This window comes from uncultured Zhongshania sp., from assembly GCF_963975605.1.
GTDB lineage: Bacteria > Pseudomonadota > Gammaproteobacteria > Pseudomonadales > Spongiibacteraceae > Spongiibacter > Spongiibacter aquimaris.
This window is the reverse complement of record NZ_CAXBHN010000012.1, coordinates 56,961-105,589: the sequence shown is the minus strand read 5'-3', so window position 1 is coordinate 105,589 and position 48,629 is coordinate 56,961. Positions and strand designations below refer to the sequence as shown.

At 49.7% G+C, this 48,629-nt stretch carries 50 protein-coding genes and 1 riboswitch (1 of these 51 only partly in view); of the genes, 28 read left to right on the top strand and 22 right to left on the bottom strand.

From position 1 onward, the window contains the following. Positions 1-216: 216 nt before the first annotated feature. From AAC007_RS11740 to AAC007_RS11710, 7 genes are all read right to left on the bottom strand, one after another. Positions 217-624, bottom strand: a complete 408-nt coding sequence (locus AAC007_RS11740) for a lysozyme inhibitor LprI family protein (protein ID WP_339677006.1) — start codon at positions 622-624, stop codon at positions 217-219. A gap of 52 nt (positions 625-676) precedes the next feature. Next, positions 677-943, bottom strand: coding sequence for a hypothetical protein (locus AAC007_RS11735; RefSeq protein ID WP_296435787.1), 267 nt, complete (start codon positions 941-943; stop codon positions 677-679). A gap of 333 nt (positions 944-1,276) precedes the next feature. Further along, a complete protein-coding gene (locus AAC007_RS11730; protein WP_339677005.1) occupies positions 1,277-1,564 on the bottom strand; it encodes a hypothetical protein in 288 nt (95 codons plus the stop codon). A 157-nt stretch (positions 1,565-1,721) separates the two neighbouring features. After that, the gene (locus tag AAC007_RS11725; RefSeq protein WP_339677003.1) at positions 1,722-2,969 is read right to left on the bottom strand and encodes a CaiB/BaiF CoA-transferase family protein; all 1,248 of its coding nucleotides are present in this window, start codon (positions 2,967-2,969) and stop codon (positions 1,722-1,724) included. 38 nt (positions 2,970-3,007) lie between these two features. Further along, on the bottom strand, positions 3,008-3,802 hold the full coding sequence (locus tag AAC007_RS11720) for an alpha/beta hydrolase (RefSeq protein WP_339677001.1): 795 nt from the start codon (positions 3,800-3,802) through the stop codon (positions 3,008-3,010). A 194-nt stretch (positions 3,803-3,996) separates the two neighbouring features. After that, positions 3,997-5,175 (bottom strand): hydroxymethylglutaryl-CoA reductase, encoded by a 1,179-nt coding sequence (locus AAC007_RS11715; protein WP_295873532.1) that lies wholly within the window; start codon positions 5,173-5,175, stop codon positions 3,997-3,999. A 46-nt stretch (positions 5,176-5,221) separates the two neighbouring features. Beyond that, complete coding sequence (locus tag AAC007_RS11710) at positions 5,222-6,499, bottom strand: dicarboxylate/amino acid:cation symporter (protein WP_295873533.1); 1,278 nt, start codon at positions 6,497-6,499, stop codon at positions 5,222-5,224. Between the two features lie 397 nt (positions 6,500-6,896). Here AAC007_RS11710 and galE point away from each other — a divergent pair, with 397 nt between their 5' ends. After that, positions 6,897-7,922, top strand: coding sequence for a UDP-glucose 4-epimerase GalE (gene galE, locus AAC007_RS11705; RefSeq protein WP_295873535.1), 1,026 nt, complete (start codon positions 6,897-6,899; stop codon positions 7,920-7,922). A 59-nt stretch (positions 7,923-7,981) separates the two neighbouring features. Here the strand turns inward: galE and AAC007_RS11700 are convergent, their stop codons facing one another. The 3 genes from AAC007_RS11700 to AAC007_RS11690 all read right to left on the bottom strand — a co-directional run bounded on the left by AAC007_RS11700 (position 7,982) and on the right by AAC007_RS11690 (position 10,964). Beyond that, on the bottom strand, positions 7,982-8,602 hold the full coding sequence (locus AAC007_RS11700) for a class I SAM-dependent methyltransferase (RefSeq protein ID WP_295873537.1): 621 nt from the start codon (positions 8,600-8,602) through the stop codon (positions 7,982-7,984). Between the two features lie 69 nt (positions 8,603-8,671). Then, entirely contained in the window at positions 8,672-9,127 is a 456-nt protein-coding gene (locus tag AAC007_RS11695; RefSeq protein ID WP_339676997.1) for a 6,7-dimethyl-8-ribityllumazine synthase, read from the bottom strand. A gap of 96 nt (positions 9,128-9,223) precedes the next feature. Then, positions 9,224-9,386, bottom strand: a riboswitch (FMN riboswitch). Positions 9,387-9,593: 207 nt separating this feature from the next. Then, the gene (locus AAC007_RS11690; protein ID WP_295873541.1) at positions 9,594-10,964 is read right to left on the bottom strand and encodes an FAD-dependent oxidoreductase; all 1,371 of its coding nucleotides are present in this window, start codon (positions 10,962-10,964) and stop codon (positions 9,594-9,596) included. A gap of 205 nt (positions 10,965-11,169) precedes the next feature. Here AAC007_RS11690 and AAC007_RS11685 point away from each other — a divergent pair, with 205 nt between their 5' ends. Genes AAC007_RS11685 through AAC007_RS11675 form a run of 3 tightly spaced genes read left to right on the top strand, consistent with a single transcriptional unit; the run spans position 11,170 to position 13,842 of the window. After that, the gene (locus tag AAC007_RS11685) at positions 11,170-11,739 is read left to right on the top strand and encodes a chorismate lyase (RefSeq protein ID WP_295873543.1); all 570 of its coding nucleotides are present in this window, start codon (positions 11,170-11,172) and stop codon (positions 11,737-11,739) included. 60 nt (positions 11,740-11,799) lie between these two features. Continuing rightward, the gene (gene ubiA, locus AAC007_RS11680) at positions 11,800-12,684 is read left to right on the top strand and encodes a 4-hydroxybenzoate octaprenyltransferase (RefSeq protein WP_339676992.1); all 885 of its coding nucleotides are present in this window, start codon (positions 11,800-11,802) and stop codon (positions 12,682-12,684) included. A gap of 3 nt (positions 12,685-12,687) precedes the next feature. Continuing rightward, a complete protein-coding gene (locus tag AAC007_RS11675; protein WP_339676990.1) occupies positions 12,688-13,842 on the top strand; it encodes a GNAT family N-acetyltransferase in 1,155 nt (384 codons plus the stop codon). Positions 13,843-13,860: 18 nt separating this feature from the next. On the opposite strand, the gene AAC007_RS11670 is transcribed toward AAC007_RS11675, so the two are convergent. Both AAC007_RS11670 and yegQ read right to left on the bottom strand, forming a co-directional pair. Beyond that, positions 13,861-14,244 (bottom strand): hypothetical protein, encoded by a 384-nt coding sequence (locus AAC007_RS11670; RefSeq protein ID WP_295873547.1) that lies wholly within the window; start codon positions 14,242-14,244, stop codon positions 13,861-13,863. 26 nt (positions 14,245-14,270) lie between these two features. Then, positions 14,271-15,590, bottom strand: coding sequence for a tRNA 5-hydroxyuridine modification protein YegQ (gene yegQ / locus AAC007_RS11665; protein ID WP_339676987.1), 1,320 nt, complete (start codon positions 15,588-15,590; stop codon positions 14,271-14,273). A gap of 142 nt (positions 15,591-15,732) precedes the next feature. Here yegQ and AAC007_RS11660 point away from each other — a divergent pair, with 142 nt between their 5' ends. After that, positions 15,733-16,434, top strand: coding sequence for an OmpA family protein (locus tag AAC007_RS11660; RefSeq protein ID WP_296435773.1), 702 nt, complete (start codon positions 15,733-15,735; stop codon positions 16,432-16,434). Between the two features lie 235 nt (positions 16,435-16,669). After that, positions 16,670-18,217 (top strand): OmpA family protein, encoded by a 1,548-nt coding sequence (locus tag AAC007_RS11655; RefSeq protein ID WP_339676983.1) that lies wholly within the window; start codon positions 16,670-16,672, stop codon positions 18,215-18,217. 93 nt (positions 18,218-18,310) lie between these two features. Here the strand turns inward: AAC007_RS11655 and AAC007_RS11650 are convergent, their stop codons facing one another. Beyond that, on the bottom strand, positions 18,311-18,949 hold the full coding sequence (locus tag AAC007_RS11650; RefSeq protein ID WP_339676981.1) for a DUF938 domain-containing protein: 639 nt from the start codon (positions 18,947-18,949) through the stop codon (positions 18,311-18,313). Positions 18,950-18,990: 41 nt separating this feature from the next. Between AAC007_RS11650 and AAC007_RS11645 the strand changes: the two genes are divergently transcribed. Beyond that, positions 18,991-19,449 (top strand): EVE domain-containing protein, encoded by a 459-nt coding sequence (locus tag AAC007_RS11645; protein WP_339676978.1) that lies wholly within the window; start codon positions 18,991-18,993, stop codon positions 19,447-19,449. Positions 19,450-19,458: 9 nt separating this feature from the next. Here the strand turns inward: AAC007_RS11645 and yaaA are convergent, their stop codons facing one another. The 3 genes from yaaA to AAC007_RS11630 are packed head-to-tail and all read right to left on the bottom strand — an operon-like array spanning position 19,459 to position 21,513. After that, on the bottom strand, positions 19,459-20,235 hold the full coding sequence (yaaA, locus tag AAC007_RS11640; protein ID WP_339676977.1) for a peroxide stress protein YaaA: 777 nt from the start codon (positions 20,233-20,235) through the stop codon (positions 19,459-19,461). A 28-nt stretch (positions 20,236-20,263) separates the two neighbouring features. Beyond that, entirely contained in the window at positions 20,264-20,839 is a 576-nt protein-coding gene (locus AAC007_RS11635) for a DUF4265 domain-containing protein (RefSeq protein ID WP_296435766.1), read from the bottom strand. Positions 20,840-20,862: 23 nt separating this feature from the next. Further along, complete coding sequence (locus tag AAC007_RS11630; protein ID WP_339676974.1) at positions 20,863-21,513, bottom strand: hypothetical protein; 651 nt, start codon at positions 21,511-21,513, stop codon at positions 20,863-20,865. A gap of 68 nt (positions 21,514-21,581) precedes the next feature. Here AAC007_RS11630 and AAC007_RS11625 point away from each other — a divergent pair, with 68 nt between their 5' ends. The 4 genes from AAC007_RS11625 to AAC007_RS11610 all read left to right on the top strand — a co-directional run bounded on the left by AAC007_RS11625 (position 21,582) and on the right by AAC007_RS11610 (position 24,873). Beyond that, positions 21,582-22,100, top strand: coding sequence for a TRAP transporter small permease subunit (locus AAC007_RS11625; RefSeq protein WP_339676972.1), 519 nt, complete (start codon positions 21,582-21,584; stop codon positions 22,098-22,100). Continuing rightward, positions 22,093-23,463, top strand: coding sequence for a TRAP transporter large permease subunit (locus tag AAC007_RS11620; RefSeq protein ID WP_295873829.1), 1,371 nt, complete (start codon positions 22,093-22,095; stop codon positions 23,461-23,463). The genes AAC007_RS11625 and AAC007_RS11620 overlap by 8 nt, the downstream gene beginning before the upstream one ends. Positions 23,464-23,544: 81 nt before the next feature. Beyond that, positions 23,545-23,934 carry an acyl-CoA thioesterase gene (locus AAC007_RS11615; protein ID WP_219043429.1) on the top strand — a complete coding sequence of 130 codons (390 nt, stop codon included), beginning with the start codon at positions 23,545-23,547 and terminating at the stop codon, positions 23,932-23,934. A gap of 84 nt (positions 23,935-24,018) precedes the next feature. Beyond that, positions 24,019-24,873: an SDR family oxidoreductase gene (locus AAC007_RS11610; RefSeq protein WP_296435761.1), complete on the top strand. Its 855-nt coding sequence runs from the start codon at positions 24,019-24,021 to the stop codon at positions 24,871-24,873. 14 nt (positions 24,874-24,887) lie between these two features. Here AAC007_RS11610 and AAC007_RS11605 read toward each other — a convergent pair whose 3' ends face one another. The 3 genes from AAC007_RS11605 to AAC007_RS11595 form a co-directional block, all read right to left on the bottom strand. Then, positions 24,888-26,021, bottom strand: a complete 1,134-nt coding sequence (locus AAC007_RS11605) for a TRAP transporter substrate-binding protein (RefSeq protein WP_295873568.1) — start codon at positions 26,019-26,021, stop codon at positions 24,888-24,890. A 16-nt stretch (positions 26,022-26,037) separates the two neighbouring features. Further along, complete coding sequence (gene uvrD, locus AAC007_RS11600; protein ID WP_339676968.1) at positions 26,038-28,209, bottom strand: DNA helicase II; 2,172 nt, start codon at positions 28,207-28,209, stop codon at positions 26,038-26,040. A 241-nt stretch (positions 28,210-28,450) separates the two neighbouring features. Beyond that, on the bottom strand, positions 28,451-30,097 hold the full coding sequence (locus tag AAC007_RS11595) for a hypothetical protein (RefSeq protein ID WP_339676965.1): 1,647 nt from the start codon (positions 30,095-30,097) through the stop codon (positions 28,451-28,453). A gap of 206 nt (positions 30,098-30,303) precedes the next feature. Here AAC007_RS11595 and AAC007_RS11590 point away from each other — a divergent pair, with 206 nt between their 5' ends. The 7 genes from AAC007_RS11590 (at position 30,304) to AAC007_RS11560 (ending at position 36,280) form a co-directional block, all read left to right on the top strand. Further along, entirely contained in the window at positions 30,304-31,173 is an 870-nt protein-coding gene (locus AAC007_RS11590; protein WP_339676962.1) for an SIS domain-containing protein, read from the top strand. A 228-nt stretch (positions 31,174-31,401) separates the two neighbouring features. Further along, the gene (locus AAC007_RS11585; RefSeq protein WP_339676961.1) at positions 31,402-31,821 is read left to right on the top strand and encodes a hypothetical protein; all 420 of its coding nucleotides are present in this window, start codon (positions 31,402-31,404) and stop codon (positions 31,819-31,821) included. A gap of 90 nt (positions 31,822-31,911) precedes the next feature. Then, positions 31,912-32,613 carry a hypothetical protein gene (locus AAC007_RS11580; RefSeq protein ID WP_339676959.1) on the top strand — a complete coding sequence of 234 codons (702 nt, stop codon included), beginning with the start codon at positions 31,912-31,914 and terminating at the stop codon, positions 32,611-32,613. A 122-nt stretch (positions 32,614-32,735) separates the two neighbouring features. Continuing rightward, entirely contained in the window at positions 32,736-34,313 is a 1,578-nt protein-coding gene (locus tag AAC007_RS11575; protein WP_339676958.1) for a transposase, read from the top strand. Positions 34,314-34,471: 158 nt separating this feature from the next. Next, positions 34,472-35,329: a DUF4238 domain-containing protein gene (locus AAC007_RS11570; protein ID WP_339676956.1), complete on the top strand. Its 858-nt coding sequence runs from the start codon at positions 34,472-34,474 to the stop codon at positions 35,327-35,329. Positions 35,330-35,524: 195 nt separating this feature from the next. Further along, positions 35,525-35,743 carry a DUF6500 family protein gene (locus AAC007_RS11565; protein ID WP_339676954.1) on the top strand — a complete coding sequence of 73 codons (219 nt, stop codon included), beginning with the start codon at positions 35,525-35,527 and terminating at the stop codon, positions 35,741-35,743. Between the two features lie 156 nt (positions 35,744-35,899). After that, positions 35,900-36,280 (top strand): RDD family protein, encoded by a 381-nt coding sequence (locus AAC007_RS11560; protein ID WP_339676952.1) that lies wholly within the window; start codon positions 35,900-35,902, stop codon positions 36,278-36,280. Between the two features lie 194 nt (positions 36,281-36,474). On the opposite strand, the gene AAC007_RS11555 is transcribed toward AAC007_RS11560, so the two are convergent. Continuing rightward, complete coding sequence (locus AAC007_RS11555; RefSeq protein WP_339676950.1) at positions 36,475-37,419, bottom strand: sensor domain-containing diguanylate cyclase; 945 nt, start codon at positions 37,417-37,419, stop codon at positions 36,475-36,477. 293 nt (positions 37,420-37,712) lie between these two features. Then, positions 37,713-39,878 carry a molybdopterin-dependent oxidoreductase gene (locus AAC007_RS11550; RefSeq protein WP_339676947.1) on the bottom strand — a complete coding sequence of 722 codons (2,166 nt, stop codon included), beginning with the start codon at positions 39,876-39,878 and terminating at the stop codon, positions 37,713-37,715. Between the two features lie 233 nt (positions 39,879-40,111). Between AAC007_RS11550 and AAC007_RS11545 the strand changes: the two genes are divergently transcribed. Genes AAC007_RS11545 through AAC007_RS11500 form a run of 10 tightly spaced genes read left to right on the top strand, consistent with a single transcriptional unit; the run spans position 40,112 to position 48,612 of the window. After that, positions 40,112-40,882: a thermostable hemolysin gene (locus tag AAC007_RS11545; RefSeq protein WP_339676944.1), complete on the top strand. Its 771-nt coding sequence runs from the start codon at positions 40,112-40,114 to the stop codon at positions 40,880-40,882. Continuing rightward, a complete protein-coding gene (locus AAC007_RS11540) occupies positions 40,875-42,416 on the top strand; it encodes an AMP-binding protein (protein ID WP_339676941.1) in 1,542 nt (513 codons plus the stop codon). The genes AAC007_RS11545 and AAC007_RS11540 overlap by 8 nt, the downstream gene beginning before the upstream one ends. Positions 42,417-42,461: 45 nt before the next feature. After that, on the top strand, positions 42,462-43,133 hold the full coding sequence (locus tag AAC007_RS11535; RefSeq protein WP_339676938.1) for an iron-containing redox enzyme family protein: 672 nt from the start codon (positions 42,462-42,464) through the stop codon (positions 43,131-43,133). 28 nt (positions 43,134-43,161) lie between these two features. Continuing rightward, positions 43,162-43,953 carry an SDR family oxidoreductase gene (locus AAC007_RS11530; RefSeq protein ID WP_339676935.1) on the top strand — a complete coding sequence of 264 codons (792 nt, stop codon included), beginning with the start codon at positions 43,162-43,164 and terminating at the stop codon, positions 43,951-43,953. A gap of 32 nt (positions 43,954-43,985) precedes the next feature. Beyond that, positions 43,986-44,657 (top strand): hypothetical protein, encoded by a 672-nt coding sequence (locus tag AAC007_RS11525; protein ID WP_339676932.1) that lies wholly within the window; start codon positions 43,986-43,988, stop codon positions 44,655-44,657. A 26-nt stretch (positions 44,658-44,683) separates the two neighbouring features. Continuing rightward, positions 44,684-45,346, top strand: coding sequence for a response regulator (locus AAC007_RS11520; protein ID WP_339676930.1), 663 nt, complete (start codon positions 44,684-44,686; stop codon positions 45,344-45,346). Further along, complete coding sequence (locus AAC007_RS11515) at positions 45,343-46,707, top strand: ATP-binding protein (RefSeq protein ID WP_339676927.1); 1,365 nt, start codon at positions 45,343-45,345, stop codon at positions 46,705-46,707. The genes AAC007_RS11520 and AAC007_RS11515 overlap by 4 nt, the downstream gene beginning before the upstream one ends. 20 nt (positions 46,708-46,727) lie before the next feature. Beyond that, a complete protein-coding gene (locus tag AAC007_RS11510; RefSeq protein WP_339677009.1) occupies positions 46,728-47,057 on the top strand; it encodes a cupredoxin domain-containing protein in 330 nt (109 codons plus the stop codon). Between the two features lie 33 nt (positions 47,058-47,090). Beyond that, a complete protein-coding gene (locus tag AAC007_RS11505) occupies positions 47,091-47,903 on the top strand; it encodes an FTR1 family protein (RefSeq protein ID WP_339676924.1) in 813 nt (270 codons plus the stop codon). Then, on the top strand, positions 47,893-48,612 hold the full coding sequence (locus AAC007_RS11500) for a hypothetical protein (RefSeq protein WP_339676921.1): 720 nt from the start codon (positions 47,893-47,895) through the stop codon (positions 48,610-48,612). Before AAC007_RS11505 ends, AAC007_RS11500 begins: the two co-directional genes overlap by 11 nt. Here the strand turns inward: AAC007_RS11500 and AAC007_RS11495 are convergent. Next, positions 48,606-48,629, bottom strand: partial view of a hypothetical protein gene (locus tag AAC007_RS11495; RefSeq protein ID WP_339676918.1) — the final stretch only. Its footprint extends 393 nt past the window's final position; 24 of the gene's 417 nt are visible here — the last part of the coding sequence; its start codon lies off the right edge, out of view; its stop codon occupies positions 48,606-48,608. The genes AAC007_RS11500 and AAC007_RS11495 overlap by 7 nt on opposite strands.

The following is a 48,629-nucleotide window of genomic DNA, read 5'->3' as shown; positions in this document are numbered from 1 at the left end:
CCCAACATGGTGGGGTGGGATGCTCTACCATGTTGGGTATGACTCGGCGCACCGCACCTCGGTCTAACGGCCAGCAGAGCTGCTCAAATCCAACCTACAGCGTCGCACGTCATTTACAGGTTGAGGAACGACAAGCTTTTAAGCTGGACGCCGATTCGGGCGCCCCGAAGGGGTTTATCAAACCCAACATCGAGGGATGTTTTACCATCGCTATATTTATTGCGGGCATGCCCCCAGGGCGGGATGGCATATATGTGTCTGAATTTGTTTCTGGCGCTGTTCGTAGAGCTCAGCCATGCAAAGGTGATATTGCATTCCGGCCATGCTACCTCCCCAGCTTATTAGCAGGCGGCAATGCTGTTCGGCGTACCCAAGCCAGGCATCCTGCGCTGATTGAATATCCTCAGTTTGCGGGCCAAAGCCTTGGTTCTTCGACTTCGCTATGGCGAGTACTTCAGCAAGGCTATTGTTGAATGCGGCTTGTTGAGCTTGATGCTGCTGTGCGGCGCAGGCGTTTAATTCGTGCTGGTTGCCGTCCATCGTGCAACTCGCCGTCGTGGGTTCTGCTGAACAGGCAATGGCGGTAAACGATATTAGTGCGGCGTAAAACCAGGGCTTTAGCATCAAAACCTCTCCATGATTTTTGGCGAAAAACGCTAATACGTCGACCTACATTTTACAAATCGAGATTGCGAGTTAACACTTCGGCAGATTTAATGATCCGCTTGGTCCGGTAAAGGTCGGGGTGCTTGTTTTCAGCTGTGTAGCCTGCGGGCTCCCCAGTGCCGTAGTTAACAAGCCAAGAGGTCTCTGGTCGACGTTCACCCAATAGTTTTTTTAACTCCGGCGCGGTAATACCTAAAGCTTCGGCTGCCGCATTGTTGCTGCAGCGGGTTTTGTTTTCATTTAGGTAATCTAGTATCGCTGTGATCTTGTCTTGCATAGTAAAACCGTGTCCTTAAAAGTAGATGTCACCATTGTCTGCTGATGGAGAGCGCAGCACGCGGCGGTGTATATAGTGTTAGATCTGCACGGCGCGCTTACGTTAATCCCGTAAGGCAATGTCCATAGCACTATCGATGTGTTTGAAAAATCTGGCGATGCTGATCCTGCAGGGAAATTTCCCGTGTCGTTACCAAGCGGCTTGCAAGGATGGGGATCAGAAAAGGCGTATCGGCCTCTAGTATGCAGCAATACAGGGTATTTGTCTGTAAAGCGGGCTGTTACGAGGTAATTTGCGGAAATTCTATTAGTAGAATTTCGCCATATCGCCACGCTAGCCCTTGATAATGGAAACTCCGCTGACCTCGGTCAAACTGGCGACTTCAGCTCTTTCGATGATTTTTACCAGCGTTGTCTGAATGGTTTCATCTTCTCTTGCGTCATGATCACATACAAATTTTTGAATTTGCGGCTCAGCGCCTTCTTCTGCAATAAATGAAATGACAAGTTCGCTCGCCATCGCGGGGGTTGCGCCAAAATATTCCAAAGTGATAGAAGGGTAGCCATGGAAGCCTTTCTTGAGCTGCTTAGCGATACGTTTTTTTGCTTTGTCTAAATGCATAAAATAATTCTCAGAATAGGCAATTTGCTTAATGCAATGGTGTTTAAACGCGCACGAAGAAAGCAATTAAAAATGTTTTCTACCCCGTAGGAAAAAGAAAGCGCCAATAAACGGTCAGTTTTTAAAAGTCCACAAGGTATTGTTGGACTACGACGATTCAAATCACAGCATTATTTTTTAATGACACTATGCGTTCAGCCGTCATACCAAGTAGTTCAGTTAACACCTCTTCAGTGTGCTGCCCAAGTTTGGGGCCGGCCCACTGCGTGCCGCCTGGCGTGCCGACAAGTTTTGGCGACATGCCGGGAATGGTGATCGTGCTGCTGTCTTCCAGGCTAACTTTTTCAAACAAACCCCGCGCTTGAAAATGCGGGTCATTGGCCATGTCTTCGGCATTGTAGATTGGTCCAGCGGGTACGCGCACCGCTTCCAATTTTTCAATGACAGACTTTATCGGATGACCAAGGCACCATTGGCTGATGGCGTCGTCTATTTTCTGTTGGTGTATAACGCGGCCCGCATTGTCTGCCATGGCGGGATCATCAGCAAAATCCTTGCGACCTATTTCGGTCATGAGGCGTTTAAATATGGAGTCGCCATTGCCGCCGATAATGACAAATTTATCGTCGAGGCAGCGATAGGTGTTGGTCGGTACTATGCCCGTTAGTGTCGTGCCGGAGGCCTCGCGGATAATACCCTCTTCCGCGTACTCGGGCACAAGCGATTCCAGCATGTTAAACATGGTTTCGTATAGGGCAACATCGACCACTTGGCCCTTATGTATGCCGCGGTCGCGGGCATTGAGGGCCATCAATATACCGATGATGGCGTGCAGAGACGCAATGCTATCGCCGAGACTCAGGTTAGGTCTTACCGGTGCTTCGCCGGGAAATCCATTGAGGTGGCGGAAGCCGCTAAAACCTTCACATACTGATGCAAAGCCGGGCTTTTCCGCATTGGGACCGGTTTGGCCGTAGCCAGAAATACGGGTGTACACCAGCGCGGGGTTGGCGGCTTTTAGATCTTCTGGTCCCAGGCCCCAATCCTCCATGACACCGGGACGAAAGTTTTCGATTAGGACATCGCACTGCGCGGCGAGGTCGCGTACCAATACCTGCCCTTCCGGGTGGCGAAGATCAACGGTGACCGATTTTTTGTTGCGGCCAATGCTGTACCACCACAGGGAGGTGCCGCCCTTCATACTGCGCCAGCGGCGAATCGGGTCGCCAATGCCCGGAGGCTCAATTTTGATCACCTCGGCGCCGAAATAAGCGAGCATGGTGCTGGTGAACGGGCCGGCAATGAGCTGGCCTAATTCTAAAATTCGAATACCTTGCAAGGGGCCTTTATTAGAACCCCCTTGATTTGATGTCGCGTTATTTAACGATGCTGCGGTGTCGACCATAAAACGAATAACTCGATGTCAGTTTGTCAGCGAAATATTTATAGATTTAATATTTTGCTTAAAAACTGCTTGTTTGATTGAAGAATGTTTTTGCTAATATCCGCATCCGGTACCAGACCCTCAAATCCGTGTGGGCCGCCTGGTGCTATGCGGAATTCACAGTCGACCCCCGCTTCTTGTAGACGCTTTGCATACTGTTGATTCTCATCAAAGAATAGGTCGATATCACCGACTGCCATCCACGTTGGTGGTAAATTACTAAGGTCTTCGCGACGTGCAGGGGCGGCGTAAATTGGCACGGATTCCAGACCTGGTTCCTGGTTTAGATAATGGCGCCAGGCGCCGCGATTATTTTTATTACTCCAAAGTCGGTGTTTTAGGCTGTCTAATTCGGTTCGCGTGGCAGTGCGATCATCTAGCATGGGACAGAACAAGGCTTGTCCTGCGGGCTGAATTCCGCCGGCATCATGTATTCGCTGTACTAAACCCGCCGCCAGGCCGCCGCCAGCGCTCTGTCCTGATATGACAATCCGGTGCGGTGATACCCCTAGCTCGTCGGCATGGTTTAGAAACCATTGCCATGCCGCAAAACAGTCATCGTTGGCGGCGGGAAAAGGGTGCTTTGGCGCCAAGCGGTACTCTACGGACACAACGGTGAGATTAAGTTTTTTAGCGTACAGCGCACAGTCGCGATCGTTTATATTTGCGTTACCGATGATATAACCGCCGCCATGTATCCACAGCAAACCAGCGCCAGATGGCTCGCCGTTTGGCGTGTAAACACGCACGCCGCTGTCGCCAAAGTCGTAATCTCTAATTTCTATGCCGAGCATAGATGTCGGTTTGCCTTGAAATTTTGAGAGAAATTGAAATAAAGAAAGGAACAGCCTGTTGTGAAACGGCACGCTCGGAATTCGGCCATAGAGTTTTCTAAGTTGTGGATCTATTTTATCGATGTGCATGATTAGCGTATCTGCTTTTATGTGTTGTCAGTTTGCCCTGCCAGTTAAACATGGAACAAAGAAACTCAGGGTCGGTTCCTGCCGAGCTGGTCATGGCTAGACACCCACTCGTCGGCAACGATTGCCGCGGCCAATGAGAGGTCGCCGGCGAGCACCGTTGCCGCCACAATTTCAGCGAGCTTACGAGCCTTGCCCTGACCGTAACAGTCCATCATTTCAAGACATTCGCGCTGGGTTGCTAAGCCGGTGCCGCCGCCATAGCTCGCGCAAATTATCGAGGGCAGGGTGACTGAGTAATACAAATCGCCCGCTGGGGTGAGATCCATAAAGGCGATGCCGGTATGAGATTCCACCACATTGGCTTCATCTTGGCCGGTGGCGATAAACATAGACGCGATACCGTTGGCGGAGTGCGGCCCATTGTAAGCGGAGCCCGCAAGTAGGCTGCCCAAAACCGTGCGCTGACGAAGACGAAACATACGCTCTGGATCGGCGCGCATTAACTCTTTTAATACATCTTTGCTAATGGTGGCTTCGGCGACCACTTTCTTGCCGCGGCTGTGCAAGAGGTTCATGTGCGAGTGTTTTTTATCAGTTTCTATGCCACTCGAAAGCGAGAAGTTTTCTATGGTGCCAGGGTAATTTTCAAGTATCCACTGGCATGCCTTGTGGGTCGCTTTGCCGGTCATATTTTGGCCGGCGGCATCACCGGTTGTGTAGTTAAAGCGCGTATACAGTTTGTTGGCAATGACCCACTTCTGGATGTGCTGTAATTTGCCGATCGACGTAGTTGTTTCTGCTTGCTGGCAAATATTGGCGTGGCTTTGATCCAGCCAATTTGAAAAATCACGTGCTTCGCGGGCGCTGGCAAATTCAAAGAGAGGCGCACGCTGCATAAACTCTTCGATAACGGTAACCGTTGCGCCGCCGGACTCGGAAATCACTCGCATGCCACGGCTATAAGACGCGATCAAGGTTCCCTCGGTGGTGGCCATGGGAACATAGAACACGCCTTTGGCGTGCTCGCCATTAATTAGATAGGGGCCGGCCACGCCGACAGGCATTTGCACCACACCAATAAAGTTTTCGGCATTGCCCTCTACGCTGTGTGGGTCGATGGAGTAGTGACTGGTATGTTTTAGTGATACGCCGGTTTCCTGCTCAATAAATTGGCGTCGCAGCGCAGCGGCGTCCTCGGAGTAGTTATCACCTTTAATTTTGGGGATCGGTTTACGCTCTTTCATACGGCATCCACTTTATTGTTATGTTCGATGGGTTTTGGCGTCGATATCAGCCTTTGTTCATTGCAATGTGAGTTTCCTCACCTTCGCTGCGGGCGATAACCACGGCGGCACAGGAATCGCTAAATACGTTCACGGCGGTGCGAATCATATCGAGTATGCGGTCGGTCACCAGCAGTAGCCCAATGCCTTCAAGTGGCAGGCCGATGGCACCCAAAATTACGGAAATAGCGACTAAGCTGGCGGCGGGAATGCCGGCAACACCGATAGAGGTCAGCAGCGCGATCATGACAATGGTGAGTTGTTGAACAAAGCCCAGCTCCAAGCCGTAAACCTGCGCAATAAACATGGCAGCCACACACTCATAGAGCGCGGTGCCATCCATATTCACCGTGGCGCCGAGTGGCAGTACAAAGCCACTAACCTGTTTGGAAACGCCGGATTCCTCTTGAATACTTTTTAAGGTCAGTGGCAGGGTGGCGGAACTTGATGCAGTTGAAAATGCGGTAAGAAGTGCCGGTGTCATGGCGGCGTAGTGTTTCTTGGGGCTGACGCCACCAATAAAACGAAGTATTAATGGCAGCGCAACAAAGGCGTGAATTAGCAGCGCAAGCAAAGCTGTAATGAAAAATAGCAGCATCGGCTTGAAGGCAGCGAAGCCGGTAATGGCAACAGTTTTAGCGACCAGACCAAATACACCAATTGGCGCAAACTTCATCACCCACATCGTGATTTCGGTCATGATATCCATCACGCCCTGCCAAAAATGCATCAGCGTCGCGGCGTGATCTGATTTGCTGCGCGCTAAGAAAAAGCCAAATAACAAACTAAAGAATATTAATCCCAGCATTTCGCCATTGGCTGCCGCCGCAACAATATTAGTCGGCACCATACGCACAAAAACCTCGACGATGTCGCCGGTACCGCGTCCTTCCACCTTAGCCAGTGTGTCGCTAAGCTCTGGGTCACTGCTGCTAATCGTGGCCGCTAGCGCTTGATTGTCGCCGCTGCCGGGGGCGATGACGTTGACGACGGCGAGACCAATTAAAATCGCGATAAGACTACTCGACGCGTAAAACAACAGCGTTTTGCCGCCGAGCTTTTCGAGTTTGTCACCACCCACGCCAGCCATGCCACTAATAATCGAGGACACCACCAGTGGCACGATTAACATTTTTAATGCGTTGAGGAACATCGTACCTAAAAATGCGTAAACCGCAGTGAAGGGTAAACTACCGATGCTTGCATCTGCGCCGCCAAAGATCCCGGCAGCAACTGCTAAAAGAATGGCCGCAACGATTTGCCAGTGCAGGGGGATATTTCGCATAGTGACAATGACTCTTTGGCTAAAACTGTGGGAAAAGCACTTAAAACAGGTGAATGGCGAGAGTGCTAAAGCCTTTACTCTAGCGTGCTAGCAAAGTAATGGCCAGCCGAAAGACTGACGGAGATTGTGAAGTGTGGGGTGTGGGGTGTGGGTGCGCCAGACGTCGGACGTCTGGCACTTGGCAAGTAGAGGATAGAGACTTCACACCGCGTCATCCCCGACCTTTCAAAACTACGTCATCCCCGAATCCTCAAAACCACGCCATCCCCGACCCCGATCAGCGCAAGCGAATGCCCTTAACGTCCGACGCCAGACTTCCGACTCCAAAAGGCCCACCCAGTTAACTATTCTTTACAACTTCCATTAGAATAGCTGTTTTATCGTTTGGAAGTAGAACATGGAAACCATTTTGGTTACGGGCGGCGCTGGATATATCGGTAGTCATACCGTCGTAGAGTTACAGGCGGCGGGCTACGGAGTTGTTATTCTCGATAACCTCGTAAACAGCAATCCTGCAGTTATCTCGCGGATTGAGAAAATTTCTGGTTTTGCCCCCGAATTTGTTCAGGCAGATATTCGCGATGTTGAGGCGCTTGCGGCGGTATTTGCCCGCTACAAGATCGATGCGGTTATTCATTTTGCGGGACTCAAAGCAGTAGGCGAAAGCGTTGAGCAACCGCTTCGCTACTACGATAATAATGTGCGCGGTACCATGGCCTTATGTCAGGCAATGACGGATGCCGGTGTATTTAAGTTGGTATTTAGTTCGTCGGCGACGGTGTATGGGCCGGATGCGCCGGTACCGTATGAAGAGTCGATGCCATTGGGGCAGCCGTCTAGTCCCTATGGTGCGTCGAAAGCTATGGCAGAAAGAGTGCTGGCGGATTTGTGCGCATCGGACCCGCGTTGGGCGGTGGCGGCGCTGCGCTACTTCAACCCCATCGGCGCGCATGCGTCGGGATTGATCGGCGAAGACCCTTTGGGCATTCCAAATAATCTTATGCCATTTATCAGTCGGGTTGCGGTGGGCAAATTGGCCGAGTTGTCGATTTTTGGTGGTGATTACGAGACACCCGACGGCACCTGCCTGCGCGATTATCTGCATGTGGTGGATTTAGCCGCTGGCCATTGTCAGTCTTTGCTGGCCTTACAGAAACCAGGACTGCACGCGTTTAATTTGGGTGCGGGTAAGGGTGTTTCAGTGTTGGAAATGGTCGAGGCATTCGAGTCGGTAACGGGGCAAGCGGTGCCATATAAAATTGCGCCGCGTCGCAGCGGTGATTTGCCGGCGTTTTGGGCGAATGCAGACAAGGCCGAACGAGAATTAAATTGGATTGCCGGTAGCTCGCTAGAACAGATGATGGCAGATACGTGGCGCTGGCAAAGTGGCAACCCCGACGGTTATGGTCAGGGATCGGATTAGCTAAGCTCGCTTCGAGCTTATGCTCGCCATTGATAATGGGCGTGTTGCGCGCCCATCCCTCAGGATTTTACTGCTTCCCCATAATACATATAGCCCGCGATCTTGGGCACGCCGTCAGCGTAGCAGGTGTCGAGTTTATTAATGGTAAATCCACAGCTTGCGATGGACTCGGCGATCGGCCGATTGAGATGACAGCCGCCTGCCAATTTTTTCCACACGGGGGTGATTTTGTTTTGCCAATGTTGCACGCCATGGCTGTCGGCTAAACCGTGTTCACAAAATAACAGTTTGCCGCTGGGCTTAAGTACACGATGCATTTGCGCCAAGGCAGCTTGCCAGTCCGGAATAGTACAGAGCGTGTAGGTTAGCAATACGGTATCAACGCTCTCATCCTCTAGTGGAATCGCTTCGCCGGGCAGATCCAGCCATTTTACCTCAACGGGGGAATTGTCGAGATTGCGCTGTGCTTTTTTGCGCATACCGACGGAAGGCTCCAAACCCCAGACAAAGTCCACAATGTCTGGCTTGTACAGCGCCAAATTGATTCCGCTGCCCATACCCACTTCCAACACAACACCGCTGGCGAGTGGCACCACTTTTTCGCGCAGTGTCATAATGGTGCTCATCGAGCAGGCCTTGTCGATGATTACGGGCAGTATTTTATTATCGTAAAAGCCCATAGCATGCTCTCCGTATATCGATTTTGTCGCCAAGGATATACCGACGCAGCAGCGCAGCCTAGGGCTAGTTTAGGCTTTTAGTTTTGCCAAGCTAGCCAGGGTTCCGATACAAGCCGATGCCGCTTCTGCGCCTTTGATAACAAAGTGCTCGCTGAAGAAGCTGATGTGATCTTCGCTATTGTGGAAATTGTGGGGGGTGAGCACCACTGAAAATACGGGAATGGTGGTTTCTAATTGCACTTGCATGAGACCGGAAACAACCGCTTGGGCGACAAATTCGTGCTGGTAGATGCCGCTGTTGGTGACTAAGCCAGCGCCGACGATGGCAGCGTATTTGCCACTTTGTGCCAGCAGCTTCGCGTGCAGTGGAATTTCAAATGCGCCGGGCACTTCAAAAAATTCGACGTTTAGATCGCTGTGTTCGGCAATCTCTTTTTGAAACGATGTTTTGCAGCGGTCGACGATATCGCGGTGCCAGCAGGCTTGAATAAAGGCGACGGTTGGTTTTGATGATGAGTCTGTCATGGTCATTTTTTGTCCCAAATGAATACGGCAGGGCAAAGATGAGCTGGCAGACCAGGCGTTGGCGTAGCGATGGAAGCTAGGCGCGCAGTGGTGTGACGATCTTTTCTCATAACCGGACTCTAACCGTCGGCTCTGGAATCACACCAGATCTGCTGTCCTTATCGCTGCATCACGCGGTGATGTTCAATAAGCGCCCGCGGGCTACATGCAAAGCATGATTACCGCCGGTGGGGACTTTCACCCCGCCCTGAGAACCCTCAATTGGCATAGGCACAATGAGAGCGCGCGAATATTAGCAATCTGCGGATGATTTGTATACGCACTTCAACATTGAGTGGCCGAGCTAATCGGTTTGCATGAGCGGTCTGGAAAAAGCGGCGAGGTATGGAATAAATAGGGAAGTGGAAATAAAAAAGGGTGGAGTTTGTGGCTCCACCCTTGGTCGCTTACAAGCTAATACCGATAGTTAAGGCATGATCGCCGGCAGCAGTTTTTGCAGGGCCATCTTTTGCTTGGTGCCTTCGCCTGTTAGCGCAAAGCCTAGCAATTCGCCGTCGGTGCCGACAAAGCGTGCCACTACATTGACACCGTCTTGCTCAATTTCCCAAGTGCCTTTGGCGTCGCGGGGAGCGGGGCTTACCGTGACAGGACAGGCTGGGGTTTTGATGGTGACGGGCATGGCGGGGTAGCTCACTTCGGTAGGCTCGCCAGTGAGGGTTTTTGCCAGAGCGCGAGCTTGGGCCATCAGCGGCGCTACATAGACTAAAACGTGGCCAGCGACTTCAGCGCAGTCGCCCATGGCGTAAACGTTTGCCGCGCTGGTTTCTAGCAAGCGGTTAGTGGCAATGCCGCGATTAACGGTAATGCCCGCGTCTTGGGCTAGCTTGATTTGCGGACGTACGCCAACTGCCGACAGAACTAAATCGCAGCTAATCTTTTCGCCGTTATTCAGGCTAACTTCCAATCCGTCAGCCGATTTATTGACTTCGGTGACCAGTGGACCAAAGTGGAATTTGGCGCCTTTGGCTTCCAATCCGGCTTGAACCGCTTTGCCCGCTGCCTCTGGCAGCAAAGTGGGTAGGCAGTAGCCTAATGGGTCTACCGTTTCTGTTTCGAAGCCGCCGTTGATAAGATCATTGGTGAATTCGCAGCCGATCAGACCGCCGCCGATGATGCACACTTTCTTCACATTGTTTTTAGCGATGGCGGTGCGGAAATCATCGTAATCCAGCAAGTCATTTACCGAGTAGACGTAGTTTTGCGCATCGCCCTGGATGGGCGGACGAATCACATCTGCGCCCAGCGCCAGTACTAATTTCTTGTAGTGAACTTGGGTTTCTTGGTCGCCAATCGTGATGACTTGCGCGGTGGTGTCGATGGCGGTGACTTTGGTCAGCGTCCATACGCTGGCGTTCAGGTCTTCGCCCATACCGCCGGCGTCTTTCTGAGCCAGTGCATCGGCGTCGGTGTTTTTAGTAAATCCGGTGGATAGCATGGGCTTAGAGTAGGCGCGGCCATCATCGGCCGTAATCATGATAACGGGGCTGTCTTTGTCGTATTTGCGCAGTTCGCGCACCAAACCATAGCCCGCAAGACCGGTGCCGATAATAACAATGGCAGCTTGGTTGCTGGCTGACGCCGGTTCTTCGTGATGGGGTAAGTCGCTTTCCTCAGATTTCTCGATCATCTCGAAATCTTCTTTACCCACGCCACAGTCGGGGCAAAGCCAGTCATCAGGAATGTCTTCCCAGCGGGTTCCCGCAGCGATACCAGAATCAGGATCACCGACTTTTTCGTCGTAAACCCAGCCACAAACAATACATTCCCACTTACTCATTGAGCCAATTCCTCTAAGCTATTTGCTTCTTTTACTGAAGCTTACGGTATTATTTAATTCGATATCATCGCCTGTTTGGCCGATGTCAGCGCTTGCAAGTCGCTGATGATTCAAGCATTCTGCCGCCACACTTAAGCTTGAATACCGCTCGTTTACAGTGCGGCGACACTTAAGTTCAGTGACCTTCAACACTGGAAGCCGAGTATTGTACGCTTTTCAAACATCACGATTCCACACGCAAGAGCCTAAGTGGCTCGATTGTAAGAAATATCCTAAATCGGCGCTGCCTGCTGCCGATGCGCGTTGGTTGCTGGATACCGGCTCATTAACTGCCCATTTACGGCGGGTATCGGCTGGCCATTTTCACGTTGAGGTTATGTTCCAGCACTGGCAGATTCCACGTTTATCGGAGCGGCGACTGCTGGGAATGGGTGATCGCGACTGGGGTTTGGTGCGCGAGGTGCGCCTGCATTGCCATAATCAGCCTTGGGTCTATGCCCGCAGCGTGCTGCCGGCTACGTCTTTGGTGGGGCGTTTGGATCGCTTGCGAACACTGGATAATCGACCATTAGGTCATCTATTGTTTACCGATCCGCATATGTCCCGTGATCGCTATGAGATCTGTCGCGTCCCTGCGGCGGCATTGGCAAGCTCTTCACCGGAGCAAACCTCCGAAAATAGTACGGCCATGTGGGGCAGGCGCTCCCGTTTTCTACTCAGCGGCCACCCAATTATGGTCAGTGAAATATTTTTACCGGCATTTCGGCCCTGGTAGTTTTCCATCCCCCTCAGTCGTACTGATATACTTTTGCCACAAGCATTCATTGGCCGCCGTATGAACTCATTGCTCCAGCATCTAAAACAGCAAACTCCCCAATACCTCGCGCTGATGCGTGTGGATAGGCCTATTGGCACTTACCTTGTGTTGTGGCCAACCCTATGGGCGCTGTGGTTGGCTGCAGGAGGCGTTCCCGCTTGGCATTTGCTACTGATTTTTGTCGCGGGCACATTCTTGATGCGATCCGCAGGCTGCGTCATCAATGACTTTGCCGATCGCAAGATCGACGCCCACGTCAGTCGCACCAAAGCCCGCCCTTTTGCGCAGGGTAAGGTAACTGAAAAAGAAGCCTTGTTATTGTTTGCCGGCCTTTGTCTGCTGGCGTTTGCCCTGGTTTTGTTCACCAATGGCTTGACGGTATTGTTTTCCCTTGGCGCTGTTGCTTTGGCGGCTACATACCCTTTTATGAAGCGTTATACCCATTTGCCCCAGTTGGTATTGGGTGCGGCGTTCGCGTGGGGAATCCCCATGTCCTTTACCGCGCAAAGCGGTGAGTTGCCGCCGCCAGCGGCGTGGCTTCTATATATTGGCGTGCTGATATGGACTGTGGCCTACGATACCGTTTATGCCATGGTTGATCGCGAAGATGATCTAAAAATTGGGGTAAAATCAACCGCCATCCTGTTTGGTGAGGACGACAAAGTCATCACGGCTATGCTGCAGATTTGCGTCATTATTGTTTTGGTGATGGCGGGGCCGCGCTTTGAAATGAGCTTTATCTACTACGCAGGGCTTATCGCCGCCAGTGGGCTGTTTATTTACCAGCAGCAACTTATTCGTTATCGGCAGCCGGAAAAATGTTTCAAGGCCTTTTTGAATAACAACTGGGTTGGCGCTGTAGTCTTTGCAGGTATTGTTCTGCACTTTTTAATAGGGAAATAGACCTTGGCGAACCTGCAGCTAGAGTTTGTCGACGCTATTGCCGAGATTGCTGAATGCGATTGGAATCGCGCAGCGGCTTGTGATTACCCATTCACCCGCTTTGAGTTTTTGCACGCATTAGAGGCAAGCGGGGCGGTTGCTCCGGATAGGGGCTGGCAGGCTCACCACCTTATTATTCGTCGTCAGGATCAATTAGTTGGCGTTATGCCGCTGTACATCAAAACCCATAGCTACGGCGAATACGTGTTCGACTGGTCTTGGGCCGACGCATATCAGCGCCACGGTCGTCCCTACTACCCCAAGTTATTGGCGGCTATTCCGTTTACACCGGCAACCGGCCCACGTCTTTGCCTGATAGATGAGGGTGAGCGCAATGACATTGTGGCGGCTTTGGCGGTGGCCTTGCCAAAACACGCCAATGATATCGGCGCGTCGTCAGTTCACATCTTATTTTCAAAAGCAGAAATGGCGGCTATGTGGTCGCAGCACGGTTTGATGCAGCGCATAGGCCCCCAATACCATTGGTATGATCGCGATTACGGCGATTTTGAAGGCTTTTTAGCGGCGTTTAGTTCGCGCAAACGCAAGGGCCTGCGCAAAGAGCGCCGGGTCGTGGCCGAGCAGGGCTTGGATCTTCAAGTGTTGACGGGGGCGGAGATTAGCGCAGCACAATGGCGTTTCTTTTTTCATTGCTATCAGCTTACCTACGCTAAGCGCAGTGGTCATGGCGGTTACTTGCCGGAGTCCTTTTTCACTGAATTGGCGACCAGCATGCCGGAGCACTTGGTCATGGTGCTCGCCAGTCACGGCGATGAGCCGGTGGCGGTGGCCTTAAATTTTCGTGATCAGCACACCTTATACGGTCGTTATTGGGGCTGCATAAGAGAGTATGAGTTTTTGCACTTTGAAGCGTGTTACTACCAAGGTATCGAGTATTGCCTGCGGGAAGGCTTGCGACATTTTGACCCCGGCGCGCAGGGCGAACACAAAATTCAGCGTGGTTTCACACCCATTTTAACGTATTCAAATCACTGGTTGGCGGACGGCGATTTTTCAGCCGCCGTGCAGCGTTTTTTGGATGAAGAGCAGGCTCATATTGGGAATTACTTGCGTGAAGCCAGTGAGATGTTGCCTTTCAAGAAAGCAGACGGTGTTTAAATCCGCCTGCTGTCATTACTACTGCTGAGCGTTTTTTAACACGCGCTCAACGTAAAGCAGGCAGAGGATAGGTAGTACAAAGCTACAGCTTATTTGCACAGCCTGAATCATATTTTCTAGCGTCCACTGGCTGTCGCGACTAAACCAATAGGCTGCGATCGGCATGGCAATAAAAATGAGCGTGGGCAGATAGCGCCACAGATAATAACTCATACTCGACGCCGCTTCGCTATCAGCCCTGCGGTAGCAATAAAAGGTAATTAGCACCACTAAGAAACCGATGGCGAGTACATAGTAGTTGCCGAGTATGTCGGTAAGTAAGTTTAAAATGGCGCCGAATACCAAGCTAATTAGACTGATATTTACCAGTCCTCGGAGTATGCGCAGTTTACTTCGTTCCATTGTGACTCCCCATCTTATTTGGTCTATTACGCGTGAATGTCTTTGACCAACAGTGCATATTTTAGTGCAGATTCAGCAAGCGATTGATCCAGTGGGATTTTCACCTGATGGCCAGATCCGGGCGCGGCGCTTATCGATTTGCCATGTTTATCGCTCAGGGTGTTTAAGGTAAAACGGGTGTTGCCACCGGGCATCATCAGCTCCAGGGTGTCGCCGGTTTCAAAGCGATTTTTAACATCGACGGTGATAACTGAGTCTCGCGCGTCGATGATCTCGCCGACAAATTGCTGCTGTTGCGCATTGTTTAAACCCATCTCGTAATTCTGGTATTCCTTGGGCGGATGGCGACGATAAAAGCCCTCGGTGTAACCGCGGTTGGCCAGGGTTTCCAGCTCATCCATTAAGTGCATATTGAACGGTTTGCCGTGGGCGGCATCGTCTATCGCTTGGCGATAGACCTGCGCCGTGCGGGCAACGTAGTAGTGTGACTTGGTGCGGCCTTCAATTTTCAGTGAATGCACCCCCATCGCTGCCAGGCGTTCGACATGCTGAACGGCGCGAAGGTCTTTGGAATTCATAATATAGGTGCCGTGCTCATCTTCGTAAGCGGGCATAAATTCGCCGGGGCGCTGGGCTTGCTGAAGGAGAACCGGTTCGGTGACACGCTGGGGTTCTGGCTCGGGAATATAGGTTTGCACGGCGACAATATCACCGCTTTCATCTTCCTTGGCCTCGTGCGCCTGGTATTTCCAGCGACAGGCATTGGTGCACGCACCCTGATTGGGGTCGCGGTGATTCATATAGCCTGATAACAAGCAGCGACCAGAATAGGCAATACACAATGCGCCGTGGACAAAGACCTCAATCTCCATTTCGGGTACACGCTGGCGAATTTCCTCGATTTCATCCAGCGCTAGCTCGCGGGAGAGAATGACACGCTGAATACCATTTTGATGCCAAAATTTAACCGAGGCCCAGTTCACCGCGTTGGCCTGCACAGATAAATGAATAGGCATGTCTGGCCAGTTTTCACGCACCAGCATCATCAGGCCGGGATCTGCCATGATGAGCGCGTCGGGCTTCATTTCCATTACCGGCGCGAGATCGCGAAGATAGCTGCGGATTTTGTCGTTGTGAGGGGAGATATTCGACGCCAAATAGAATTTCTTGTTTTGGCGATGGGCTTCTTCTATGCCGCTGGCCATGGTTTCTAAGTCTTTGAACTCATTATTGCGCACCCGCAAACTGTAGCGTGGTTGACCGGCATAGACTGCATCTGCACCGTAGGCAAAGGCGTAGCGCATATTGCGGAGACTGCCGGCGGGTGACAGGAGTTCGGGAATCATGGTGCAAAGGCCTTTTTGTCGTATTTGAGGTTAGCGACGCTATGGTATCGCAAACCTAGGTATTCTGCGCTATTGGAAGCGTGGCCGTGTGTTCGCTACACTCCGTGAATTGTGAATATGAAGACCCTTAGGAAGGAATACATTGAAATTTAGTTGTACTCAATACTTGGGATTAATGATGTTGCCCCTGCTTTTGTCCGCGTGTGCTGCTGGGGTGACGTCACCCAGTGACAGCGACGGCGACGGCGTTGCCGATGTTGATGATCGCTGCCCCGCCACGGTTGCCGCGATAAGCGTGGATGGCTATGGCTGCGCAGACAGTGATAGTGATGGCGTTATTGACCCGGTTGATCAATGTCCCAATACCCCGCCAGAAAACATGGTTGACCAGTATGGATGCCTAGACAGCGATAACGACGGCATCAAGAATGGAGAAGATCAATGCCCTCGCACCGAGCGTGGTGAGCGAGTCATGCACAATGGGTGCTCGGCTCGGCAAGCGGTCGGTTTAGAGAGCGTGTTTTTTGCGCACGGCGGCGCTGAAATCACTACGGAGGTGCAGGAGCGGTTGGCCGGCATTGCTGAACTAATGCGCCATTCACCCAATTTTCGCATAGCGCTGCAGGGTCACAGCGATAATAGCGGGACATCGGATTTCAATTACCGGCTGTCGCGAATTCGCGCCAATGCGGTCAAAGCGGCGCTGCTTGAATTGGGCGTGGCGTCGAGTCGAATCGACGTTCAGGCCTACGGTGACACTATGCCAATTGCAGAAAATAGCAGCTCTGAAGGCCGTGCCCGCAATCGCCGGGTTGCACTTCGCGTAATTCGCGCTCTGCCCTAGGACGATTTGTGCAGGCTAAAATACCGGGAAAATGTCTACTGTGATTAACTGTTGCTTTACTGTTTCGGGAAGAGAGTTTAGGATTTCGGTGTTTTCAAACGTTAATTTGCACGCATTTTAAATAAAAAATTTACGCTATTATTGTCCACTATGCCTTAAAGTGTGTATTAAGCCTCGCGATGACGTGGTAATTTGCACCTCAAAAGGTATAACTTTAATGATTCAGGGGATGTTTATGAGCAAGCAATGGAAATCTGCTCTTGCTGCCGGTGTGATATTGGCATCAGCAGCGGGTGCGGCAATGGCCCAAGCAGAAAAAGAAAAAGGTTACTACATCGGTGGTAATGCTTTTTACAATGACGTATTCGATGCCGATGGTACGGTTACGACCGAAGCCGCAGGCGGTATTCCCGGACTAAGCGATATACCTGTACTCGGCGGCTTGCTGAACGGCTTGTTGGGCGGCGGTGGCGGCGCAGGTGCTAGCGGCAACTTCGAAAATAGCTACGATACCGATTTCAGCTTCGGTGCTACTTTCGGTTATAAATTTGAAAGTCCATACCGTCTTGAACTCGAATATCGCCAAGGCGAAAACGATATAGACAAGGTAAGTACTGGCGGTGTTTCGGTAGCTGGTGACGGTGCGCTAGAAGTGACCTCGATCATGGGTAACTTGTGGTATGACTTCTCTGCCGGTGAGCGTCTGCGTCCATACGTAGGTTTCGGTCTGGGTCAAGCTAACCTTGATTTCGGCGACGCTGATGATGACGTCATGATTGGTCAGCTAGGTGCCGGTATTACCTATTACATGACACCGCGTTTAGCGATTGATGCGGGTTACCGCTACAGCATGAGCGAAGACGCAAGCTTCAGATCAGGTCCAACAGAAACTGAGATCGAATACAGCGCGCAAAGCGTTTTAGTTGGTCTGCGTTATAACTTCTTTGATGCCCAGTACGGCGTACAAGATGCTGATGGCGACGGCGTTTCTGATGAAATGGATGAATGCCCAGGCACTCCACGTGGCGTTCAAGTTGACAGCGTTGGCTGCCCACTTGATGGCGATAACGACGGTGTAGCTGACTATTTGGATCAGTGCCCTAACACGCCAGCTGGTGCTGAAGTGAATGCGGTTGGCTGTCCTTTAGACGGTGACAACGACGGCGTTGTTGATGCCGACGATGCATGCCCAGATACGCCAGCTGGTCAGCCAGTAATGTCTAATGGCTGTGCTAAAGATCAGGCGGTTATTCTGCGCGGTGTAAACTTTGAGCTGAACAGCGCGAAGTTGACCATGAATGCTGAGACTATCCTGAACGATGTTGCTACAACATTGACTAGCTCTCCAGGCTTCAATGTCGAGCTGCAAGGTCATACTGACAGCACAGGCAGCGATAGCTACAACATGAACCTGTCACAAAACCGCGCTAAATCAGTGAAAAATTATCTGGTTGGCAATGGTGTTGAAAGCGGCCGTTTGACTGCGACTGGTTATGGTGAAGAGCAACCTGTTGCTAGCAACGATACTAAAGAAGGACGTGCAGAAAACCGTCGCGTTGAACTGAAAGTATTGGGTAGCGACACAGTAGCTGAGCCAATGTCTTACGACGAACCAATGGTTGAAGAGCCTATGGTTGAAGAGCCTATGGTTGACGATGAGCCAATGCTTGACGACAGCGCAGTAGAAGAGCCCGCTGTTGAAGAAGAAATGGAAATGGACGAGCCAGCTGTGGAAGAAGAATATCAGCCATATGAAATGTCTGAAGATGAACTAGATTACTAATTTGCAATTACGCACTTAGTTTTAGTTTAGGAAAAACCCGGCTTCGGCCGGGTTTTTTTATGCCTCAGGTTTTATAGAGCAGTAATTTGCTAACTAACCGAGGCGCTGCCATACAAGCAATTGGTTATTGGCGGGCATTTTATGGTCTGCGAGTAGATTTAAACCTGCTTGCCGGGCGAGTAAATTGACGGCTTCAAAATCACGGATGCCGCTTAAGGGGTTGTTGCCTTTTAGCCAGAGCTCAAAGTCTGCATTGCTGGGCGAGGTGAATTCGCCATGATATTTAAAGGGGCCATAAATACAAAGTAGTGCCGTCGGTTTTAAATGGGTATTTACTTTGGTAAAGAATAATTCAACCTCTGCCCAGCTCATGATGTGCAAGGTATTGGCAGAGAAAATGGCATCGTATTGCTGCGCGGGCCAATTCGAATCGCGAACGTCTAAGGTGAGCGGTGGTGCTAGTGAGGTATCCGCAAGCCAGCTTTTTATACCGGGAATATTTTCGCTGCGATCACTGCACTGCCATACTATTTGGGGCATATTGGCGGCAAAATACACTGCGTGTTGTCCCGTCCCACTTCCGATTTCCAAAACATGCTGGCATTCTTGCAGCAGTGGTTTTAAGTGATCCAGTATCGGCTGTTTATTGTTTTCGCAGGCCTGCGAGAAGGGTTTAGCGTCGTTCATAGCGGGGATCTCGCGTTCGCGTACTAGCAACTTGATAGTACCCATAGATAAAAAACCAGTTTAGCGTTTATGACGGGAGTACAACAATGGCCTATTGGTTAATGAAGTCTGAGCCCGATACCTTCAGCTTAGATGATTTGCGCAGTCGCCCAAACAGAACCGAGCACTGGGATGGCGTGCGCAACTACCAAGCTAGGAATATGATGCGCGATCAGATGCGATGTGGCGACAAGGTCTTTTTCTATCACTCGTCTTGCCCCGTACCAGGTATAGCCGGTATTGCCAAAGTGGTTAAAGAAGCCTATCCCGACGGCAGCGCACAAAACCCAGAGTCGCGCTACTACGACCCTAAGGCGAGCGCAGAAAATCCGCGTTGGTTTATGGTCGATGTTAAATTTGAGCGTAAATTTAAGCGATTTATTCCGCTGTCAGAACTCAAGGCAGAGCCGGCCTTGGGCGAAATGGCGCTACTTAAAAAAGGCAGTCGGCTGTCGATTATGCCGGTCAGTAATGAAGAGTGGCAGCAAATACTGTCTATGGTCTAAGTGTAAATATTAGGCCGGTGTATCTCTTAAAAACACCCATTCTCTAGCGCTAGATTGCTCCGGACAGAAATAATAGCCTTCGCTATCAAAGGCTTTAAGTTGATCAACATCTGAGATGCGTTGCTTAATGATATAAGCCGCCATTAAGCCCCGCGCTTTTTTTGCATAGAAGCTAATAATTTTATATTTGCCGTTTTTAAAGTCTTTAAAAACCGGTGTAATGATGTCGGCTTTTAAGGTCTTTGCTTTGACGGCGCTAAAGTATTCGTTTGACGCAAGGTTGACCAATACCTCTGAATCTATGGCAGTTAACTGCTTATTAATCGCTGAGGTTATTTTGTTATCCCAAAACTCGTATAAATTTTTGCCGTCTTTATTTTCAAAGCGCGTGCCCATTTCTAAGCGGTAAGGCTGAATTAAGTCTAGCGGTTTGAGCAGACCGTAAAGGCCAGACAAAATGCGTAAATGCTGCTGCGCGAAATTAAAATCATCGTCATTGAAGCTGTCAGCATTGAGTCCCGTGTACACGTCGCCGCGAAAGGCGAGCACGGCGGCCTTGGCATTTGCGGGGGTAAAAGGGCGAGACCAATTCATAAAGCGGTGGTGGTTTAATTCGCCGAGCTTGGGGCTAATTTTCATCAGCGCTGAAATATCGTCCGGGCTGAGTTTTTGCAATTGTGAAATCAGCGTTTGCGAGCGGGCTAAAAAATCACCTTGGCTGTATTGTGCGGTGTGAGCCGGGGTTTCAAAATCCAGCGTCTTCGCCGGCGATATAACAAGTAGCATGGGTATTCCTGGTTAATATGAGCAGTGCTCAGGCTTGCAGCAGCGCCTGCCACCAATTCAGTGGTTCACCGCTATCGGCATCGTATACATTGCCGTAGATCCAGCTTGCCGAGTCGCCGTTAATCCACTTGCTCATCAGCTGTTCTATGGCACTAAATCCTACGCCGAAATGGATGCTATAGACCAAGGCGCGGTCAGTTTTTATATCTAGGCAGCCGGCCAGCTTTTCTATTTCTGCGGTTAGTTGCATTTCCAGCGCTTCATTGGGCTCGCGGAAAAATACGCGAATGCAGAGGTTGCCGCTGCGCTCGACAACAATAAAGCGGCCACGGGAGTCTGGGTTAACATTGATGCTGTCTAATGCCGCGACACCGCGAACGAATAAGGGCGATTTTAACAGGCGATAATCACCGCTGTTCTGCAGTGGGGTCGCCAGAACTTTCTCGAAAATCGGTTGATTATTGACAGGGTGGGTGCCGGCGTACAACTCCAGCAGGGTTTCCTGATCGGCAAAAGGGGCATCGTCGGTCATAGGCTTTAGCGTATTACTTCGCGGTTCAGTGTATTGGTGGGCAATGATACCGATTTTATCGGCCCACCGCACGGTGCCTATTCCCGCCGAGGGTGTTACTGATTTGGAAAATGGATGCCGATTGGCGGGGGAATGTAAAAGCGATCAGCGCGCTCTTGTGAGCGAATGTCTAATAATTTAAAACCACCCTCAACCTGCAATACCCCTCGGTCTGATTGATGTTTAAACGCGTTTTCTAGTGCGAGCAGTTTGTTGCCGCGCTCGTTTTTCATCGAGCTTGCAAAGCGGCGAAAGAAGTGGCGCAGGCCATCGCTGGCCTTGGTAACATCGGTTCTGTCTGTGAGTACGGCAAGGTATTTAGCGCGACCGTCGCTAGCCGTGTAAACTCGACCTTTAATACCCGCGATATCGCTGAATTGATTAGTGGGGCTCAAGCTTACGGTGCTGGCTTCTGGAACGCTAAGCGCTTGCCCTTCTTGCGCGCCGTTAATAATGCCACCCATTTCGTCCACGTTCATGACGACACGGGCGCCACCTTGCTGGAGTACGGCGATGGCTTGGTCACCGTTGATTATTGAGTAGCCAAGTTGGCCGCGATCTACGCGAATATGTTGATCGTCTCGGTAACTCAGCACAATGGTTTCATTGCCTATGGCGTAGCGTGCAACAATGTCTGCCTGAACATTGCTAGCAAAGCACAGTGTGGCGCTAAGCGCGGACAGGGTGAAAATAATAATAGAACGCATGGTGTCTCCTTGGCATCTGTGTCCGCAGAATAGCTATAATGCGCAGCTAATTTAGGGATACCAATATAGTGAAGCAGTGTGTTTATTTGATAGATAGTCTAACTGAGCGACTTGGACGCTTACTTGCGTGGTTAATTCCCTTAATGATGCTCGGTACGACCTCCGTGGTAGTTATGCGCTACGGTTTTGGTCAGGGCATGACGGCGCTGCAAGAGTCGGTCAGCTATCTACACGGCACAGTTTTCATGCTCGGTGCGGCCTATACCTTAAAGCACGGCGGCCACGTTCGAGTAGATATTTTCTATCGACGGTTCTCACCGCGCACCAAGGCGTGGGTCGACAGTATCGGCAGTATTGTATTTCTGCTGCCACTCTGTGGATTGATATTGATTACCAGCTGGGATTTCACCCTAAATGCTTGGGCTATACATGAGACTTCGGTCGAACCCGGTGGTTTGCCCTTCGTCTACCTCTTGAAAACATTATTGCCGCTTATGGCGATCAATCTGGCGATGCAGGGCTTTGCTGAGTTACTGCGAAATGCCATGGTCTTGATGGGTAGTGAGGCCAATGTCCATGCTGATTGAGCTTCTGCCACTGCTGATGTTTGCCGTCATCTGCTTGGTGCTGATGCTCGGCTATCCCGTTGCGTTTAGTCTTGCCGGCACCGCCATGTTATTTGCCGGTATTGGCATCAGTATTGGTCATTTTGATGCCTCTTTCCTGTCGTCCTTGTCGGGCCGCTTATTCGGCACCATAACGAATGTCACGCTATTGGCCGTGCCACTATTTGTTTTAATGGGGGTGCTACTAGAAAAAAGCCGATTAGCTGAAGACCTGCTCAGCAATATGGCGGCCTTATTTGGTCGGCGTCGAGGTGGTTTGGGTTTCTCCGTTATTCTGGTTGGCATGTTACTGGCCGCGAGCACCGGTATTGTTGGCGCAACTGTGGTCACGATGGGCCTAATGTCGCTCCCGACCATGTTAAAACGAGGTTATTCGCCGAGCTTAGCAACCGGCACGATTTGCGCGACAGGCACACTGGGACAAATTATTCCGCCTTCGATTGCGCTCGTCCTGTTGGGGGACACCTTGTCTAGCGCCTATCAACAGGCGCAGTTAGACCTCGGTGTGTTTAGTCCTAAAACCCTATCGGTAGGTGATTTGTTTATTGGTGCGCTAGTACCGGGCTTATTACTTGTCGTTTTGTACTTGCTCTATATGGGCTTTGTCGCCATGACACGGCCTGAGAGTGCGCCTGCAGCGACGGATCTCAATCCGCCACCGCTGATGCAATTGCTAAAGGGCTTAGTGCCACCTATTGCCTTAATTCTCACGGTATTGGGGTCGATTCTAGTGGGGGCCGCCACTCCAACGGAGGCGGCTGGCGTCGGTGCGCTGGGTGCGGCATTGATGGCGGCCGCGAAGGGTGAGCTGAATATTGTGCGGCTGGGCGAGGTGGCAAGGGAAACGCTAAAAGTGACGTGCATGGTGTTTATGATTTTGATCGGTGCCGCCGTGTTCTCATTGGTATTTCGAGGTTTTGGTGGTGACGACTTAATTCAACATTTTTTTGCACAACTTCCCGGCGGCGTTATGACCGCAACGCTAATCGTTATGCTGGTAATATTTTTACTGGGTTTTATTCTCGACTTCATCGAAATTACGTTTGTGGTGGTGCCCATTGTTGGTCCGATATTGTTGGCGATGGGCGTAGATCCGATTTGGCTGGGAATTATGATTGCGCTTAATTTACAGACCTCATTCTTAACGCCGCCATTTGGTTTTGCCCTGTTTTATCTGCGTGGCGTTGCACCACCATCGGTCACGACCTCAGATATTTATCGTGGCGTTGCCCCGTATATTGCACTGCAATTACTCATGCTGACTTTATTGGCTATTTGGCCTTCATTGGCAACGTGGCTGCCGTCAATCATTCGTGGCCAATAATAATTAGTGATACATTGACAATACCTGTAAGCACACGTTAACTGTGCGTCTTTAACGTTTACTAGCAAGAGATTATCTATTATGCGTGACATCGACGACACGCCCAAACCAACTGGCGAACTCGCCCTACAAACGGTGGCGATGCCTGCCGATACTAACCCGAGTGGGGATATTTTCGGTGGTTGGTTAATGTCGCAAATGGACTTAGCAGGCAGCATTACCGCATCTAGACGAGCTGGGGGCCGAGTGGCAACCGTGGCCGTCGATGCGATGGCGTTTATGACACCAGTGCGGGTTGGTGCGGTTGTTAGTTGCTACACCGAAATTCTTGATGTTGGCCGCAGCTCCATTCGTGTTCGCGTTGAAGTCTGGATTACCAGCCTGCATCAGGATGAGCCGGCGAAAGTGACAGAAGGCGAGTTTGTTTTTGTTGCCATAGATGGCAATGGTCGTACCCGCGTAGTGGACTAAGGTTTTACCTGCTACAGAGAGACGATGTAAACGCGCTTAAAAATAGATCAGACTTAAAGCTTGCGACAATAATGGAGAATAATAATGTCGATGCTTAATAAGGTTTGTTTAATCACCGGTGCCACGAGCGGAATAGGCAGGGCGACCGCGCTTGAGCTGGCGGCGCAAGGCGCAGAGTTGTTTGTGGTTTGCCGCAGCGGCGAAAAGGGCGAAGCCTTAATTGCTGAAATTAAAGCGGCGTCGCCCGACTGTGCGGTTACTTTGTTACTGGGCGATTTGGGTAAGCAAGCGGATATTCATCGCGTTGCCCAGGATTTTCTCGCGACCGATAAGCCCCTGCATTTGTTGCTGAATAATGCGGGGGTGGTAAACACCCATCGCAAACTCAGTGGCGATGGAATTGAAGAAACCTTTGCGGTAAATCACCTCGCGTATTTCCTACTAACAGAATTATTGCGTGACCGTATTGTACAAAGCGCGCCTGCCCGTATTGTGAGTGTCGCGTCAGAAGCCCACACCTTCGTTAAAGGGGTGCAGTTTGACGATATTGAGTTTGCGACAACACCGTATAAAACCTTTAAAGTCTACGGCCACTCAAAGTTGTGCAATATTTTGTGGACGCGGCATCTTGCCAAGCAATTACAAGGCACAGGTGTCACCGTGAATTGCGTGCACCCAGGTCCGGTGAACACCGGCTTGGGCCATCAAGATCATGTGATTATCGGCAAGATAGTCGGTTTTATTTTGAAGCCATTTTTTCGCACGCCAGCACAGGGTGCAGCGACCTCTATTTTTGTCGCTACCTCGCCAAGCCTGGATAATATCAGTGGCGAGTATTTTTCAGACAGTAAACCCAAGCGCGTGAAACCGTGGGCAAAAGATGACGCGGCGGCTGAGCGGCTTTGGCAGCTTAGCAAAACGTATTTAAAGTTAGCCTGAGTAATTCGCGGGGCTTATAAATCCCGCGAATTGATATACGACTGCTCGGAAATATGATGGTACTCCTTGGCACCTTCCATAAAATTCTTCCAGCTGGTGTAGACCTTTTTAGTAAGCGGATCGCTATTCCCGAGTTCTTCTAAATACGCATCCGATGCTTTATGCAGCTCGCGGATTACATCATCAGGTAATTTTCGCAGTTGCACATCGTGCACGTCGACGAGCTCGCGAAGGGCGGCATTATTTCTCGCCGTGTACTCGTCTAACATATCCGCATTGGCGTAGCGCGCTGCGGTTTCTACCATGGCTTGTAAATCCTCTGGTAGCGCTTCAAAAGCCTGTTTGTTGATGATGAGTTCTAGTGTCGAGCCGGGTTCATGCCAGCCGGGATAGTAGTAATATTTTGCGACTTCGTGAAAGCCAAAGGCGAGGTCGTTGTACGGTGCTACCCATTCGGTTGCGTCGATGACCCCGGTTTGCAGAGAAGTGTAAAGTTCGCCACCGGGCAGGGTTACCGAGGTGCCACCAAGGCGATTCCAGACTTCACCACCGGAGCCGGGAATCCGCATTTTCAGGCCTTTCACATCGGCGACGGAATTAATTTCCTTGTTAAACCAGCCCGCCATTTGCACGCCGGTATTGCCCCCCGCCATGGGTACTAAATTAAAGGGTGCATAGGCTTCGCGCCATAATGCTAAGCCGCCGCCGTGGTATAGCCAGCCATTCATTTCCTGGGCGGTCATGCCGAAGGGCACGGCGGTGAAGAATATTGATGACGCTAATTTGCCCTTCCAGTAGTAGGCGGCGCCGTGACCCGCTTCGGCACTGCCGGTAGATACCGCATCGAAAACGCCCATGGCAGGGACTAACTCGCCAGCGCCGTAGACTTTAATCAGTAGGCGGCCCTGACTCATTTTATTGACCATGGCGGCAAATTTTTCCGGCGCAGTGCCGAGCCCAGGAAATCCCTTTGGCCATGTAGTGACTAATTTCCAGTGGAAAACCTGTTGCCCCGTGGCATTGCTTTGCTGATCAGCTCGTTTGTCTTTGCTGCGCTCACCCACATATAACCAGCTCATGGCAACGAGAGCGGCTAGCAGTGCTAAAATGACAAGCGGTGAGGTATTGGCTTTGGTCGCCTGCTTCATTGTTATTATTCCTGTCTTACAATAACTGCAAATTCGCGTACTGCAGCACTAACCATTTGCTGCCTTCATCTTCAAAATTCACCTGTACGCGGGCACTGGCACCTTGACCTTCAAAGCTGATGACCACGCCGGCACCAAAAATACTGTGCAGTACCTGCTGTCCTAAACCGAAGCCAATAGACGCCGCTGCAGCTTGCTGCGAAGTGGTGGTGCTTTGTGCGTAGCTACTGGGTCGGGTAACGGTATTATTAATTCGCACTTCATTAATAAGTTCGTTGGGAATTTCGCGTACAAAGCGCGATAAACTATTAAAACTTTCCTGGCCGTGCAGACGGCGAGATTCGGCATAGCTTAAATATAATTTTTGTTCGGCGCGAGTAATACCCACATAGGCAAGGCGTCGCTCTTCTTCCAGGCGCTCAGGGTCTTCCATCGACATTTTGTGGGGGAAGAGATTTTCTTCCACGCCAACGATAAACACAGCGGGAAACTCAAGGCCCTTGGCTGAATGCAAGGTCATTAACTGCACGCTGTCTTCGTGTTCGTCAGCCTGTTGATCACCGGCATCGAGCGCCGCCTGATCCAGGAACGCGCGCAGGGGTTCGGCTTCCTCGTCTTCCGAGCTATAGCCGCGTGCGGCGGTAATTAATTCCTGCAGGTTTTCTACCCGCGCTTGCGCCTTTTCGCCTTTTTCTTTTTCGTGAAACGCGATCAAGCCGGATTTGTCGATGGTAATGCTCACTTGCTCGTCCAGCGGCAAGTCCTGGCACTGAGCGGCTAAATCTTCGATAAGCGATAGAAAGCTGCGCAGGGCATTGCCGGCGCGGGCGGGTAGCATGCCGTTTTCTATAATCGCCACCGCAGAGCGCCACAGTGATAGCTGATGTTGGCGTGCGTATTCGCGCAGGATTTCGACCGTGCGATTGCCGATGCCGCGGGTCGGGGTATTAATGACTCGCTCGATGGCGGTGTCGTCGTCGCGCAGCGCAATAATGCGCAGATAGGCGAGGGCGTTCTTGATTTCTAAACGATCATAAAAGCGCTGGCCGCCGTAAATACGGTAGGGCACTCCGGCGCGAATTAAATACTCCTCCAGTACACGGGACTGGGCATTGCTGCGATACAACACGCCGATATCGCTGCGGCGATAATCGTCGCGCAGTAATTCGTCAATGCGGTCTGTGACAAAACGGGCTTCGTCCTGCTCGTTAAAGGCGGCAAACAGGGCGATCTTGTCGCCGTCTTCACCTTTGGTCCACAGCTCTTTGCCCATGCGCTGGCTGTTATTGGCAATCAGCGCATTGGCGGCTTTTAGAATGGTGCCGGTAGAGCGGTAGTTTTGTTCCAAGCGCACGATTTGGGTGTTTGGAATATCTTTTGAAAACTGTTGTATATTCTCTATGCGCGCGCCGCGCCAGCCGTAAATGGACTGGTCATCATCGCCCACGGCGGTCATCGCCATGCCCTTGCTGGTTAGCAAGCGCAGCCATGCGTATTGCACCGCGTTGGTGTCTTGAAATTCGTCTACCAATACATGCTTAAAGCGCTGCTGGTAGTGATCGAGAATGGCGGCATTGTCACGCCATAGCTCTAAGGCGCGCAGTAATAGCTCGGCAAAGTCGATAACTCCCTGTTGGCGGCAGACTTCTTCGTAACGACGGTAAACCTTGAGCATGGTGGTTAAATAGTGATCACCACCAAAGTCGTCAATATGTGCAGCCCTGCGGCCCTCATCTTTGTGACCGTTAATAAAGTATTGCGATTGGCGCGGCGGCCAGCGGGTGTCGTCTAATTCCAATTCGCGATGAATGCGTTTGAGTTGGCGCAGCTGATCGTCGCTGTCCAGAATTTGAAAGTTATCGGGTAAGCCTGCTTCACGGGCATGGGCTTTGAGTAAGCGATGGGCCAAGCCGTGAAACGTCCCCACCCACATACCGTGGTTTACGTTGCCATCCAGCAGCGCTTCGATGCGGCCGCGCATTTCGCGGGCGGCTTTATTGGTAAAGGTCACCGCCAAAATGCTGTAGGCAGACAGGCCTTCAACCTTTATCTTCCACGCAATGCGGTGTACCAAAACCCGGGTTTTGCCACTGCCTGCGCCAGCCAGTACCAGCGTGCCGATGCTGTCAGCGGTAACGGCGTCGCGCTGCGCGTCATTGAGATCATCAAGAATATAAGATACGTCCATGGCGGCATATTCTACTGGGATTAGTCGGCGCTGGCACCGCTAAAATGTGATTAGCGACGAGTGAGCAGCAATATTAGTAATGAGCGCTACGTTGGAGGGGTTAAATGATGGGGGTAGCGGTAGTGATGTTGTCGCTGAGAAAGAAGAAGCCGCTAGGCATTATGTCTGCTGGGACATAATATCTAGCGGCTAAGTGGTAGAGATATCGTTATGAACTTATTGTGGGCTGGGCCCTATGCGGTCATTTTTGAACTGCTATTTCCTCACTAATTGGTCCTTCATCTGCAATACGCGTAAAGCTAGCTTCAACGAGTACATCGGCGAAATCTTCTTGGCCGGCTGGGCTTTTACTATCAATTAACACACTATTCGCTGCACCTTTAACGGGTGCGTAGTTGAGAAACCATGTGTCGCCAAACTCGTCTGTTTCAGTGTACGACAGAGTACCTGCGGAGTTGACATTCCAAACCAAGGTGGTGACATCATCTTCTTCGAAAGTCACGGTGCCTGTGCCATCGTCCTTAAGTTGAATGCTGAAGCTTTCCACGAAGCCGACCTTGTCATGATAAGACGGCGAGGTAGATGTGATCTGCCAATTGCCGACTAACTCTGCCTCATCAAATCCGGTGTCCCGATTAACGAGGATGTCTACCAAGTTTTCACCATCACCAACGAGTGTGGTTGTGAACTGTCCTACCCGAGCAAAGAATATCTCATCTTCCTCGTCGACGAATTTTAAGTCACCCCACCGCTCTACAGTAAATGCGCTAGTGTTGTCGCTCAGATCGTCTTTATTGTACAGGCCACCATCTCCATCGCTGTCGACATTGGCTGTGAAAGTATAGTTGCCCTCATTTATTGAGAATGTACCAAACTCGCCAGATAAGGCTTGCTGGGGTTCGCCATCATAGTTTTCTAGATTGTTGGTGTGGGCGATGACGTACTCACTGTCAGATAGAAAAGTCAGTATATTTAGGTTATCCGCATCGGCTTCATAGAGTTGCCATGCGCCTTGTAATTCTTGATTCAGATTTTTTACGCGGCTAAACACGACCGTGTCACTGTCGACGTCGGTAAAGGTGAGGCTTAGGGTGTCGCCAGTGACGGTGGCAGTGGATACGGAGCTTCCGTCATCGTAAAGTCCGCCTGAATTATCGGACTGGGCGATGAGCGATGTGCTGAAATCACCGTTGTCGACATCCCATGTGTAATTTCCAAACTCAACCGAGCCCGCTGTTTGATCGCCGTCATCGCTGTGCTCGTGAATGATGATATAGCGCGATTCGTCAATAAATGTCAGTATATTTCGCTTGCCCTCGCCTTCACTGTATAGCCAGCTGCCGAGGATTTGGGATTCTTGGGCGTTCAGGAAATGTGCTTCAGCCTGCTCTTCGCTGACTAGCTGAATGCCGTCTTCGATGGTATCAAGTATGGCTTGGGCTTCACTGTCGAAGTTGGCACTGGCTAAGTCTAAGGTACTATCTTTAAAGGCATTTTCCGCTTCTGCTGAGATTGAAATGCCATTGTCGGGATTGCTATCGTCGTCTAGTGATTGCAGTAGCTGCAAGATATTGGTCCGAACTTCACTATTACCCTGGGCGAGGTCAGTTGGCGTAATTTGCTGTGTCGCGCTAACACTGGGAAATTCAAAGTCGCCAATAGAGAATACGACCGACTCGCCATCGCGGTAGTCAAATTCACCCAGGGCGTTGGTCAGACCCTGCAAGCTATCAGTTTGGTACTTAACGCCGAAAACCGGGCTATCGGTAAAAATGCCTTTGAGGCTATCGCTGGGAGCGCTGGAACCACCGCCGCCAGAGCCACCGCTGCCACCGCCGCACGCGGTGATAAGAAATACACAGTTTAAACCAAGCAATTTCAACTTCATTACAGCTACTCCAATATCTGTACTATTTTTTAGAAAATACCTACTCAAAATACATAGCTTGCATTCGGTGTGAGGCTAAGACTAAGGCTAAGTCTTATTCCGTGAAGAGGCTTCCCCAATATTGGGGAGGGCGACGTTTAGTGACGAGTAGAGGCCAATGCTCATGGGCTGAGTTACAATGAGAACCCAAGACTAATAAAATCGAGATGTCGGAGTTAAATTTGCGACCGAGAAATATTATCCGAGCCATGGAAACCTGCCGGGAGCAAATGCGCCGGTCTGAGCGCAAAGTGGCGGACTATATTCTGGCAAACCGCAAGGAAGTGATTCATATGCGCATTGTCGACCTTGCGCAGGAGGCTCACGTCAGTGAACCTACGGTAGTGCGTTTTTGTCGCGCGGTGGGCTGCGATGGTTTTCAGAACTTTAAAGTTGCACTGGCCCAACATATTGCCCACAGCCCCGAGTACGAAGAGTTTAGTTTTGGCGACGAAGATTCCGCACGCCAATACACCTTTAAGGTGTTTGACTCGACGATGGAGGCCTTAAAAAAGGTCCGCGACAACATTGAAGTCGCCGCCATAGAGCAAGCCGTGGAATTGCTTAGCAATGCCCGTCGCGTTGAGTTTTACGGCTTTGGCGCCTCTGCCGCCGTCGCCACCGACGCCCAGCACAATTTGTTTCGCCTGCAAATATCGGCCAGTGTGTATTCCGATCCCCATGTGCAGGCCATGTCGGCGATGTCTCTGAATCAGCAAGATGTGGTGGTGGTCATTTCCCAATCGGGCCGAACCAAGGCCTTGTTGGATGCCATAAACTTAGCCAAACGCAACGGCGCGCCGGTGATTGCACTCGCGCCCAGTGGATCACCTGTCGCTGCGGAGGCAGACCTCGCCATCTATATTGATGTAGATATGGATGAGGGCGATTACACCCCCTTGCCGTCGCGCCTTGCGCATATGGCGGTACTGGATATTCTGGCGGTGGGAATCTCCCGCAGCAAGGCGGGGGTGCGTGAGCATTTGAAAACCATAGAAAAAGGTTTGCAGGTTCTGCGTACAGATATTAAAGAGTGAGTGTTGTTCCGCCGCCGGATAATTCAATTCAGCTTATAAACGAGCAACCTACAAATACTGCGTTAAAGTGATACATTCCAACGAAGGTATTTTCGGTGATCACAGGGAAAGAGTTTACTAAATAAAGGGATAGGGTATGAAGATAGAAAACGGTTTTGTAGATAGTGGTCAGAGTGACGTGTTTAAACACGTCACATCGACGTATATTTAGCTGTTATGTGAAAGGCCATGATTAAGTTTTTTGCCATGCTTCTAGCATTCCCACTCGCTATCGCGGCGCATGAAAATTGCGAGGAAGGCTCGGATGGTTTCATACATTGTGAGCAGCCTCAGGCAAGAATGCTTATGCATCAAGGCCGGATGGTCGAAGTTGGCAGGTACGGAGATAAGAGCGGATATCTAGAAGCATTGGAGTGCATTCAGGAGAGCATTTCTTCAGGTGACCTTATGGGCAAAACGTGGAATTCCACGTATATGCGCAGCTCTTTTGTAAAAGTGCCAAAAGATATCGCAGTGACAGATATCTCACTGACTCCCCAATTCAGAACGTACTCCGTAGTATTGGGAGGCCACAAGTTTGCATATGTGGTCACTCTTGCCCCTGATGGATCGTGCCAAATTGAGAATGATGAGTTTATAGATGTATGAAATCACATAACAAGGTAGGCAAAATCGCCCGCAAAAAGCGCGGGCTGGACTTGCTAACGCTCGCCTTTGCTACCGGCGTTAACTGTATCTATGACCACTGACTTACAAAAAGAACGAGAAATGGTTTACGCATCCCAATTGGCTAAAACTCTAGGGTGTAATTGGGCTATTGAGTTTCCAGCCAATGAGCTTGAATGGCCCGACTTACTTGTTCGTGATGGTGACCAACAGTTTGGCCTAGAAGTAAGAGAAATTACTAAAGATAAAGAAACAAAAAAGGGCTCCAAGCGAAGAGCAAACGAGAGTCGAAACAATCAAATGATCCAAACGCTTGCAGATAGCTATTATCAGCAAGCTAGTATTCCTATGAAGGTGGGGGTCTTAGGAAATATTGATAATGAGATGGAAATTCTAGAATCGCTAATTCAGTTCATCAGTGACTCTAATGAATGGGATAATCTAAGAATAGAGACAAAAAACCGGTCTATACTCTACGCGACTCACCTTCCAGAAGAAGTAGGAATCTATAAACGATGGGAGTATGTTGATGACAGAGTTGGGTGGGTGAGAGAAATCGATAGTGAATTTCTAACTCAGTTCGTCACCGAGAAGGAACACAAGATTTCAAAGTACAAGTTACACTTGAGCGATATAAGGCTGTTGTTGGTCGCAGATCCTACATATAGTTCTGGTCAACTCTCGTTTACAGATAGCAAAATTGACGTTAAAAGCGAGTTCAGTGAAATCTATTTTTTGGTCTATCCAAATGAAGTTTATCGCTCAAACAGTTAACAAGCGCGTCAAATACGACGCGCGTACCTCGCGCGCTTTACGCGGGCGTTGAGGCTGTAGAAAAACCTCCATTTCGATAAAAGTTTTGCTAAAATTGGCCAAAGCATTAAGGAGTGATGCGAATGCCCAAGTTCAAGCCCTATGACTACAATCAAAGCGCAATGATTGTGATCAATTACGAAGACCAGCTCCAACCTGGCACCTTCGAACACGCCATACATCATCTGATTAATAAACGCATAGATCTGTCTGCATTTGACGTGAACTACCAAAACGACGACGGTGGTCGACCCGCGTATGATCCAGCGATTCTGTTAAAAATAATCCTGTTTGCGTATTCCAAAGGCATTACTTCAAGCCGAGAAATACAGTGGTGCTGCGAATCTAATGTTATTTTTAAAGCGCTTTCATGCGATACCGTGCCGCACTTCACCACCATAGCTAGCTTCGTAAGCAGCTACCCCAAAGCGATTGAGAAGCTGTTTGAGCAGATATTACTGGTCTGCCATCAAGAAGGATTATTAGGCAAAGAACTCTTCGCTATCGACGGGTGCAAGTTGTCGTCGAATGCTGCCAAGGAATGGTCGGGTACTTTTAAAGAGTTGGAACAAAAGCGCGATAAAATTAAGCGTCAGATTCGTCATTGCCTTAAAGAACACCGCAAACTAGATAAAACTGACCCCGATCAGAAGCAGCAAATACAACGCACCAAACAAACCATTGATACCTTGGACAAAGCCTTTGAGCGGATAGACCAATTCCTAAAGACGTCAGCCCCAAGGACGGGGCAAGGGAAGCGGCCAAAGGAAGTAAAAAGTAATATCACCGACAATCAGTCGGGTAAAATGACCACCAGCAAAGGCACTATTCAAGGTTATAACGGTGTGGCCACCGTCGATAAGAAACACCAGATCATTATCGACGCCCAGGCTTTCGGCGAAGGCCAAGAACACCACACCCTACAGCCCGTGCTTGAAACCGTGAAGTCCCGGTTAAACAAATTAGGCATTCGCAAAGACATCTTTAAAGGCCGCTACAAACCGATCATCACTGCAGACACCGGTTTTGCCAACGAAGCTAATATGGAATACCTCCACAGCAATAAAGTGGATGCCTACATTCCCGATAACCAGTTCCGTTCACGTGATCCTAAATTCCAAGATCAAAAAACAAAGTACGGCAAACGGCATCAGACTAAACCAGAAAACCAAAAGCGCAAGGTGATTCCGGCAAGCGAATTTGACTTTAATCCAGTAAACTTGGTTTGTATTTGCCCCGCAGGCAACAAGATCAGCTTCCGAGGCGAGCGACCCGACGAGAACGGCAATCCAAAAGCTTACTTCGAAGGAAAGCTTCTGCAATGCAGAAACTGCACAATCAAAGATAAATGCATGCAAAACCCGGCGGCGGCAGATCACCGCAAAGGCGCGGGTCGGCAAGTCTCTTTCTTGCTGGAGCACAAGCGGGAACCGAACTACACTGATTGGATGAAGCATCGCGTCGATAGCGCCAAGGGTAAACAAATATACAGTCATCGCATGTCCGTGGTGGAGCCTGTATTTGGCAACATCACCACGAACAAGCGGCTGAATCGATTTAGTTTGCGTGGGAAGCAGAAAGTAGATGCTCAATGGAAGCTCTACTGTATGGTACATAACATTGAAAAACTGATGAATTACGGCCATATCGCAGCTAGGTGAAGTAGATTAGGCGAATGTCTGCTGGAATATGAAAAAACAGCGACCTGACGATGAAGAATTCGTATGAAAATTAAATTAACTAAAAATGTTGGGCTGGAAGATTGCGTGAGCTGAAAATACGTTTTCCTACAGCCTCGTTAGTGCACACTGGAGTCAGCATGGGAAGAAAAGCAAAGCATCATTACATTCCAAAATGCTACTTGAAGGGATTCACAAATGGAGGTGAAAGCTCTTCACCATTTTGGGCTGTGCCAATAAATAACGACAAGCCATTCCCTACTAGCCCAAATGATGCATGTGCCCAGCGAGACTACTACACAGTAGATCATAAGAATTCTTTGATTGTTGAAGATTTCTACGCTGAGAAAATCGAGCCTAAAATAAGTGCGGCTATTAGTTACATTAATGTACATTCGTGCCTACCCCCCAAGGAAGAAATGAGGTGTCTGATTTTATTACTGGCGACTCTGTATTTGCGAGTTCCTTCGCATAGAGAAAACTTAGAAATGCCTATGCGGAGAACGAAAGAAATCGTAGAGAGCATGAGCCAAGATATAAATATCTCTAATAAAAGCGAATTCGATTACTCTAAAACTGATCTTATACAGGCAGAGTTAAGGTTAATAGATACAGTACAAGAGTGCTTATCGAATAAGTTTTATCAATTGTTCATAGTCGAAGATGAAAGTCTTAATGTAATTACCTCGGATAATCCTTTTATCATTAGCCACCCTAAAGACGGTAAAGGATTTTACTTTGGCCTAAACACATCAAATATTGAAATATGTGTGCCGATTACAAGTAAAGCAATATTGATCGCTAGAAATGAGAAAATGAAAGAAGGGGCTTTCACGGCCACTAAAGAGTTAATTGGTTTAACAAATACAAAGCTCGTATTGTCTGCTAGCCGGTTCTTTTATTCCAATACGGAAGAGATATTGCTGGGTGATGATAATATCTCCGTCCACAAACACAATATCAGCACTAACAAGGCAATGCACCCGACAAGCGGGTGATTGCGGCGTTGAGGTTGTAGAATAACTCTAAAAATAACGGTTTTTGATAAAGTACAGCATCGAATTCAGGAGCGACTACGTACCCAATTTCAAGGAATACTCCCACGATATAATCGCAGTGGTCGTGATTGATTTTCCTCAACAGTTATCCCATAGATATGGTGCTGAATTCACCAGCGAAGAAAGGATCTAACATTGAGAGCTGAGCTTAGAAATAAAATTATCGAAGTTTGTGATCAAAAGATTAGTAAGCGGGGCGATGGCGTGGGTTTATCATTTTATGCATTCTTTAAAAATAAGAATGACCAACCTGATGTCCTGATGGAAGCCGCTAGGTGGTGGATTGAAACGCATCAGTTAGATCACTTTGAAAAGGCACTAAAGATTAAGTCTTTGGTAAAGTCTGGTCTGTAATCATTGGCATGTTCAAGTAGCTATGATGGAGAGAAGGCATGGAAGATGTGATGACTGATAAGGACGAGTCAAAGATGGATTTAGAAAACACTGATGGTGACATACTGCGCGAGCAGATGGAGTCGGCTTGGAGCTGCAATAATTGACGGCTTAACAATGATTCCTATAACACTTCCATTGATGTATTTTACCGGCGGTTTCGATGATATTTCAAAAGGCATAGAGCCTTCCGTCTCCTACTTCTTGGCCTTGTCCATTGCGGGCATGGCAGCATTCCTGCTAATTCACGGTAAGTTTTTGGTAAGAGATGGACAAACCCTGGGCAAAAAAGTACTAAATATTAAAATAGTGACCTTAGCTGGGCGGCATGCAGACGTTCCCACTCTGGCCAAGAGATATGGCTTTAGCTGGCTGATTCCACTCATCCCAGTTATTGGGCCCATTATAAATATCGTCAATATACTCTTTATATTCACTAAATCTAAACGGTGTTTACACGACCATGTCGGCGAAACCAAAGTAATAAATTCTAACTAGCAAAGCGTGCCGGCGGAAATATCCGTCGGCTAACTAAGGCATTAAAATAAAATCTTAACTGCTAGTTTTTAAGCATCTACTGCGCTAAATACATTATCCCGCGTGCCATTCAATCTTGGCACCCAAGACAACCACATCGGTGAAAAGCCGTGGCTATTGTTGTCAGTTCACTCGGCCATTTTCCTGGCGCATGCTTATCCCATGGCTTTGGTGTATCTGTTCCAATGGCCTCGACCTTCCTCTTTGGTTTTATAAAGCGCTTTATCCGCAGCGGCAAACAAGCTGCCTGCGCTGGTGGTATTATCCAACATACTGCTGGCGCCAATACTGATACCAATATTGATATATTTTCCTGAGATTTTAAAAGGCTTCGCGACCGCTTCAATAATATTTGTGCAGATTCGCCCAACGGTTTCATAATTCACCGCGTTTTTGAGGATAATGCCAAATTCATCGCCACCGAGTCGTGCAACAATATCGCTTGAGCGGACGCTGGCCTTGAGCCGCACTGCGACTTCCTTGAGAAGCTCGTCTCCAGCCTGATGTCCTAAGGTGTCATTGACTTCCTTGAAGTGGTCAAGATCGAGAAGTAAAAGGTGAAGCGGGCTATGAGAATCAATCGACGCGCTAATCTCTCGCGCCAGATAGGTATCAAAACTGCGGCGATTTGCTAAGTTAGTTAAAGGATCTTCTTCAGCCAAGGACCGTATCAATTGCTCATCTTTCTTGCGGGAGCTTATGTCAACAAAGGTGGCCAATGCCCACCCCAGTTCAGCCAGAATGACTCCGCCGTGGATGGTTGTTTTGATCTTGCCATCTTTACAGAGCACATCGACTTCAACCTGGTCAATTTCGAAGTCTTCCGATGTGGGATTGCCGAGATACTTATACCAGTTAGCGTCCGCTTCGGCGCGTTGCTCTGGATTTGGGTAGGTTTTGTCTACCCACTCTGGAATCGTTTGAAAATCGCGGACGTCGTAACCGAATAATTCCGTAAATTTCCGGTTGGTAAAAAGTATGCGGGCGTCGGATATTCTCGCCCATGATATGGCGACAGGTAGGGAGTTGAGCACTACTTGTAGATGCTTATCAAGATGTTGCTCGACTGTGGATAATAAAGGCGATGGATTCTTATTCATATCTAGCTTCTGCGCCAGTGGCATGGTGTGTAATATATCTGTGACCTATGCTATCAGACATCCGTTTAAAGGAAATTAGTGGAATTCCGAGGGGTATATAGCGTAGAAAAATGATTCTTTATCCGCAGCTGAATATTGTTGTTTTTTAAGTTCTTGCTGCGAATGTGTCGTGTCGATGCGGTGCGTTTACAGTACCGCCGCACGGGTAAATAAGCGACAACGGAAGCTAATGTTGACTGAGCTCATATTCGCTGGCCCCGTTGTGCTCGGGTCATCAATAGTAAGCCGTAATTTTAGGCACCTACTACGCCAATCACACTGACCCGCGTGCCATTCAATCTTGGCACCCGCGATAGTGGATCTAGGTCTGTATTTGAAACTAGGGTGTTGCGGTTTACCCCACCGTTGTAGGTACCTTCTCCAGTTTTCGGGTCGAAGGTGCGATAGCCCCAGCCGTGTTCCATTACCGCGACGCCGCAGCGAATGTCTTTTGAGAGTTTCGCCTTGGCTTGTAGCTGGTTGGTCACTGAGCTGACAGTAACGGTTTGGCCGTCGATGATGCCGAGCTTCTCACCGTCGGCGATATTTATCTCGATGGTGCCGCCGCTCATTTCCTGTTCTTTCATACCGCTCATGCTGGTTTCCACCGACCACGAGTTCATCATTTTCATGCGGCGACGGCCAATAAGTTGAAGTGGGTAGGCGGAGGTATCAGCGGGCTTTTCTTTTAAACGCTCGACGAGGGTTTGCACAAATATCTCTGGCGCAATATTCACTTTGCCATTGGCGGTGCTCAATTTTTTGAATAGCGCGCCGAACTGGGGGCGGGTATCTACACTGCCAAGACCATGTTCGGCATTATTAATGTCCTTCCATTTAAACATGCCGCCGGATTTAACTAGCACCCGAGACAACCACATTGGCGAAAAACCGTGACTTTTATTACCCGTCCAATTCGCTAATTTCACTGTCGCTTTTACTACAGGGTTTAACCATTGTTTACCCATCACAAACGGTTTGTTCATGCTAATGGTAAGGTCGCGTAGAAACTCCCATTCGTAACGCATACCGTCTGGCAGCTCAACGGCGGCGCGGCTTATTTGCGCCCGTGGCGCTGGGCTAAGCGCTTGCAGCAAGGGATTGATTTCTGAACGTTCTAAAAAGTGATCGCCGGGAATTAACCAATCTGCATGACGATGACTTTCACGCTGGAATTGATCTATGACGACGAAACATTCCAATTGCGAAAGTGCCGCATCGAGTTTGTCGCCATCTGGCCCCGACACGACGGGGTTACCACTATTCATTATTAAGGCGCGAATTTGGCCTTCACCTGGCGTGGTGATTTCATCTGGCAGTTCAGCGAGGCTATGTGAGCCAGCCACGTTTTTATTGCCGCGCACACGACTAACGGCGTCTGACTTTGGAAATAATTTATCGCCTGCGGCCAGTAAATCGAGAACACCAACCGCGTAGTAAACGCCGCCTTCTTGCTCTACGCGGTTGGTGATTAAATTTAGCGCCTGCACCAGCCATAGCGCGAGTACGCCGTTGCGACCCTGACTGATACCGGTGCGGCCAATCGCCATGGCGCGCGGTGCCTTAGCAAATTTTTCTGCGAGGCGATAAATGGTATCCAGTGGTATATCACAGAGCTGGCTAAGGGCGTTTAAGTCCGCGCTTTGGGCGTGGGATTTTAATGTGGCTAATCCGTGAAGGTGCTGGCTCGGCGCATTGCCCCAGTTATTATCAAAAATGATTTTGATCATCGCCAACACCAGTGCCCAATCTGTTTCTGGCAAAGGGGCGATATGCTGACTGGCTTTCGACGCGCATTCCGTGGTGCGCGGGTCAATAACAACCAATTCTGCGCCGGCGTCTTTACGGGCAAGTACCCGCTTCCAACCGTCGGGAGAGTAACCTATCCAGCACATGCCGCTAATTTGAGGATTGGTGCCGATCAGGAGGAAGTAGTCGCAGTAATCGATATCGGCCTGCAGGCTAACCCAGGGATTGCCGTACAGGTTTTCTGACACCACATGCAGTGCGTTTTGATCTACCGAGCCAACCCAAAATCGACTTTCGGTGCCAATCGCATCTAGGAACATGGCCTGAAATAGCGCGCTGCCAAAATTGAAGCCGTTGGGGTTGCCGGTGTAGCTGCCGACGGCGTTGGCGCCGTGTTTATCAATAATGGCATTGAAGCGCGAGCCAATATCGCTAATGGCCTCTTCATAACTTGATTCTACATAGCGGTCGCCAACCCGTTTCATCGGTTTGGTGATGCGCTTGGGATGGGTCAGGGCGAGGTGGGCCTTGGCGCCTTTAATACAATAATCCCGCCAGCTAAACGCGTTCTCCTTATCTGGCTCTATTTTCAAAACTTGATTGTTTTCAGAGCTGACTTTCAGGCCACAGGCCTGTTCGCAAATACCGCACACGGTGTAGCTAGTTTTCATTTCACGCTCCGACGCTTTTTATCGTTATGACTTGCTGGTCTTGCGTAAGGGCGCCGACCTTATCGGACGTGGCCCTACATATCTGAATCCATACTACTGCGTCGAATAATTGTGTCAACAGGAAATAGTTTCTTTTTGGTGGCATGTGGGCGTGTGAATCAAAAATCTTCGTAAATGCGTGGCGAGCTCATTTTCTTAAGTCTTTCTTAAATGTCGCCCTTTAGGCTGCAAGCATGAAATCTCGGAATGAGCGCGCAACTATGTATACACAGACAGAGTATCCACAGACAGATTCAGGTCAAAACGGATTAGATGGTGTTCAAGCTGCTAATTCTCAGTCTAGCGAGGCACTCGAAATGTCCCCGCAATTATTTCTGCTCGGCCGTAAAGCGCCTGAACGGGCTCAAATAGAGGCGTATATCGCCAACAAATTTTCTAGTACTTACGGCGCTACCTTGCGCGAATTCCTACCTTTCTTTCTTATCATGCGAGCTCGCCGCGAGATATCCGGTGTACTTGGTATGCGTCGCGGGAGTCATGGTCACGCCTTGTTTGTAGAGCAGTATATGGACAAACCCGCAGAGCGTCTTCTGGGGGAGATATTAGGTCGCCCCGTTGAGCGCAGCAGCTTGGTCGAAATAGGCAATTTAGTGTCGACCTGGCGCGGTAGCAGTCAAATGTTGTTTATCGCGCTAGCGTCCCTAATTTGTCGAGCCGGAGCCGAGTGGGCCGTATTTACCGCAACGCCAGAGGTACAAAAATTACTGCGTCGCTTGCGGGTGGAGCAGCATGCCTTGTGCGAGGCCGATGGCCGTCGACTAGGTGTTCAGCTGGCCGATTGGGGCACATATTACGACACCAAACCCACAGTGATTGCCGTTAATGCACGCCATGCCGTGTCTGTTTTTGCCAAGCAGCCGATGATGGCCATGTTGCTAAACAGCTGCGATGCACAATTGGCAGAGGTAGATGACAGCCTGAATCTGCGAGCGCTGTATGAGTAAAATAATTGACGCGCTGCAGCAGGTGGCGAACGTGTCTGGCGACTCGCCTGCTCTTCAAGGTGAGAGTTTGACCTTGAGTTACAGCGACTTGTTTAATACGGTGGCTAGAGTAGCCGAGCAATTGAATACCTTAGGTCTTGAACGGCTTGGCCTCGCCGCAGACAACGGCCCAGAATGGATTATTGTCGACTTAGCTTGCCAGTTAGCGGGTATCCCCCTAATTCCGCTCCCTGGCTTTTTTACACCAGAGCAAATGCGTCACGCGCTCGACAGCAGCGGTGTCGATGCCTTGCTTAGTGACCGCAAAGACCTTGGTCATAGCAGCGCGGCTTTATTCGGGCCGAGGATCAGCGTTTGTTCAGTGCCACTTGTGGGTTTATCAACAATCCGTGTTTTTCGCTTAGAGGCCTCATCTGACAAAAACGCCTTGCCTGACAATACCGCAAAAATTACTTATACCTCGGGCTCAACTGGCCACCCCAAGGGGGTGTGTTTATCAAATGCCGGCCAATTCGCAACGGCCTCAGCGTTAAATCAGGCTTTAAAAGACATATCTTTGCAGCGCTACTTAGCGGTCTTACCACTCGCGACGCTATTGGAAAACGTGGCCGGCGTATACAGCGCATTATTGCGTGGCGCGCTGGTGATATTGCCCAGCTTGGCAACACTCGGTTGGGCGGGTAGCTCTGGTCTGGATATTTCCTGTTTAGCGGCAACGATTAGCGCATCGCAACCTGATAGCGCAGTAATACTGCCGCAAATTTTGAAAGGACTCATTGCCTATAGCGAAGCCGGTGAGTGGCGCGCGCCAGCAAACCTTCAATTTTTGGCTGTTGGCGGCGCGCGAGTGGCCCCCGACCTGATTGCGCGCGGGCGACAGCTTGGCTTGCCAGTGTATGAGGGTTACGGCTTGTCAGAGTGCTGCTCGGTGGTTTGTGTGAATCGCCCCGGCGCCGACAAGCCCGGCTCGGCTGGCAAGCCCTTAGCTCATTGCGATGTAAGTATTTTAGAGGGGCAGGTTATGGTTGGCGGCAATGTTTACCTTGGATATTTGCAGCAGGATTCCGGTGGCCGTTTGCTGACTGAGGTTGCTAGCGGTGATCTTGGTGAAATAGACGTCGATGGTTTTTTGTGGCTGCGCGGTCGCAGCAAAAATGTATTGGTAAACAGCTATGGCCGCAATATTTCGCCGGAGTGGCCAGAGAGCGAATTGTCCGCACTGGTGAGCATTCAGCAGTGCATGGTGATCGGCGACGGCCAAGCTTATTGCAGCGCTCTGGTTTTCCCATCACCAGGTGTAAGTAGCGAGCAAATCGCTAAAGAAATAGACCAATGCAATGCGCTGTTGCCAGATTACGCCCAGATCAAGCGCTGGGTGATGTTGCCCAAGCGGCTCAGTGTCGAAGACGGTTTATTAACCGCCAATGGCCGTTTGCGCCGCAATGAGATTTTGGCCTATTACGCTGACTTAGTGAATGAGTGCTATCTCGACGTTTTGCCGAAAGCTCGGACCACTGTATCTGCGCTGGGCTAATGCGCTGCCAGCGCCGCCAAGCTTAAAATGTTAAAGGAGTACGCAATGGGATTTTATGAGCAACTTCAACTAGAAACCGCGTCTGCCAGAGCGTCATTGTACGACATCGGTTTTATTCAAGAGGGTGTCAGCGGCAAGCTAAGCTTAAACGACTACATTCAATTTTTGATACAGGCCTATCACCACGTAAAACACACCGTGCCCTTGCTAATGGCCTGTGGCGGTCGTCTTGATGAGCGCTATGAATGGCTGCGCAATGCGGTCGCGGAATACATTGAAGAAGAGCTCGGCCATCAAGAGTGGATACTGAATGACATTGCCGCCTGCGGTGGCAATGCTGAGCAGGTGCGCAATAGTCGCCCCGCAGGCGCGACCGAGTTAATGGTGTCTTACGCCTACGACATGATTAATCGAGTTAATCCAGTTGGCTTTTTTGGCATGGTTCAGGTGTTGGAAGGCACTAGCATCGCAATTGCCGACAACGCGGCCGGTGCGATTCAACAAAGTTTGGGGCTGCCAAAAAAGGCCTTCAGTTATTTAACTTCTCATGGCGCATTAGATATTGAGCATGTCGAATTTTTTAAAGGCTTGATGAACCGGATTGAGGACAGCCGCGATCAGGAACAAATCATTCACAGCGCAAATATGTTTTACGGTTTATACGGCAATATCTTTCGTGAACTTGGTCGGCGCGGAGGAATGAAACATGCGGCCTAAACAATTGCGATTGAGGAATAGCTAAGCCATGACGACATTGACCATTGTGTTAACTGGTGCCTGTGGTGGTATTGGTCGAGCCTTGGCTGTTGCCTTTGCCAGCGCCGGCCATAATCTGGTGCTTATTGGCAGAAATCCCGATGCACTGGCCGCCTTGCGCGAAGGTTTAGAGAGACCGCGTAGCCACCGCTACATAGTGGCGGACTTGTCGTCGGCGGAAGCAATTACCGAGCTGTGCAGCGATATTGCTGATGGCTCGGCGATAGATGTGCTGGTGAATAACGCGGGTACCTCATCTTTTGGCGTGTTTGCAGAGACCGACGACGCCGTCGTAGAGCACATGTTTCAGTTAAATGTATTGGCGCCTATGCGTTTGTGTAAAGGCCTAATGCCGCTATTGCTAAAAAGCCGGAACGCCGCCGTTATCAATGTTGGTTCAGGTTTTGGCAGTATCGGCTTCGCCGGATTTACAGCTTATTGTGCTAGTAAATTCGGCCTGCGTGGATTTACTGAGGCCCTACAGCGCGAACTTGCTAATGAAAATATCGCTATACACTATCTAGCGCCAAGGGCGGTAAATACTGCATTGAATTCCGACAAGGTGGTTGCCATGAACGCCGAGCTTGGTAATGCCGCGGATGAGCCGGAAGTGGTCGCCGCTGCGGCGCTAGCGATGTTGCAGTTAAACAAAAGTAGCAATCGCTATTTGGGTTGGCCGGAACGCTTCTTTGTCCGTCTCAATGCGCTATTTCCCTCGATTGTGTCCGGAGCGCTAAAAAAGCAATTGGCTACGATTTTACGTTATGCGAAATCTGCCTAACCATCTGAGTTATAAAGAAAGGAGCGGCCTTAATGAAAATAATCACTATGAGATTTAGTCTTGCATTACTGCTATTGTCTGCGGCCCTTTCTGCCTACAGTGACAACGGCAGTGTCGATATTCAATTAGCAGCTAGCTCAGCAGTGACTGAGTTACAGACTGACTGGGCTAAGGCGCAATATGAGGCCGATCAAAAGCAGCAAGAACGTGATTTTAAGTCTCTGTTAAATCGCACAAATAGTTTTGTAAGTGCAGAGTCAGGTAATCCCGACCTTTATGTTTGGCGGGGAATCATTAAAGCAAGTTATGCTGGCGTAAAAGGGGGCTTGGGCGCACTGAGCTTAGTAAAAGAAGCGAAGGTCGATTTAGAAAAAGCAATAGACTTGGATGGTGGTTCATTTCAAGCCGCTGCGCGTACTAGTTTGGGTTCATTGTACTTTCAAGTGCCAAGTTGGCCAATTGGCTTTGGTAGTGATAAAAAGGCAGAGGCTTACTTACTTGAAGGCTTAGCTATGGCGCCTGACGATATAGAAAGCAATTATTTTTACGCGCTGTTCCTGCTCGATCAACGCAGAGGAGATGAGGCGCGCCAATACCTCGAACGCGCGTATACTGCACCTAAACGTCTCGGCCGCGGCTATGCCGACCAAGAGCGTCAGCGTGAGATACTTGAGCTGATTACCGAACAGCAGAAACAAAAATAACTTCGTAAAGGTGGTGTGCCGAATTCATGCGAGTTTTGTTAATTGAAGACGATGTATCGCTGGCTGACGGCACCGTAAAAGCACTTCGACGTGCCGGCTATGCCATTGATCATGCCGCAACAGGTAGCGAGGGGCGTCGCTTCGTTGAGGCCGGACAATTAGATATTGTGATTTTGGATTTAGGCCTGCCAGATATTGATGGCCTAGTGCTACTGCGTGAGTTACGACTATTGCAGACTGGCATACCTATACTCATTTTAACTGCGCGCGATTCCCTCACCGATAAAGTTGCCGGTTTAGACGCGGGAGCTGACGATTACCTCACCAAACCCTTCGCCTTCGAAGAATTGCTGGCTAGAATTCGCGTACTGTCGCGTCGCAATGCACCAGTGCGTGAGCCGGAACTTAAATTTGGCAATGTGCTTATTAATATTGCCAGCCACGAAGTTCGCCTGGATGGCGAAGTACAAAAATTATCCCGTCGCGAATTTGCGATATTGCGAGCGCTGGCAGATCGTCCTGGACAGGTGTTTTCCCGCGAGCAGTTAGAAGAAAAGCTCTATAGCTGGGGAGATGAAGTCACGAGTAATACCGTTGATGTCCATGTGCACAATTTGCGGAAAAAACTAGGCCACGACCTAATTAAAAATATTCGCGGTGTGGGATTTGTTCTCGGGAGCGCTGGGTGAATTCACTGCGCCGATTTTTATTGGTCAGCCTGCTGTCAGCATTAATGCTGGTCAATTTTATCGCCGCGCTTCACGGTTATCGCGCTAGCATGGCAGAAGCCGAAAATTTGTTTGATCAGAAACTCAAGGCGATGGCTCTGCAATTGTCATCGGTGCCCTTACGCACTGCAAACAATGCGCCTGCGCCGGATGACGAAAACATGGTGTTTCAGCTGTTCAATGCTGACGGCAAACTTGTGTGGCATTCGGTACACGCGCCAGATCAATACATCGCTGCGAATGAAGGTTTTAGCGAGAATAATTTTAATGGCTACCGCTGGCGTACCTTGAGTTATTTTAATTTTGTGAATGGTCATCGCATTATGATTGCGGAGCGAGTAGACCTCCGCTACCGGCTGGCAGAAAGTGTCATTCTTGAATCAATAATACCGGTTGTGGTGGTGCTGCCGGTGGCGGGGCTATTGATTTGGTTGATTATCGGTCGCGGCCTAAAAAGCCTAGCGATTTTGGCAAGAATATTACGGGGCAAAGCGGCCGACGATTTAAGCGCAGTAGACGTGGGGCAAGCTCCCAATGAACTCATGCCGGTTATTGAATCGGTTAATTCCATGTTGAGACGGCTTGCTGCCTCCTTTGAACGCGAGCGCCGTTTTTCTGCAGATGCAGCCCATGAGCTGCGAACGCCGATTAGTGCGATTAAAATCCATTTACATAATTTGCGTGATGAATACGGGCAAGACAATGAGTCTTTGCTTAGCTTGGAACGCGATGTTGATCGCTTGGCACATTTGGTAGAACAGATGCTGCTGCTGCACCGCACCACCCCTGATCACTACCCTGCCAAATTCGAACGTATATCACTGGCTGCATTGGCGCGAGAAGTTATTGCGGAGCGCTACCAGGATTTTGTGAGTAAGGATCAAATAATTGAGTTGCTTGGCAATGATGGTGAAGTAGACGGAGATCGTTTTGCAATCGGCATATTGTTGCAAAACTTACTCACTAATGCGTCAAAATATACTCAGTGTGGTGGCGCGATTCAAGTGAAAATAGAGGCCCTTGAAAACCGAGTTCGTTTAATCGTTTCTGATAATGGGCCTGGTATTAGCGCAGATATGAAAGAGCGTGTGTTTGAACGATTTTATCGTGTTGGCGGTGATCGTCACAGCTCAGGTGTTAGCGGCTGTGGTCTTGGTCTGTCGATTGCAGAACACATTGCCGAATTACATAGTGCAAGCATCTCTATGGCCACGGGTGATAATGGTTGTGGTCTCGCGGTCACTGTTGATTTTCCGACAACACTAATTGCGTTAAAAGCTAGCGGCAATTTAGCGCTGGAACAGTTCGGAGAAAAAAGGTGACCAGTTTACGAGTATCAATGATGGAAATTTTTCGACTCGTATTATTAGTCGTTGGCGTGTTTTTTTATATGCAGGCCTTTGCTGACAAGCCGGAATTTGAAATAGCAATTAGACAACATTTGTTTGAGCCTTCGGTGATTGTTGTACCGGCAAATACCAAGATTAAATTATGGGTCAGTAATGAAGATAAAACCCCTGAAGAGTTTGAAAGCTACGAATTAAACCGAGAGAAAGTGGTATTAGGCGGGCGTCGGTCACTCATCTTTATTGGTCCGTTGCCTGCGGGTGAATACCCTTTTTTCGGTGAGTTTAATCCCAAAAGTGCACAGGGAAAGATCATTGCGGAATAAATGGATGGGTCCTTTTTATAAAGGTTGGCGTCAATGCTATTAACCAGTGTGATCATAGTAATTCGCGAAGTGCTAGAGGCTGCATTGCTGGTCAGCATATTAATGTCGCTGTGCTTCAAGCTGGATATTGCACGTACATGGTTTAAGTGGGGTGTACTTGGTGGCGTAGTGGGGTCAATTGGCTTGGGTAGTCAGCTGGGTTTTATTTCCAATTTATTTGGTGGTATCGGCCAAGAGATTGTTGATGCGGGTTTGCAAATATTTATTTATATCTGTCTGCTTTATATCTGTGTTGAATTTATAAATCACTACTATCAGCGACAAGCCCTTAGTGGGACATTGCGATTCGTATTGGTGATCATCATTGTTTGTGCGATGTCGCGAGAGGGCTCAGAGATATATATTTATTTGTCTGCCTTTCAAAGCCTGCCACACGCTAGCGTGAGTTTATATAGTGGTTCAATTATTGGTTTAGGAATTGGGCTTAGCTGTTGCGCGCTTTTTTACTATTTTTTGTTAAGTTTTTCATTGGTGCGAACTTTGTCATTGGGCTGCGCACTGCTAACGGTGGTCGCTAGTGGCATGTTGCTGCAAGCCGGCAAAATGCTGATTCAGGCAGACATATTGCCAGACGGCCAGCTGTGGGATAGCAGCGCACTGCTCTCGGAAGAGAGCCTGTCGGGACAACTGCTCTATGCGCTAGCCGGCTATGAGGCAACGCCGGCTCCGGCTCAATTGGTGCTTTATCTGTTTGGCGCGGCATGTATGGCGTTGGTAATGCTGTTGCGTTACTGGCATTGGCAAGGACGTAAAGCAAGCACAAGGGCGTCTGACGATGAAAAATAGCAGCGACAAATATTTATTAGCGATAGCCGCCGTAGTGGGATTAGCTTCGTTTTCCCGGGCTGACGGTTTGCCGGTGGACAAAATATACGCGCCTTATGTAAACAGTTTAGAAAAAGAATTTGAATACCGCTTAAGTCAGGCAGAGGGCGGCTTGCAGGCACCTGATGGTTTCATTATTCAACGCTTTGGTTTTGGTGCCGCCATTTCAGATAGCATTGCCTTAGAAGCCTACCTTATCGCGCAAGGTCAGGACGATGCCGATCGACTAAGTGCTTATGAATTTGAAGCGCGCTGGCAAATTACTGAACAGGGCGAATTTACCCTGGATTGGGGCGCTATTGTTGAATACGAGCACAGTAGAGACGGCAATGTCGAAGAGTTGGCCGGCAAGATAATAGTGCTAAAGGAATGGGGCGGATTTGTTGGAACGGCCAACGCCAGTATCATTTATGAATCCAGTGAGACAACGGGCGATGAGTTTGAAACGGCCTTGTCGCTGCAGGCGCGCTTCCGCTATCGGCCGATGTTAGAACCGGCGTTGGAATTTTACGCGGCGGAGGATTATCGAGGCATCGGTCCCGTATTAGTCGGCGCTGCCCGTTTAAGCGGGGCGAATAGTTTGCGTTGGGAGGTGGGAACGGTGTTTGGTTTAGACGAGGATAGTGCAGATTACAGCTTTCGTCTTATGCTGGAATACGAGTTTTACTGATCATCCGAACGGTCTTC

Bases quoted from the DNA above. Each gene is read 5' to 3' on its own strand.
- AAC007_RS11740 (WP_339677006.1), bottom strand. From the start codon at position 624: ATGCTAAAGCCCTGGTTTTACGCCGCACTAATATCGTTTACCGCCATT.
- AAC007_RS11735 (WP_296435787.1), bottom strand. From the start codon at position 943: ATGCAAGACAAGATCACAGCGATACTAGATTACCTAAATGAAAACAAA.
- AAC007_RS11730 (WP_339677005.1), bottom strand. From the start codon at position 1,564: ATGCATTTAGACAAAGCAAAAAAACGTATCGCTAAGCAGCTCAAGAAA.
- AAC007_RS11725 (WP_339677003.1), bottom strand. From the start codon at position 2,969: ATGGTCGACACCGCAGCATCGTTAAATAACGCGACATCAAATCAAGGG.
- AAC007_RS11720 (WP_339677001.1), bottom strand. From the start codon at position 3,802: ATGCTCGGCATAGAAATTAGAGATTACGACTTTGGCGACAGCGGCGTG.
- AAC007_RS11715 (WP_295873532.1), bottom strand. From the start codon at position 5,175: ATGAAAGAGCGTAAACCGATCCCCAAAATTAAAGGTGATAACTACTCC.
- AAC007_RS11710 (WP_295873533.1), bottom strand. From the start codon at position 6,499: ATGCGAAATATCCCCCTGCACTGGCAAATCGTTGCGGCCATTCTTTTA.
- galE (WP_295873535.1), top strand. From the start codon at position 6,897: ATGGAAACCATTTTGGTTACGGGCGGCGCTGGATATATCGGTAGTCAT.
- AAC007_RS11700 (WP_295873537.1), bottom strand. From the start codon at position 8,602: ATGGGCTTTTACGATAATAAAATACTGCCCGTAATCATCGACAAGGCC.
- AAC007_RS11695 (WP_339676997.1), bottom strand. From the start codon at position 9,127: ATGACAGACTCATCATCAAAACCAACCGTCGCCTTTATTCAAGCCTGC.
- AAC007_RS11690 (WP_295873541.1), bottom strand. From the start codon at position 10,964: ATGAGTAAGTGGGAATGTATTGTTTGTGGCTGGGTTTACGACGAAAAA.
- ubiA (WP_339676992.1), top strand. From the start codon at position 11,800: ATGAACTCATTGCTCCAGCATCTAAAACAGCAAACTCCCCAATACCTC.
- AAC007_RS11670 (WP_295873547.1), bottom strand. From the start codon at position 14,244: ATGGAACGAAGTAAACTGCGCATACTCCGAGGACTGGTAAATATCAGT.
- yegQ (WP_339676987.1), bottom strand. From the start codon at position 15,590: ATGATTCCCGAACTCCTGTCACCCGCCGGCAGTCTCCGCAATATGCGC.
- AAC007_RS11655 (WP_339676983.1), top strand. From the start codon at position 16,670: ATGAGCAAGCAATGGAAATCTGCTCTTGCTGCCGGTGTGATATTGGCA.
- AAC007_RS11650 (WP_339676981.1), bottom strand. From the start codon at position 18,949: ATGGGTACTATCAAGTTGCTAGTACGCGAACGCGAGATCCCCGCTATG.
- AAC007_RS11645 (WP_339676978.1), top strand. From the start codon at position 18,991: ATGGCCTATTGGTTAATGAAGTCTGAGCCCGATACCTTCAGCTTAGAT.
- yaaA (WP_339676977.1), bottom strand. From the start codon at position 20,235: ATGCTACTTGTTATATCGCCGGCGAAGACGCTGGATTTTGAAACCCCG.
- AAC007_RS11630 (WP_339676974.1), bottom strand. From the start codon at position 21,513: ATGCGTTCTATTATTATTTTCACCCTGTCCGCGCTTAGCGCCACACTG.
- AAC007_RS11615 (WP_219043429.1), top strand. From the start codon at position 23,545: ATGCGTGACATCGACGACACGCCCAAACCAACTGGCGAACTCGCCCTA.
- AAC007_RS11610 (WP_296435761.1), top strand. From the start codon at position 24,019: ATGTCGATGCTTAATAAGGTTTGTTTAATCACCGGTGCCACGAGCGGA.
- AAC007_RS11605 (WP_295873568.1), bottom strand. From the start codon at position 26,021: ATGAAGCAGGCGACCAAAGCCAATACCTCACCGCTTGTCATTTTAGCA.
- uvrD (WP_339676968.1), bottom strand. From the start codon at position 28,209: ATGGACGTATCTTATATTCTTGATGATCTCAATGACGCGCAGCGCGAC.
- AAC007_RS11595 (WP_339676965.1), bottom strand. From the start codon at position 30,097: ATGAAGTTGAAATTGCTTGGTTTAAACTGTGTATTTCTTATCACCGCG.
- AAC007_RS11590 (WP_339676962.1), top strand. From the start codon at position 30,304: ATGTCGGAGTTAAATTTGCGACCGAGAAATATTATCCGAGCCATGGAA.
- AAC007_RS11585 (WP_339676961.1), top strand. From the start codon at position 31,402: ATGATTAAGTTTTTTGCCATGCTTCTAGCATTCCCACTCGCTATCGCG.
- AAC007_RS11580 (WP_339676959.1), top strand. From the start codon at position 31,912: ATGACCACTGACTTACAAAAAGAACGAGAAATGGTTTACGCATCCCAA.
- AAC007_RS11575 (WP_339676958.1), top strand. From the start codon at position 32,736: ATGCCCAAGTTCAAGCCCTATGACTACAATCAAAGCGCAATGATTGTG.
- AAC007_RS11570 (WP_339676956.1), top strand. From the start codon at position 34,472: ATGGGAAGAAAAGCAAAGCATCATTACATTCCAAAATGCTACTTGAAG.
- AAC007_RS11560 (WP_339676952.1), top strand. From the start codon at position 35,900: ATGATTCCTATAACACTTCCATTGATGTATTTTACCGGCGGTTTCGAT.
- AAC007_RS11555 (WP_339676950.1), bottom strand. From the start codon at position 37,419: ATGAATAAGAATCCATCGCCTTTATTATCCACAGTCGAGCAACATCTT.
- AAC007_RS11550 (WP_339676947.1), bottom strand. From the start codon at position 39,878: ATGAAAACTAGCTACACCGTGTGCGGTATTTGCGAACAGGCCTGTGGC.
- AAC007_RS11545 (WP_339676944.1), top strand. From the start codon at position 40,112: ATGAAATCTCGGAATGAGCGCGCAACTATGTATACACAGACAGAGTAT.
- AAC007_RS11540 (WP_339676941.1), top strand. From the start codon at position 40,875: ATGAGTAAAATAATTGACGCGCTGCAGCAGGTGGCGAACGTGTCTGGC.
- AAC007_RS11535 (WP_339676938.1), top strand. From the start codon at position 42,462: ATGGGATTTTATGAGCAACTTCAACTAGAAACCGCGTCTGCCAGAGCG.
- AAC007_RS11530 (WP_339676935.1), top strand. From the start codon at position 43,162: ATGACGACATTGACCATTGTGTTAACTGGTGCCTGTGGTGGTATTGGT.
- AAC007_RS11525 (WP_339676932.1), top strand. From the start codon at position 43,986: ATGAAAATAATCACTATGAGATTTAGTCTTGCATTACTGCTATTGTCT.
- AAC007_RS11520 (WP_339676930.1), top strand. From the start codon at position 44,684: ATGCGAGTTTTGTTAATTGAAGACGATGTATCGCTGGCTGACGGCACC.
- AAC007_RS11510 (WP_339677009.1), top strand. From the start codon at position 46,728: ATGGAAATTTTTCGACTCGTATTATTAGTCGTTGGCGTGTTTTTTTAT.
- AAC007_RS11505 (WP_339676924.1), top strand. From the start codon at position 47,091: ATGCTATTAACCAGTGTGATCATAGTAATTCGCGAAGTGCTAGAGGCT.
- AAC007_RS11500 (WP_339676921.1), top strand. From the start codon at position 47,893: ATGAAAAATAGCAGCGACAAATATTTATTAGCGATAGCCGCCGTAGTG.